Source organism: Herbaspirillum seropedicae (assembly GCF_001040945.1).
Lineage (GTDB): Bacteria > Pseudomonadota > Gammaproteobacteria > Burkholderiales > Burkholderiaceae_D > Herbaspirillum > Herbaspirillum seropedicae.
Map to the genome: position 1 here is coordinate 4,620,934 of NZ_CP011930.1, position 56,666 is coordinate 4,677,599.

Below are 56,666 nucleotides of genomic sequence, written 5' to 3' on the forward strand. Positions count from 1 at the left end.
CCTCGACATGAGACAAGGCGGCACCGTCCTTGATCACGGTCCTGAGCCAGGCATGCAAGGGCATTTCCCCCCACTGCGCGGCCTTGTCAGCCAGATGCGCTACCGGACTATGCGGTTCGCTGCGGCGGAAAAACTCAGCTACGGCCCGCAGTTGCCCGATGGCTTCAGCTCGGGTACGGATCGGCCCTTGATGCTGAAGCACGGCTGAGGCGGAGCCACCGGATCCCGTCAACTGTGCAGCCACTGCGGCATCGTCCCCGTCAATCAAGATGCTCTCTGCTGAAACCGCCGAACGCAGCCCGGTCTCAGCAGCGAAACGGACAATGGTGTCATGTACCAGCTTGGTTGCTTCACGTGCGGCACTGAAGCCGGGACCATCGACACCAAGACGGTGGTCCACGATATTCTCGAGTTGCTCAAGGCAATGGCGACAGTATTGGGCATCTTCCAGCATAGCTTCATAGAACGCGTGCGAGCTGCGCTTGCGGGCCGATTCCATCACGGCTAGCTTGACGCCCTCTTCCGGCAGGCCGCCTTCGTTTACGATGCGCTCGGCATTGGCGGCACGGGTGCGGGCGCTGTTGAAATCGAACAGGGAGAAGGCGCTACCGCGTCCCTCGGTCAGCGGGATCTCGTGCGACATTTGCACCGATCGAGACAACAACCAGGTCAGGTTGCCAACGCGACGGTCGTGGTCGCCATCTTCCGAAAGCGGGTAGAGATGATCCCAGAACTGATCGAACAGACCGGCCATCAACAGAAATCCATCCCCCAAGCCGCGCAGGCCACGGGTCTTGCAAGCCGCTTCGCCGTACCAGACGGCCAGACGCAAGTCTTTGCTACGGGTTTCGATGAGCTGGGCGCAACGCTGCTCGACGAAACTCCAGTCGGCTTCCTTGATGTCGGTAACCCATTCCCCTTGGTCCAAGGTCGGGTCATCGAAACGCCTCGCCTGGGCAATAGCGTCCAGGTCGGTTGTGAAGGACAGGTCTTCGCCGCCGGGGTGCTCATTGCTGATGGGCTTGAGCAGCACGTCGATGACGGTAGTGGGCAGCTTGGTGCCCAGCGCGGATTTCAAGGTCGGTAGTTTCATGAGGAAGCGGTCCCGATCAGTTATTTTCTTAGGTGCGCGAATCCTGTTCGGCACATCTATTGGATGGTGTACTTGAAATCACCTTTCTTGCTGGCCGATACCTTAATACGGCGAATCTCCACACCTTCGGCCATGCGCACCAGCACACTTTCGGCAACCGCAGGCAAAAGAGTTCCGCTAAGGATGTTGTCAACATTGCGTGCGCCCGAGTCCACCTCGGTGCAACGCCCCAGCACAGCCTCGACGAGCGCCTTGTCGTAGCTGAACTCGACCCTATGATTCTCGGCAACACGCTTGGCAATACGCGCTAGCTTGAGCTTGATGATCTCGACCAGCACGACGTCGGCAATCGGGTAATAGGGAACGACCTTCAAGCGCCCGAGAAATGCCGGCTTGAAGGTCTTGATCAGCTGTGGTCGAATCAGAGTGTCAAGTTCTTCAGGGGTAGGCAATTCTTCCTGGCTCTTGTTCAAGCAAGCCTGCATCATCTGCGCGGAAGCCACATTGCTGGTGAGGATGATGATGGTGTTCTTGAAATCAATCTCGCGTCCTTCGGCATCATCCATCACTCCCTTGTCGAAGACCTGGAAGAATAGCTCCAGGACATCCGCGTGGGCCTTCTCGACCTCGTCGAGCAGCACCACACTGTAGGGATTGCGGCGTACGGCCTCGGTCAGCACACCGCCTTCACCATAGCCGACATAGCCGGGCGGCGAACCCTTCAGGCCAGAGACCGTATGGGCTTCCTGGTATTCGCTCATGTTAATGGTGATTAACTTGCGTTCGCCACCGTAGAGCACATCAGCCAGCGCCAACGCTGTCTCGGTCTTGCCTACCCCAGACGGCCCCACAAACAGGAATACGCCCTTGGGCTTGCCGGGATCATCCAGATTGGCCCGAGATGTTCGTACACGCTGCGCCACGGCTGAAGTAGCCTGCGGCTGCCCTAGAACACGCTCTTGCAGCAATGCGTCCAGATCCAGCACCGTCTGGATTTCGTCCTTGACCATCTTACCCAATGGGATTCCGGTCCACGCGGCCACGATCTCGGCAACCACATGCCCATCCACCTGGATCGGCACCATCGGCGCGTCACCCTGGCGTTGCCTGAGCTCATCCAACAACTGCTTCAGCTCCGCCCGAGCGGCGTCCACGTTACCGCCTCGGGCGTCTCCCGTACCGGGATTTTCCAGAGTGGCACGAGCTTGCTGGATGCGTTCGTTGAGTTCACGCTCCTGCTCCCAGCGCAACTGCAAATCATGCCGTTCGGCTACAGCACAAACATGCTGATCCAGCAGCGACGCCAGTCGCTCCTCATGCTGCGAACCGCTGGCAGCCTCACGCCTGAGCGCCGAAATCTCCGTATCCAGGCGCTCAAGGCGTCGGGTGACACCTTCCAGTAGTGCGGGAGTGGCATCCCGCCCGAGCGCCACCTTGGCGCAGGCCGTGTCGAGCACACTAATGGCCTTGTCGGGCAGCTGACGTCCGCTGATATAGCGGTGCGAAAGCCTGACGGCTTCGACGACGGCTTCATCATAGACGCGCACTCCGAAATGCTGCTCCATGAGAGGCACCATGGCACGTAGCATCGCGCAGGCCACATCCTCGCCCGGCTCTTCTACCTTGATGACCTGGAACCGTCGGGCCAGCGCGGCATCTTTTTCGAAATATTTCTTGTATTCGCTCCAGGTGGTTGCCGCGATCGTGCGTAGCTCGCCCCGCGCCAGGGCCGGCTTGAGCAGGTTGGCTGCATCGCTCTGGCCGGCCTGGCCAGCGGCGCCAATCATGGTGTGCGCCTCATCGATGAAGAGAATGATGGGATATGCGCTCTTCTTGACCTCATCGATCACGGTTTTGAGGCGACTCTCAAACTCACCCTTGACGCTAGCCCCCGCCTGCAGCAGGCCCATGTCCAGGGTATGGATCTCAACTCCCTGCAAGGGCTTCGGCACATCGCCCTGGGCGATACGCAGGGCCAGCCCCTCCACCACGGCGGTCTTTCCCACGCCAGCCTCGCCGGTCAGGATCGGATTGTTTTGCCGACGGCGGAGCAGAATATCGACTGCCTGCCGGATCTCAGCATCGCGGCCAATGACCGGATCTATCTTGCCATCGCGGGCACGTTGCGTTAGCTGCGTAGTGTACTGATCCAGCGCAGTCATCTTGCCGATGCGAAGCTGCTTGAGTTCGCCCATCGGGTCGCCACCACTCTCCCTGTCGCCGCCCTGACCTGTCTTGCCGATTGCAGCCGACTCCACGGATCCTTCGGTAAGCCTGTGCAAATTGTGCTTGATTTCATCGATCTTGAATTTGGCAAATAGCTTCGATCCACGATACGCAAGCTGCGACAAATCGCTTTGAGTCAGCAGCGCCAGCAACAAGTGCGCACTGCGAACGGAAGGATTACTTTCCTCCAGCGAGGCAATGAGCCATCCGTTCTCGAACAACGTGCGCAGGTGCGGAGACAGGACAGGAGTACGCGCATTGCCCTCTCTGAAGGTCGAGATCTCGTGCTCCAGATCGGCTTGCAGGCCATCGGTATCGATGCCGCTTCGGCGCGCGATCAGGCTGAAGTCTGACTGCGGTTGCTCAAGCAAGGCCAGAAAGAGATGCTCCAGGTCCACTTCATAATGGCTACATGACACGCACAGCGTGGCGGCGCGTTCGGTAGCCAGGCGTGCGGTCTCATTGAGTTTGCAAATTAATGATCTGAGATTGATTCCCATGCAGCTCTTCCTTCTTGCTTGTCGTGGCGACGGCATGGCGGCCGTCGAGGTTGTTAGGACTTTCCTTCATGTCACTGGACAGAGATTTCGTAGCGGAGATCAGCACGATCACGAGTTTCGGGAGCGGTAGCGACGAAACTATCCCATCCCAGGCGCCCGCCTTCACGCATGCTCCCCAGTGTCATCCCGCGAACGTCCTGAGCAAGTAGTGCGACCTCCACTTCATACTCAAGCGTGGATCCGCTAAACATGCCCAACATGCGAGCTAAGGCCACGGAAACCTCCTTGCCTGGAAGGAACTTCTCGAAATCTCTTATAGCAACGGGACCGATGCGCAACCGCATGCGCAGGTCGCGCTGCCAGACACGTTCGCCCACCATCGCCTTCCCAAGCACGGAGTTGGTCGATCCAAGCACAGTCTGATGCTGGCGCGGAACCTTGTACCAGTAGCCGATGAACTGCTCGATCTGGAGCGGCACCGAGAAATACTCGCCCAGCACCTTCTGCATGTACAGTGCAGAGGGTGGGCGATGGCGCAAGGCACCTGCAAAATACCCTAAGGATTCATCGCGCACCCCGTTGCCAGTCCCATCCTGCAAACGCTGGCGCAGCGAATGGAAGCCGAGCCCGGAGAGCGAAAGCAGCAAAGGCAGAAATGTGTCGCGACGACCTACATCGTAGTGAAACGTCAGCCGATATTTGTTCCATGCGTGGTAGAACAAGGCTAGTGAACGAGTGGAAAACGCGTCCAGAAATGCACGCGGTCCTTCGTCGCGGTGTTCAATCTGATGACGCGCAACACGTTCGGTGTAATGCGCGGGAAGGGAGCCACTACTTCCGAGAAAACCCATGAAGGTCGGTGTGATCCTGACATACTTCATCTGCCCACACCGTAACGCCTGCTCCATGTTATCGACCGAGATCGCCTCACCCTCGCGTGACGGGTAAGTATCGATGGCCTCGATCTCGCTGGCAGGAAATCCCAGTACTGTACGATTGGCAAAGCGCACGAAGTCGCTGACGGCACGCTCGTGTGGCACACCATTGCGCCTGAACCAGCATTCGATCATGCGCACGGCTTGGAAAAACTGGAAGCGGTGAGGAACGGCGAACAGCCGCTCGATCACGCTAGGCTCAAATCTCCGCTGCGTGGCCTGCATTTGAGCAATTCCTCTCCGGTTCTTTTGGATATCACGGTCAGCTGCGAAAAGCTGTTGGCGTGCACGTACAAGCCCATGAAGCGATCGATCACGCCCGCGAAGGCGTGCAATCCACTTCCCACGAAACCTTCCTCATCAACGGTCAGCTTGACCTCTATTCCGCGGACAAGGCTGGCAAACGGATTCCCAGGCAGCCATGCGGTTGCAGGTCGATGGTCAATGGCAGCAATGGCACTGATCTGCCGTTGTGAGATAGGTGAATTGGACTGATCATAGAGCGTCAGCATTTCCTGGAAGGCCTCGAGGCCGACGCGCATGAGGGAAAGATGATTCAGCGACAGTTGCGAAATCAACCGCCATTGGGCCCCGCGCCCTCGCTCGAAGCGGGATGGCAATGTCGGCTTGCGCAGCAGGGCAGCGGTACGGATCACGCCGCCGCCCTCCAGGCTCAGATCACCGCCAGGCAGGCCATAGGCCAGCAAGGCAGGAAGATCCCGGTTGGTGCAAGTCAGTTCGATGCTTAAAGTATCGGTCTCAATCTTGGAGGGATCGAAATCGATATCAACGATGGATATCTCGGTTTCATAGCCAGGACTCTTCAATGCAATCAGTTCGTCACGGCGCATGGCCCAGTAATGACCATCACTCTCGGGCGATTGGCCATGACGCAGCGAGTAGAAGGGGCGAAAGCTTGTGATGGACTCGCCCTGCGGCGTCTCCCGTACTAGTTGCACCGAATCAATCGAATACACCTCGTAACCGAAGGCTCGCCGGCCATCGGGTAATACTGGATAGTAAGCACCAGCATGCGTCAGCCGGATTGGATCGCCGCGTTGGCTGAACAGATTGATCACTGGTGTGCAACCCAACAGCAAATTGGCGGCACTAACTCCCCCAAGCTGCCTGGCAATATGAGAATCGGCCCGCAGACCGGAAAGTCCCAGGTGCAGGATGAAACTTTTGCTGTCCGCAGGCAGGACCGCAAGGATGGCCGACAGGTCAATATCAAAGAAATTGAATTTTTCGGGGAAGGCAAAATACTCGGTCAGATGGCGATATGCCGGATGAGACTGTGAAGGAAAATCGATCAACGCATCCTCATCGGCGAATCCGACCTCAGCCAAAGGGATCGCGGGCAAGGGAACCCAACGCCGACTGCCCGGCAACTCGATCCAGGCGGCAGCGCTGCGCATAAATAAGCTGTCTCGCAGGGCGGCGCAGAAAGATGCCTCGCCATCTATAAAAACGCGCAGCGAGACCAGGTCGAGCTTGGCCAAGGCCAGCTGCTCCCCCGCCGTTGCGATGCCGATGGAGAGGGAGGACGTCACCGAAGTCGGCAATACCACTGCTTCGGGTGCGTCAATGATCGGCGAGAAGACCGCGTGCGTCAGACAGATAGGAGCGACCGGGACATCATAAACTGTCTGAAACTGGCAAACCACGCCCTTGACCGGTCGGGTAGATAACGTCGTACCTCTAGGGATGATGGTGGCACTGGTCAGTTGTTCCGCCGATTCCGCGCAATCCATGCGGGCGATCGAACAGGACGGGAAGGGACGAAGATAATGCGGATAAAGGACCTCGAACAAGGCCTCGGTGAACTGCGGGTAATCATCATCCAAACGCTTGGAGACACGTGCATTGAGCAACGCATAGGACTGGATCATGCGCTCGATATGAGGATCCTCACAGATCTCGCCAGCCATCAGCAAGCTGCCCGCAATCTTTGGGTAACGCTCGGAGAAATCCCGGGAGTAGCGGCGCAGAAAGCTCAGCTCGCGCTCGTAATATGGCAGAAGCTCTTGCACTTACACTCCTATGCGTGTCGTTCGCGACTTGCTGATGGAATACTGCAATGTCGAAGGCTGCAGCACCGCATCAAAATTGACAGTCTCACGCGCAGCGTTAACCACCAGCAAGGCACTGATGGCGAAGTTGAGTCGATTGATGGAACCGTCCTGAATTTCCAGCGTTGCTTTCACGCCGCGCAATCGTGGCTCATGCCGCGTGATGGCTTCTTCCAGGGAATGACATATAGCACTGCGGTCATCAAGGCTTGCCAGGCTCATTCCAGCGAAATCGTTGAGGCCATAGGTGATGATGGAGTTGCTGCATTCCGGGAATTGCTCCAACGACGCCTCAGCTATGACAGAGCGCGTATTGAGCATTGCCTCGAGGTCACGTGCCACGACATCTTTGAGTTCCTCTATTGACAGACGGTTGATGACAGCACCCACAGAGGCACGTGGCCCCTCACTCATCAGCTTGTCAAACAAGCTGGGCGCAAAGCCTTTCATATGCTTTCTCGCATTGGTTGGACTTGGAGAGGGAAGTCCGCCGGAAAGCCGGCGGACGTCATAGCTCCTTATGAACGGCTGTTCTTTTAGGAACAACTCATCCGTTCAGCGCAAGATCACCTTAAATGACCTTATTGGTTGACAAGTCCCAACCACCCGAAGTGTTGCCGGCAGTACCGCCACCCTGCTTCTGCTGGGTATACTTCCATTTCACGGTGGAGTATTTCAGGCCGACAGTTTCGTTCAGGATCTCACCTGACTCAATAGACGGCTTCACGCTGCTGATCATGACGTTGGTCAGTTCGATTTCGAAATAGCGAACCCGCTCGCCCTTACCATCGGCCCGCATGAACTCGAATTTTGCCTTGGGAATGGTCTTGCCCGAGGACGAGTTTTGCAACAGCAGCGGCGACGCCAGATCAGCCACTTTGGTGAACACGATGTCCTTGTGTTCGCACCGTTCAGCGGTGTGACCACCACCAGTCGATGCTGTTGCCGACTTCGGCTGAAGGACTTCCCAATCAACGGTCTTGCATTCGATCCAATCCTTGTGCAGATCATCAGTGGATTCACCTTTGATTCCGTCGATTTGTATGTAGACGTCAATTGCCATAATTTATCCTGTAAAGATGAGAGAGGAAAAAAAGTTAAGATTTACCTGCCTGCGGCAACTCCGCAACCAACCTGAGCGACACGGACAGTTCATCCAACTGAAAATGCGGACGCAAGAACGACACAGCGCGATAAACGCCTGGTCGTCCCGGCACTTCCGACACCTGTACCGAAGCTTCGCGCAGCGGGAATTGCGCTTTTGCCTCTTGCGTGGCGTTGTCGTCCAACAGCACGTATTGCGCGATCCAGCGATTAAGGAAGTCTTCGACGTTAGAAGCGGCAGCAAAGCTGCCAATCTTGTCTCGCATCATCGACTTCATATAATGAGCGATGCGCGAGACAGCAAATATGTACTGCAACTGCGACGACAGAACCGCGTTGGCGTTAGCGGCGTCCGAGTTGTACTTCTTAGGTTTCTGGGCCGACTGCGCGCCAAAGAAGGCGGCGTAGTCTGTATTCTTGCAATGAACCAGCGAAATGAACCCCAAGTCCGACAGCTCTTTTTCGCGACGATCGGTAATAGCGATTTCTGTAGGACATTTAAGCGCCACCTCTCCTTCGTCGGTCTTGAACGTGTGGGTAGGGAGATCCTCGACCAAGCCACCACCCTCCACGCCCCGGATCGCGGCGCACCAACCAAAGTCCTCGAAAGCCTTGGTCAGCTTGCTACCGAAGGCATAGGCTGCGTTGCACCACAGGTACTTTGAATGGTCTGTACCATCTACATCTTCGACGAAATTAAATCCTTCCACCGTCGTTCCATCCTTTGGGTTGAAGGGGAGGCGACCGAGGAAGCGCGGCAAGGTCAGGCCAACATAGCGCGAATCTTCGGATTCGCGGAAGGATTTCCATTTGGCATATTCGACCGTATCAAAGACCTTCGACAGATCACGTGGCTTGCCAAGCTCGGAAAAGCTTTCCAGGCCGAAGAGTTCCGGTGACGCTGCGGTAATGAAAGGCGCATGAGATGCAGCGGCGATGCGCGACATCTGCTCGATGAAGTACATGTCCTCAGGTTGCCGAGTGATTTCGAAATCACCTAGCAAGGCCCCGAAGGGGGCGCCGCCAAAGGTTCCAAACTCCTCCTCGTAGACTTTCTTGAACATGGCGCTCTGGTCAAATTCCAGCGCCGAGTTGAAGTCCTTGACCAATTCCTTCTTGGTTGCGTTGAGGATCTTGATCTTCTGGTTCTCGCCCACAGTGGTATTGCGTACCAGATAATTCAGGCCGGTCCAGCTACCTTCAAGCTTCTGGAACTCCGGTGCGTGCATGATGGCGCTAACCTGGCTGGAAATAAGTCGATCCAGTTCGGCAATACGCGCATCGAGGGTAGCGGACAGGTTCTCCGATACGACCACCGTTCCTTCCATAACCTGGCTGACGAGCTCGGAAATCAAGTCCTTTGCGCGATCATGCTCGGAAGATGACTTGGCGACCTTGCTCTGTTCAACAATGTCATCCAGAAGGGTGCTGCCAGCAGCGGCAGGCGCAGCGCTTGCTGCGGCTTCGATATGGGCTTGAGCGGACATGGGATCTCTTTTATTTGTTGGTTTGCTTGCTAAGTTCGGCCAGCTTCTCGGTACTGTTGAGAACGTCGTTGAGGATGTCTTCCAGTTTTTCGTTGCCGGCGATCTTATTGCGCAGATCGGCTAGCCTGGTTCTCGCCTCCAGCAGCTTGCGCAGCGGCTCGACCTGCTGTACCACGGACTCGGGACGAAAATCTTCCATTGAACGAAACTTCAATTCCACTGCAAACTCGCCCCCTTTATCGGAAAGCTCGTTGGGTACGCGGTAGACCGCGCGCGGTTCTATTCCCTTCATCACCTCGTCGAAATTGTCTGGATCGACGTTGATGAATTTACGATCCTTCAAACGCGGTTGGGGCAGCTCGGAGTTTCCACCGAAATCGCCCATCACGCCGGTGACGAAGGCCAGCTCCTTCTTTTCGATGGCGTCGCCAATCTCGACGTCATAGGTCATCTGCACGCGCGGGGGACGCACCTTTTGCAGTTTCTTCTGAATGCTTTCTTTCTTAGCCATGATTACTCCGCTGCTGTATTGGATGACGCGCCCCATCGTCTGAGGCTGCTTGAAAGACTGGTGCGCCAACGTGCACCCGTCGACTCGCCTTACTTCAGATTGCCGAACGGATTGGGCCCGCTACCATTACCGCTCTCAGTATCCGAAGCCGACGTTGTCTTACGCGCTGCCTTGCCACGCGCTCGAGGAGGTGTCACAGCTTTGGGCTGCGGCACCAAATTGTTCTCGCCGAGGTTTTCGCGCAGGATCTTGGTCAGATCCTGCGCCTCGGCTTTAAGCGTACCGTTCAGCGCATTCTGTGCGCGTAGATCCCCCGATGATTTCACTGCCAAACGCAGACCAGAGAGAGTAACGACACCGTTGGCGACCTTATCACCGGGATCACGCCTGAGCGCTTCCTGCGCGTTGACGATGGCATCGCTGTAATCGCCCGCATCAAATCGGAGCTGCGCAATACGTATCCATGGATTTTTGTCAGCGGGGAAGCGACTTGCCACTGCCTTGAGTACCGACACGGCCTCATCAGTCTTACCCTCGGCGTGCGCGGCATTGGCCTGGGCCAATCCGCTTTCGAGCGCGTTCTTGGCGTCATCGCCAGGATTGGACTTAGGCTGAATGTTGGTGCAGCCACCCAACGCCAAGACCAGCATCGCCGAAACGATCAGACCTACGTTCAATTTGCTCGCACGCATTGGAAACCACTCCTTATATTTTTGAGATTAGGAAAATCTTGCGCGAGCTCGCGCAAGAGAATTTGTCGAGACCGAAAAATTCCGGAGATTCCTGATTTTTAGACTCCGAATAGTCCGAGACGGTACTTTTCGGAGTGAAACTGATGCTTCTGAAACCCGGAAGCTATTACTAGCCACGTTCCAACTACAACTATCATTTTTTCTCGACTTAATAGTTTTAAGTAATTTGAACTTAAGGCCCGATCAAATGTATCGCATGAACCGTCAACAGAAAATGCAGCGCCACAATCTGTAAAGACTTCCTAAAATTTTTTCGGCACGCGAGAAGTCGCGCATCAAAAATCCCAAATAACATACGGGGCAGAGTTGAAAAACCAACTGACTAATCACTTGGCAACGGTAATCGCCATTTTTTCCCTATCCGGTTGTGCCGCCGTCGGCGCTGCTTCCTCGGTCGCGCAAGCGGCAAGATCCACCCTCGAGGCACTTGGCCTGAAAAAAGCAGAGCCACCGGAAGTCCCTGATGCGATGAAACAACCTCGAAGCATCCCTATCAAGCTGCATGCCTCCAGGGCGCTCAATCTTGATCCGCAGCAGCGTCCGCTGGCCTTAGTCGTAAAAATCTACAAGCTGAAGCAGAACATAAGTTTCCAACAGGCTTCATACGACACCTTTCTGAGTACGCAGAAAGAAAAGGAAGCCTTGGGAGCTGACCTAATGGAGGTAAAGGAGATCACGCTGGTGCCAGATCAGCGCTATGAAATTATCGAGAAGGTAAGTTATGAAGCGGGCTACATCGGCGTGGTCGCGCTTTTCGTCAATCCAGCCCAGCAGCGCTGGCGCATTGCCTTCAAGGCTGATGAAGCGGAGAAAATCGGCATTACCGTCGGCGTGCAATCTTGCTCGCTGACCTTGGGTAAGGGTGCGGCGGCTGTTGATACGCAAGGCAAGCCGTTAGAAAAAGATCTGACGCTGGCCCCAGTTCAGTGTCCTTGAAATTGAAAGGGCAATTCACGAAACATCGTGACATGACAATCATAATGAAGAGGAAATCAAAGTGAACCAGTCCAACAAGGTCCTATGGGGCGAAGGTCTATTCCTGAGGCCACAACACTTCCAACGCCAGGACCACTACCACGAAGCGCGCCTGCACCAGACGGCGCTCACGCTCAATCCCTTTTGCTGGGGCATCTCTTCTCTCAAGGTGGATCATGATTCCTTGAACAACAACACGCTACGCATCTTGGAACTGTCCGCGATCTTTCAGGACGGAGAGATCTACAAGGCCCCGGATGGAGACGACCTGCCCGATCCTATCGAGCTGACCGAGATTCCGCTATCGCAACAATCCGTCACCTTCTACGCTGCGCTTCCCGTGCTGAAAAGTTTCGGCAGCAATTTCGCCTCAGGCGTGGCCAATCATCAGTCGAGCCGTTACATCCAGCACAATATCGAGACACCCGATCTGTTTACCGACGCCGCCAAGGCCGAATTGAGCTATCTGAAGAAAGCGGTCCGCCTCGCATCAGAGAGCGAACCGCGCGACTCCCTGGTATGCATCCCCATCGTGAGGCTGCGCCGGTCTAGTTCATCAGGATTCGAACTAGACCCTGATTTCGTCGCTCCCAGTTTGTCAGTCCACGCAGCGCCACTGTTATTCCAGCGCCTGCGCCGTCTTATGGATGCCTTGCAGGCCAAGGTTAGCGCACTGTATGGCCATCATCGCGAGCCGAGCAAGAACGTAGTGGAATTCCGTTCTGGCGACATCACCTCTTTCTGGTTGCTCCACACCGCCAGCACCGCTTATGCCCGGCTTTCACACTATCTGAATAATCCCTTGCTGCATCCCGAGCGTCTGTATGAACAATTGCTAGCGTTGGCGGGCTCGCTGATGACGTTCTCGCGCAGCCTGATGCTGGCGGACCTGCCTCCGTACGAACATCGCGATCCGGGCCCGCCGTTTGCTCGGCTGGATGGCATCATTCGCGAACTTCTCGACACCGTTATCTCCTCGCGTTACTTCGCCATCGTGCTGCATGAGAGCAAGCCTTCTTACCACATGGGCATGCTGGACTCAGGCAAGATCAATGAGAAGACCAACTTCTATCTTGCAGTCAACGCCGACCTTCCCGCCATCGAACTGGTCGATGTTGTTCCATTGCGCTTCAAGGTCGGCGCGCCCGACGATGTCGAAAAATTCGTACTCGCCGCGCTACCCGGAGTCAAGCTAGTGCATTCGCCGCAAGTGCCGGCTGCTCTGCCGGTACGTCCTGATACGTATTACTTCACCCTCGAAAGCAAGGGCCCCATGTATGAACGGATGCTGCAAGCCCAATCACTATGCATCTATGTGCCTTCCGGCATCCGCGAACTTAAACTTGAACTGCTGGCGGTAACACAATGAACATGACTTCCCCCCCTTCTCTGCTTGATCCGACTCCTCTTCAGATGCCGGTGACGACAGGTGCTCCGATCAATGCGCGCTCACTACTGGATTTGATTTACGACGGTTTTTACGCACTCTTCATGCTCAAGAACGGCGGTACGCCCGTAGACGACGTTTCCTTCGAGAGCAAGATGCAGAAGTTTCTAGGCGAAGTCGAACGCAATGCCAAGAAGATCAATGCCTCTCCAGATGATATCTATGCTGCGAAATATGCTTTTTGCGCTTCAGTCGATGAGATCATCCTGCGCTCCAAATTTGGAATCCGCCCTGCCTGGGAACGCCGCCCCTTGCAGTTGACCATGTTCGGCGACCAGTTGGCGGGTGAGAATTTCTTCCATAAATTGGAAGAGCTGCGGTTGCACGGGAATGCACACATCCAGGCCCTAGAGGTTTTTCACATGTGCCTGCTGCTAGGATTTCAGGGAAAGTATGCGCTGGAAGGTCCTGAGAAACTGAATTATCTGACAGCCCGACTGGGCGACGAAATCGCCCATCTCAAGGGCAAGAGCGCCGGCTTCGCGCCTCACTGGGAGAGGCCCGACGCTGTCATCAACAAGCTGCGCAATGACGTTCCGCTTTGGGTGGTGATCTCGCTGTTCGCACTGATCACCTTGTTCGCCTATCTGGGAGTGCGCTGGATGCTTATCAGCGACACCGAAAATGGGCTGGCCGGCTATTCAGATATCGTCAAATTGGCACCGCGCACTGCCAATCTGACCATTACTCTACCCTGAGCACGGGCGAAGCGCGCAGCGTCATATCCCGGGTAGCGCGTTAATCCCACATCAGTTCCTTCTGACTATCGATGTAGATGATCCTAGTTCGGAGTCCCATTGCAACACTCCTGATATTCGCATAGCCTTGGCATGTTGCATTCACCGGTTGAAACCTGGAAAGCCCCGTTGAGAAGGCTGCAGGTACACAAACGGCCACACGCGAGCTGTTGCGTGATATGTAATCGCTTGTGGAACCATTTCGTTCCTGGGATCTGTGCGTAAAGTGCATTCATGTTCGACGGGGGGGAATAAAATGGGGCGGTTGCAGAAGTATCTGGCGCTCATCCTGGGCCTCATCATCATGATGGTTCTTAGCATCTGCGGAGCTTCGCTATACGAGGGTTACCGGCAGACCCGCATATCGGCGATCACCGAGGCCAACAATGTCACGCTCATTGTCCAGCGCGCCATTTCCCGGAACATGGAAATCCTCTCATTGGCCATGGACACGCTAGCGTACCGCTATCAGCATCCGCTGGACCTTACACACGCAAGCGACGAGGAGCGTTATAACTACCTTTTCGGCAGCACCGCCGCCGCGCACCATATCACCGCATTGGCCATATTGGACGCCGATGGCTATGTGCGCGTGACCTCGCGTCGCTCCGCTTCACCGAGCGTCGTCGTCAATTACTCTGAACGCACCTACTTCACCGTGCATCGGGACAGCGCCGACGCCGGCCTGTTCATCTCGCGTCCCATCAAGGCCAATCTAGGCAACGAGCTACCGGTAGTTGTCCTGTCCAAGCGCCTGTCCCGCAAGGACGGATCGTTCGATGGCGTCGTACTGATGGCGCTGGACATGAGCTATTTCCGCGACTTGTTCACCGGGCTGACATTGGGCGAGGACGGCATCATGTCTTTGTATTCAGATGACGGCGTGACCTATATGCGGGTGCCCTATCACCCGTCCTCCATTGGTCGTGAAATCACCAACAACCCGAACTTCCAGCGTCTGCGCGCGATGCTCGTCGACAATGACGGCAACTTTTTCGCGCGCGCCCATACCGATGGCGTTGAGCGCCTCTATACGTTCCGGCGTATTCCAGACGCCCCCTTGATTGTCCTTCTCGGGCGTTCTGAGCGCTTCATCTTCAAGACCTGGTACGACACACTCTATTCCGTGCTGTTGTTGCTGATCATCTTCACCGCACTGGCTGGCGTGTTGCTGATGCTGGTGCGCAGGGAGCTACTCAAGCGCGTGGCCGCTGAAAAGCAACTGGAAGACCTGGCGCGTACTGATGGCCTGACGGGCCTACTGAACCGGCGCAGCCTCGACGAAGCGTTGCTCGCTGTCTGGCAGCGTAGCCAGCGCAGTCCCACTGCGGGTTTCTCGACGCTGTTCATCGATGTGGATTACTTCAAGCGCTACAACGATACCTATGGCCATGAAATGGGTGACACCGTCCTGCAAGCAGTGGCTGCGGTTCTACGAGAACATCTTCAGCGTCAGAATGACTTGGCAGGCCGCTATGGCGGCGAGGAATTCGTAGTGCTGCTGGAGCAGACCGATGAACACGGTGCATTGCGAATGGCGCAGCAGCTGTGCGAGGCAATATACAACCGAGGGATCCCTCACTCGGGCAGTCCGCTGGGGGTGATCAGCGTCAGTATCGGCGTTGCCACCATGAACCGCGCGCCACATCAGCGCATGGAGGATGTGCTCAATGCTGCCGATCATGCGCTATACATCGCCAAGAGAGAAGGACGCAACCGCGTCTGCGTCGCGCATCCTGGCCAGAATGATCCGCTGGCCTAACGCGCTGTATGGGCGCGGTCGTTTGAAAATTGTGGAACGGAATTTTCGTTGAACAATACGATTGTTTGCTAAAGTCCCTGATGTCAGCAATCGGCCAGAAGCTGCCATTCAACCGGGCAGATCTTTTGGGTGGAGAGCAAAGAGGAAAAATGATGACGTGGGTGAAAGACTTTGAGGGAATGATTGATTTTCTATCGCAGGTGATCGTTCATGCTCCAGATAATTTCCCTAAAGAGGATTATCTCGACGAGGACGAGCAGCTAACCTTGGAAACTGCGTTTTCTGAACTACGCCAAGGTCTCCAATTGGCTTCAGCAAGACTTGCCGACCGGAGCTTACTTGCCGACTTAAAACTAGGCCTTGAAGATGCTTATTCTTCATATAAGCAAGGTGATGATATTAAAGGCGCACATCAACTACAGAGCCTTGAGCAGGAATTACTGCGGCTAGTTAGCTGAATCACCTGCTTGCTCATGTCTAGCCATCGGTTCTCGGTTGATTTTCGTTTTTCTTTCCATCCAGAGGACTCTTCTATCGGCCAGACGCAGACTTCCTGCACTACGCATCACACAACCGTTAACGGACTATCAATGCTCAAACTGCTAAGTAAACTTTGGGGACGGGACTTGACCTCCCCACGGGGGCCGACCGTGGGGAAGAAGAAATCCTTTCGGACGCACAAATTTTCAAAGAAGATTTTTCTGTATCAAAACAGAATAAACAGGCGCTAGGGCGTTTCGTTAGACTAATAACTGCGCAATTAGGAGTTGAGGAAAGCCAACGCTTAGCCACATCGGTTATGTCGCACCTAGGGCCCGGCGATACGGCGAGCGACGCAATCCAAAACGGCATACTTGATGACGACGGACAGCGGCGGGGCCAGTGGGTCGTACTACAAGTCGATTGGAAAGCAACTGAAGAAGTGGAGTGGCAGGCGAATGAACTGCTGACTGCGGCCGGGATTACCGAAACCTGGAATATGGAAAGCGGAACGAACGCGACCGTTCCGCATGCGCTAGTAGAGTTTTCTTCCTGGGTGAAACCGCGGGGGTTACGCTTGCTCCATCTCGACTTCGGAGACGATGCTTATTACGCATTGCTCGTGCTGGCGGACCAATTGGAAGAGATTATTCAAGCGGCGGAGAATGCTGGCCTGAACATTCAGGGATCAGACGATTTTGAACGTGAGCAATTGCGCGATTGACGCGAGAGAATTTGTTGTGCTGCGAACGAGCCCCCCCCCTGTCTCGCCACTGACTTCGTGACTTGGCTGACGTCTGTAATAGGTCAGTTTCTGCTTTACACAGCGTCAACCGTTTTTTCAGTCGACCAACTTTCCATGCTGGGATGAACAGTTCCTGAGCCAATTGCATTTCCTCTCAAGTACGCGAAATAGAATGCTGCGCCCCACTGGGACCAACCTCAACTGCGTCAGAAGCGACATTGAGAAAATACGATTGATTTCAAGCAACATGCGCTAAGGGCAAAATTGCGAAGCAAAATAAAAAGGCCTACCGAGCGGTAGGCCTTTTAGATACTGGTGCTGGCTGCAGGACTTGAACCCGCCACCCCCTGATTACAAGTCAGGTGCTCTACCAGATGAGCTAAGCCAGCAAAACTTCAGCCGGCGATTATAGCCTACTTGATACGGGTCAGTACAGGACGACCACCTTTTTTCGGTGGTTCAGGATCATCATCGCCCTTTTCCTCGCTGTCGGCGGACTTCTTTTCCGGCTCAGAGACCGGCACCGACGACAGTACCGGTGCGCTGCTCTCCGGTTCCTGCGGCGCGTCCGACTCCTGCACGGCTTCGGCAGTGGCGGGCGCGGGGGCCTCGAAGGCCATGCCCTGGCCGTTTTCGCGGGCGTAGATGGCGATGACGTTTTCCACCGGGATCAGGATGTCCCGCGACACGCCGCCGAAACGGGCGCTGAAGTGGATGTTGTCGTTCTCCATCTTCAGGCCGCTGGTGGCTTCGAAACTGATGTTGAGGACGATCTCGCCATTCTTGACGAACTGCATCGGCACACGTGTGCGGCTGTCGACGACCACGGCGATGTGCGGCGTATAGCCGTTGTCGGTGCACCATTCGTAGATAGCGCGCAGCAGGTAGGGCTTGGTGGAGACTTCTTGCATGACTGTGTCGTGTGCGATGCGCGGCATGCCCGCATCTGCCGGCTGGGCCGGGGTGGAACTGCAAATCGGACTGCTGGCGGAACAGGCCTGCTCAGGCTCGGGGCCCGATGCGCGGCCTGCTCCGGATGACGCTTAACGGCGCATCACCTTCTCGGACGGGGTCAGCGCCTCGATGTAGGCCGGACGCGAGAAGATGCGCTCGGCATACTTCATCAGCGGAGCGGCGGTCTTGGACAGCTCGATGCCGTAGTGGTCCAGGCGCCACAGCAACGGCGCCAGCGCCACGTCCAGCATGGAGAACTCGTCGCCCAGCATGTACTTGTTCTTCAGGAACAGGGGCGCCAGCTGGGTCAGGCGGTCGCGAATCTCGTTGCGGGCCTTCTCCTGGCTCTTCTCGGCAGCCTTGGACTTTTCGTTTTCCAGCGTATGGACGTGAACGAACAGTTCCTTCTCGAAGTTGAACAGCATCAGGCGCGCGCGGGCGCGCATGAGCGGGTCGGCCGGCATCAGTTGCGGGTGCGGGAAACGCTCATCGATGTATTCATTGATGATGTTCGATTCGTACAGCACCAGGTCGCGCTCGACCAGGATCGGCACCTGGCCGTAGGGGTTCATGACCGAAATGTCTTCCGGCTTGTTGAACAGGTCCACGTCGCGGATCTCGAAATCCATGCCCTTTTCGAACAGGACGAGGCGGCAACGTTGCGAAAATGGGCAGGTCGTGCCCGAGTAGAGAACCATCATTTTTTCAGAGCCCTAAAAACAAAAGGGGGGCGAGACGCATAACGCTCACCCCGATACGCAATTCCGCAAAAACTGCGCGGATACGTGATTGTACGTTTTTACTTGATGTTCTTCCAATAGGACGCGTTCAAACGCCACGCCAATACTGCGAAGATGCCAAGGAAAAGCAGCACCCAGACGCCCAGACGCTTGCGCGTGTTCTGCGCCGGCTCGGCCATCCATTGCAAATAAGCAACAAGGTCGGCGACATTGTTGTCATATTCCGCTGTCGTCATCTTGCCGGGCTTGACCTGCTCGAAGCCGGCAAACTTGTGGATGGTCTTGCTGGCATCATGAGGATCCTTCTCCTCGACGAACTTGGCCTTGCGGATGCCTTGCAATTCCCACAACACATGCGGCATGCCGACGTTGGGGAAGAGCATGTTGTTCCAGCCGGTGGGGCGGCTGTCGTCCGTATAATAACTGCGCAGGTAGGTATAAATCCAGTCCGGACCGCTACCCGCCTCCGATGCCTTGGCGCGGGCGATCACCGACAGGTCCGGCGGCGCGGCGCCAAACCAGGCCTTGGCGTCTTGCGGCGACAAGGAAATCTTCATCAGGTCGCCGACCTTTTCCCCACTGAACATGAGGTTGTTCTTGATCTGGTCTTCGGTCAGGCCGATGTCGCGCAGGCGGTTGTAGCGCATCGACGAGGCCGAGTGGCAGTTCAGGCAATAGTTGACGAACAGCTTGGCGCCGTTTTGCAGCGAGGAAACATCCTTGGTGCGGTCAGGTGCATGGTCCAGCGGGAAGGTCCCCTCGCTGGCGCAGGCCAGCGCCGGCAGCAACGCCAGCGCGGCAATCACTTTCTTCAGCAATGTCATGTTCTTGTCCTTTGGCGGCTGGCTTAGTGCGGATGGTAGACGACGCGATCAGGCACCGGCTTGAAGGTGCCGGCTGCGCTCCACCAGGGCATCAACAGGAAGAAGCCCAGGTAGATGAAGCTGCACACCTGTGAAACGGTGGTGCCGATGGCCGTCGGCGGTTGCACGCCGAGGTAGCCAAGGATGACGAAGGCGATGCCAAAGACCAGGTAGACGTACTTGTGCCAGCTCGGACGGTAGCGGATCGACTTGACCTGCGACTTGTCCAGCCACGGCAGCCCGCCCAGGATCACCACCGACAGGCCCATCAGCACAACGCCCCAGAACTTGGCGTCGAAGATGAGCATGCCGCCGATGATCGCCAGGCCGATGACGATGGCGGCGATCTTGAGCTTGCTCGACAGGCGCGACTTGAACACCAGCAGGGCGACATAGGCCGCCACACCGGCGATGAGCCAGCCCATGAAGTCAGCCGTGGTCGCACGCAGGATGGAGTAGAACGGCGTGAAGTACCAGACCGGGGCGATGTGCGGCGGGGTCTTGAGCGAGTCGGCGGGAATGAAGTTGTTGTACTCCAGGAAGTAGCCGCCCATTTCCGGGGCGAAGAACACCACCGCCGAGAACACCATCAGGAAGATCGACACGCCGAAGATGTCGTGCACCGTGTAATACGGATGGAACGGCACGCCGTCCAGCGGCACGCCCTTCTCGTCGGTCTTTTCCTTGATCTCCACACCGTCGGGGTTGTTGGAGCCCACTTCATGCAGCGCGATGATGTGCGCCACCACCAGGCCGATGAGCACCAGGGGAATGGCGATCACGTGGAAGGAGAAGAAGCGGTTCAGGGTGGCGTCGGAAACGACGTAGTCGCCGCGAATCCACAGCGACAGGTCCGGGCCGATGAAGGGGATGGCGCCGAAGAGGTTCACGATCACCTGCGCACCCCAGTAGGACATCTGGCCCCAGGGCAGCAGGTAGCCGAAGAAGGCTTCACCCATCAGGCACAGGAAGATACCTACGCCGAACAGCCACACCAGTTCGCGCGGCTTGCGGTAGGAGCCGTAGAGCAGGCCGCGCACCATGTGCAGGTAGACCACGATGAAGAACGCCGAGGCGCCGGTGGAGTGCATGTAGCGCACCAGCCAGCCCCAGGGGACGTCACGCATGATGTACTCGACCGAGGCAAAGGCCAGGGTGGCGTCGGGCTTGTAGTGCATCACCAGGAAGATGCCGGTGACGATCTGGATCACCAGCACCAGCAGCGCCAGCGAGCCGAAGATGTACCAGAAGTTGAAGTTCTTGGGAGCGTAGTACTCGGAAAGATGGGCTTTCCAGGTGGCCGTCAGCGGAAAACGCGAATCCACCCAGTTCAGCGCCTTGGCCGAGACGGGTGCATCGTCAGGCAACTTCTTTTCGTGGAATGCTCCCATGATCAGGCCTCCCCTTTCTCGTCCTTGCCGATGACGAGCTTGTTGTCGCCTTCAAACATGTAGCGCGGGACTTGCAGGTTGTCCGGCGCCGGCTTGTTCTTGTAGACCCGGCCAGCCAGGTCGAAGGTGGAGCCGTGGCAGGGGCACAGGAAGCCGCCTTGCCAGTTGTCCGGCAGCGAGGGCTGGGCGCCGGTCTGGAAGCGCGAGCTCGGCGAGCAGCCCAGGTGCGGGCAGATGCCCACCACCACCAGGATGTCCTTGCGGATGGAGCGCCATTCGTTCAGGGCGTAGTCGGGCGTCTCGGAGAAATCGGTGCGCTTGGAGTTGGGATCGGCCACCTCGCCGTCGGTCTTCTTGAGGGAATCGACCATCTCGGGCGTACGCTTGAGAATCCAGACCGGCTTGCCGCGCCATTCGACGGTGCGCATTTCACCGGGAGCAAGTGAAGAAATATCCACCTCAACCGGTGCGCCTGCCGCCTTGGCGCGTTCAGAAGGTTGCAGGGTGGAGACAAATGCTCCAGCGGTGGCCAACCCCGCTACACCTCCGGCCGCACAAGTCGCAACAAGCAAACCTCGTCGACTCGCGTCGACCTGATTCTCGTCAGTCATAAAGACCCCAATCTCCAAATGTAAGTTAGCGTGGACCTTCTAAGTGACCCTCATGCAACTTTTTGATTATATATAAGCTGAATAGGGTTTTGTAGCTAACGGCGGGTATGGTACAGACTTGTGAAAATGAACATTTGACGCAGCGCAACCCATTGTCAATCTGCTCTTTTTGTCGGTTATCTTGCGCTGCGGCGTCAGCGCCTGTCCGATTTACTTTTCAAGGCGGGCAGGATATAACCCGTTGTAAGTCAGCCTCATATGTAAACTGCAATTGTCAAAGGAGAAACCAGGGATGAGCATGCTCAAGGACTTTCGCGCTTTCGCGATCAAGGGAAACGTGGTCGACCTGGCCGTCGGCGTGATCATCGGTGGTGCGTTCGGCAAGATCGTCAGCTCGCTGGTGGAAGACATTATCATGCCTATCGTCGGCAAGATCTTCGGCGGCCTGGATTTCGCCAATTACTACCTGCCGCTCAACGGCCAGGCCTACGGGCTGCCGCTGGCCGAGGCCCGGAAGGCGGGCGCGGTGTTTGCCTACGGCAACTTCCTGACCATCCTGATCAACTTCCTGATCCTGGCCTTCATCATCTTCCAGATGGTGCGCGCCATCAACAAAGCGCGCGACCTGGCCAGCAAGCACGAAGAAGCTGCACCGGCCGCACCGGCGCCGACCCCGGAAGATGTGCTGCTGCTGCGCGAAATCCGCGATTCGCTCAAGAAGCAGGGCTGAGCCCTGCCCTGCATCACACCGGGTTGTCGATATCGATGAAGCGGTGTTCGATGCCGAAGTGGGCCGCCACATGCTCGCCCAGCGCCTGGATGCCGTAGCGCTCGGTGGCATGGTGGCCGGCGGCAAGATAGACGGTACCGGTCTCGCGCGCCAGATGGACGGTGGGCTCGGAGATTTCGCCGCTGATGTAGACCGATGCGCCCGCTTCGATGGCCTCGCCCAGCATGCCCTGCGCTGCGCCGGTACACCAGGCGACCTGGCCGACGGCTTGCTGGGGATCGCCGATCAGCAAGGGCATGCGGCCCAGGCGCTTTTCGATCAGCATCGCCAGGTCAGCTGCGGTCTTGACCGAGGGTGCGTGGCAGCGCCCTAGCCAGCCGATGTCGTTGTCACCGAAGCGACCGGTGGCGTCAAAGTCGAGTCGCCGCGCCAGTTGTGCGTTATTGCCCAGTTCAGGATGTGAATCCAGCGGCAGGTGATAGCCGAACAGGTTGATGTCGTTGGACAGCAGCAGCTTCAGGCGCCGCTGTTTCTGCCCGATCACGCGCATGTCCTCGCCGCGCCAGAAGTAACCGTGATGGACCAGGATGGCGTCCGCCTGCCATTGCAGCGCGGCTTCGATCAGCGCCAGGCTGGCGGTAACGCCAGTGACCACGCGCCCTACCGTGGCGCGCCCTTCCACCTGCAAGCCGTTTGGGCAATAATCGCGATATTGCGCGGCGTTAAGCGTCTGTCCCAGATATGCTGAGAACTCGTCCCTGTTGATGTGGCGGGTCATTTCTTCCTCTATCCGATTTCAAATCAAAACCAAGAATTCTTTTATGCGACGTTTATGGCTGTTGTTTGCCCAGACCGTGACGGTCGGTCTGGCCTTGTGGTTCATTGTAGCGACCTTGAAGCCGGACTGGCTGTCCGGTTCCTCCAGTTCGCGCGCAAGGCCGGCCCAGTCCACGGTACAGATGCAGGAAGCGACGCCCAACGCGCCCGCCCTCGACTCCTACCGCCATGCTGCACGCCAGGCCATGCCCTCGGTGGTGAACATCTTCACCACTACCGAAGCGCGGCCGCAGAAGAGCCCGTTCCAGAACGATCCCTTCTTCCGCAAGTTCTTCGGCGACCAGTTCGACGAGCAGCAGCAGGATGACAAGCAGTCCAGCCTGGGTTCGGGCGTGATCGTCAGCCCGCAAGGCTACATCCTCACCAACAACCACGTCGTGGAAGCGGCCGACAAGATCGAAGTGGCCCTGGCCGATGGCCGCAAGGCCAGCGCCAAGGTGGTCGGCATCGATCCCGAGACGGATCTGGCGGTCATCAAGATCGACCTGCCCAACCTGCCCGCCATCACCCTGGGCCATCCGGAGAACAGCTCGGTGGGCGACGTCGTGCTGGCCATCGGCAACCCCTTCGGCGTGGGCCAGACGGTGACCATGGGGATCGTCTCGGCACTGGGCCGCAATCACCTGGGCATCAATACCTTCGAGAACTTCATCCAGACCGATGCCGCCATCAACCCCGGCAACTCCGGTGGCGCGCTGGTCGATACCAACGGCAACCTGCTGGGCATCAACACGGCGATCTATTCACGTACCGGCGGCAACCTGGGCATCGGCTTTGCCATTCCCATGTCCACGGCCAAGACGGTGATGGAAGCCATCATCAGCCACGGCCAGGTGGTGCGCGGCTGGATCGGCGTGGAACCGCAGGACATCACGCCGGAACTGGCCGAGAGCTTCGGCCTGGGCAAGAAGACCGGCGCCATCATCGCCGGCGTGCTCAAGGGCGGACCGGCTGATCGCGCCGGGATGCGTCCGGGCGACATCCTGGTGAGCATCGACGACAAGCCGGTGGCCGACACCACCGAGATGCTCAATGTCATCGCCCAGCTCACGCCAGGCCAGCAGATCGCCATGACGGTGCTGCGCAAGTCGCAGGAAACCAAGCTGAACATCACCGTGGGCAAGCGTCCGCCGCCGCCCAAGAACGAGGATGCCGACGAAGAATGAGCCAGGAGAGCCAAGCCCATGCACGTGCGTGACCTGATCCAGTTCCTGGGGGAACTGTCCGAGAGCAACAACCGCGCCTGGTTCGTCATGAACAAGCCGCGCTATGACATCCTGCGCGAGGAATTCCTGGCGCTGACCATCAAGCTCATCGCCGAGATCAGCAAGTTCGACCCGGCCATCGCGGGCTGCAACCCGAAGAAGGCGCTGTTTCGCATCAACCGCGACATGCGCTTCTCGCATGACAAGCGCCCCTACAAGACGCACTTCTCCGCCGCCATCACGGCCAGCGGACTGAAGAAGCCCAGCCAGGGCGGTGGTCCGGCCTACTACTTCCATATCAATGAAGCGGGCCAGTTGCTCATCGCCGGCGGCGAATACATGCCGCCCACGCCGCGCCTGCGGGCCATCCGCAATCGGGTGGTGGAAGATGCTGCGGGTTTCACCAAGATGCGCAAGAACAAGAAGCTGGTGGCGACCTATGGCGACCTGCAGGACGAGGGCAAGCTGCAGCGCCCGCCCAAGGGATTTGATCCGGACACGCCCAATATCGAGTACGTGAAACTCAAGAGCTTCATCGTCTGGAGCGAAGAGGATATCCGCAAGAAGATTCCGGCCGACCTCGGCAAGCGCGTGCTGGAAGGATTCAAGGACGCCTATCCGCTGGTGCAGTGGCTGCGGGATATTCCGCTGGTCCAGGACGAGGCGGAGCAATGAGCGCCGCGCTGATCCGTGCGGGCAACTGAGCCCATGACGAGCAAGAAGACGCCGCCCAACCTGCAATTGCAGCAGGTGCGCATTTCGGACCAGATCGCCGACCACATCGTGCGCTACATCGCTGAGCACAAGCTGGAGCCGGGCCAAAGCCTGCCCAGCGAGGGGGAGCTGACCCGGCTCTTCGGCGTGAGCCGCCCCACCGTGCGCGAAGCCACCAATGCGCTGGCCGGACGGGGACTGATCGCGGTCTCCAGCGGCAAGTCGCCCACCGTGCTGCCCTTGTCCAAGGTGCCCTTTTCCAACCTGGCGCAGCATGGGCTGGCCACCCAGCAGATCACCCCGATCCAGATCCTGGAAGTGCGCCATAGCCTGGATCTCCAGGCCGCCGTGCTGGCGGCGGAACACCGCACGCCTGCCGACATCGACCGGCTCAACGCCATCGTGGCGCAGATGCCGGCGGCGCTGGGCAATGTCGAAGCCTTTTCACCACTGGACGCGGCCTTCCACGAAGCCGTCGGGCAGGCCACCCAGAATCCCCTGCTGTCGGCCATCATCAGCGGCATCAGCCCCATCCTGTTCGACTCCACGCGCTCGGTCCATTCCCATACCCGCAACCAGCAGGAATGGGATTCGGTGCTGCTGAACCATCAGAACATCGCCGCAGCCATCATCAACGGCAATGCCTCAGCGGCGCGCAGGCTGGTCGATATCCACTACGTGGATGCCTACAAGCGCTACGACTGAGCGCTGCGCCCATACCCCCTCAGCAGGCCGTCCTGCTGTGTTCTGAAGCCGCGTGCGCCGGGCAGCACGACTGGCCCCAGTGCTGCCGCGTGCTGGTCAGACCGATGCCGGGATTGAAGGAATTGGTCGGGTCCAGGCGGCGATAGAATTGCTCGACCTCAGGTCCGGCATGATAGAGATGGCCGAAGTTGTGCTCAGCCGGATAACGCGCCCCACGCGCTTCCAGCATGGCCAGCAGGCGCTGCTTGACGGCGTCGCAGTCACGGCCCTTCTTGACCAGGTATTCCTGGTGCATCACATGGCAGAAGAAGTGCCCGCAATACATCGTGAACTCGATCTGCTCGGCCAGCTCCTTGGGCAACACTTCGAACCAGTCATAGGTATTGCGCGGCAGGGCGACGTCGAGGGCGACGATGTCTTCGACCGTGTCCTGATGCACGGCCCGGTAGCGATTGGCTGCATTGCCGATGGCGAAACGGTTCAGGAAGGCCGCGCCGGCCTCCTCGGCATCGCATTCGATGAAGCCGGCCTGCGCCGTCGGCAATATCGCATGAAGATAGGCGCGCGCCTCCTCGATGCCCTCATCGCCCATCTTGAGCAGTAGATGATGGGCGTATCGGTCCCGCATATCCTCCAGGCGCGGCGGCAGATGCGCGGGCAAGCGGTCCGCCAGGGCCTGCAGCAGGCGATCACTGAGGCTGCGTCCCAGCCCGAGCTTTTCGGTGAGGGCGTCGAAGCGGCTCTTGAGCGCAAAGGCCAGCGGCACCTTGTCGGTACCAGCCTTGCGGATATAGAGGAAGAGGTCCTTTCCGTACTTCCTGGCCAGGTCGTAGCCGGAACGATGCATGTATTCGCCGGCAATGGGGAGCGCGCGGAAATTGGAGAGGATATGGCGGCGCAGGTCTTCCAGCACCGCAGGATCGTTGGCGCCGATGTAGAACACCTGGGTGACCTGGTCCGCCGCAAAGGTGTCCAGCCGCAATGCGAACACGGCAATCTTGCCGGCCGAGCCCGAGGCTTCGTAGAGCCGACGCGGGTCGGCGTTGAAGCGCGCCGGGACGGGCGAACTGATATCGCGCACATGGTCGGCATATTCACGGTCCGAGGCCATCTGGCCGGGAACGTGATGCACCAGCGCCGGATCGATGTGACCGGCGTCGAGCTGTTGCAGGATGCGCTCAGGATCCTCGCCCAGGTCGATCCCCAGGTGATTGACCAGTTCCAGCCGGCCTTGCTCATCGATGCGGGCAAACAGCGCGTACTGCGTATAGGCGGGACCGCGCTGTATCAGCGAGCCGCCCGAGTTGTTGCAGATGCCGCCAGTGATGGAAGCACCAATGCAGCTCGATCCGATCACCGAGTGCGGCTCGCGGCCTAGGGGCTTGAGACGGCGTTCCAGCTGGTCCAGCGTCACGCCGGGCTGGGAGAGTACCTGCTGCCCCTGGTCGAGCAGTTCCAGGCGCGTCAGGCGCATGGTATTGATCAACACCACCGGGCGATCATAGCCCTCGGCAATCGGCGTGGAGCCGCCTGTCAGGCCGGTATTGGCGGCCTGGCAGATGATGACCATGTTGGCCGCATGGCAGACCTGCAAGACGCGCCACATCTCCAGCAACCGTCCCGGACGCACTACGGCCAGGACTTCCCCACCGCCATAGCGCAATCCCTGGCGGAAACGCCGGGTCTGCGCATCGCCGGTCAGCACATGCTTGCTGCCGACGATGGCTTCCAACTTGCTGATCACATCCATCGTTCTTCTTTCCATCGTCATCGTGATCGCCATCCCGCCCGGCCCGACCCGGGCCGGTCACAGCATGGCTGCCGCCGTTCAGGCGCTGGCCGTCACCGCAGCGGGACCACGCTTGCGGCCGCCCAGCGCGATGAGCACACCGGCCAGGAACAAGGCGCCTCCCAGCATCATCAGGCCGTAACGGGGCGAGCCGAAGGCAGTGGTCAATGCCCCAAGCAGGTAAGGCCCGACGAAGCCGCCGAGATTGCCCACGGAATTGATGATCGCGATCCCTGCGGCAGCCGTGGCGCCGGTGAAGTAGGCGCCCGGGAAGCCCCAGAACAAGGCAATCGAGGTCAGGCTGCCGCCCACCGCGATGGCGATGCCCGCCAGGGTGATGTAGATGTTGTGCGGGAACAGCGTGCACAGCACCAGGGCCAGGCCGGCGACCATGGAGACCGCCACCGAATAGCTGCGATGCTTGCCCGCCTTCTCGGCATGACGGGTGATGAACACCATGGCGGTCGCGCCGAGAATGTAGGGAATGGCCGAGATCATGCCGATGTCGAGCACCGATTTCACGCCCGCGTCGCGGATGATGGTGGGCGCCCAGAAATTGATGCCGTAGCTGCCGATCATCATCAGCAGATACACCAGCGCCAGGAACCACAGGATGGGCAAGGCGTACAGGCTCTTGAGCGGGACGTTGACCTTTTCCTTGTTCTCGGCGGCCAGGCGACGGGCCAGCTCGGCCTTTTCCTCCGGCGCCAGCCACTTGGCGCTGGCGATGTCATTGGAGAGCACGAACAGGATGACGATACCCAGCAAACAAGCCGGCAGCGCTTCGATGACGAACATCCATTGCCAGCCGGCCAGCGAGTCGCCGCTGCCCATGAACTGCATCAGCGCCCCGCTGATGGGACCGCCGAGGATGTAGGAAAAGGGATTGCCCAGCAATACCACCGCCATCACGCGGCTGTGCATGGCCGCGGGATACCAGTAGGTCATGTAGAGGATCACGCCAGGGAAGAAGCCCGCCTCCGAGGCCCCCAGCAGGAAGCGCAAGGTGTAGAAGACCGTTTCATTGCTCACGCCCAACCACTGGGCGATGGGGGCTGTAAAGGCCATCAGCGAGGAAATCATGCCCCAGGTGATCATGATGCGCGCGATCCAGATCTTGGCGCCCACGCGATGCAGGATCAGGTTGCTGGGCACTTCGAAGATGAAATAACCCAGGAAGAAGATACCCGCCCCCAGCCCATAGGCCGCCTCCGACATGCCCAGGTCGCTCAGCATGGAGAGCTTGGCGAAGCCCACGTTGACCCGGTCGAGGTAGGCAATCACATAGCCCAGCAGCAGCCAGGGCAGGATTTTCCACGTCACTTTCTTGTACAGCCCGTCAAACTGCACAGCACTGCCCTGGCTTGCATTTGCCATCTGTTGTCTCCAGTCAATTTCTTATTGTCGATACCCAGCGCCCGGATCGCCCTGACGGGCAATCGGACAAAAAAGGCAGGCAGACATACTTATCTACCTGTCAGACAGGTTAGCGGATTTGCGGCAATTCTGCAACCGTCAGCGACAGTCAGGCCAGCAAGGGGCGATGGAATGGCTCGGTAGAAGTGATGCGCGAAGGGACGACAGGCGCGGGTGGGAAGGTAGACAGGCAGGCCGGTTCCGGCCTGCCCTGCTGCATCGGCAGCGGCGGCATCAGTCCGAGGTGGAACTGCCCGCTTCGGTGGCGGGCGCCTGGGTGGCGCGTTCGAAGATGGGCGCCACCAGCAGGCCGACTTCGTAGAGCAGCACCAGCGGCACGGCCAGCATCAGCTGGCTCATCACGTCGGGCGGGGTGACCACGGCGGCGATGATGAAGGCGCCGACGATCACATAGGGGCGCACCTGCTTGAGCTTGGCCAGCGGGACCAGGCCCATGCGCACCAGCACGATCACGATCACCGGCACCTCGAAGGTCACGCCGAAGGCGACGAACATGGTCAGCACGAAATCGACATAGCTATCGATGTCCGGCGCCACCGAGACCGACTTGGGCGCGAAGTTGTTGATGAAGGGGAAGACCACGCCAAAGACGAAGAAGTAGCAGAACGCCACCCCGGCCACGAACAAGACCGACGAGGAGATCACCAGCGGTGCGATCAGGCGCTTTTCGTGCGTGTAGAGACCCGGCGCGACGAAGGCCCACAGCTGGTAGAGCACCCAGGGCAGCGAGACCAGCACCGCCACCAGCATGGTGACCTTGATGGGGATGAGGAAGGGCGTGATCACGCCGGTGGCGATCATCTTGCTGCCGGCCGGCAGCGCGTGGATCATCGGTGCGGCCAGCACATCGAAGATGTGGGCCGCGAAGGGCATCATGCACAGGAACACCACCAGCACCACCGCAGCCGCCTTGACGATGCGGCTGCGCAGCTCGATCAGGTGTGAGATGAAGGTGTCTTCGGCCTGGGTGTTTTCTTCAGCCATGGAATTGGAGCATTCTGATGAAGTGGGACGCGCTGCGCCAGATGAGAAGAACTAGAAGAAACTAGAAGAAACCAGCAGACTTGCCCGCGCCCACCGGTCGACGGTACTTGGCCACGCGGGCCGACGCCGAGATCACGCGGGTCCTGTGGCCGCTCTGGTGCTTGTACCAGGCCGGCACGCCGGTGGTGCGCGAGAGCTTCTTGCGGCGGAAGGCCTTGGCCTTGATGGCCAGCAGCGAGGGATCGGGCTGACGGGTCCAGTTGCCGGCGGCGGCGCTGTCCGAGCCGGAAGCGTCATCGCCGCCGTTCCAGGCGTCATTGAGCGAGGCTTCGGTCTCGGCCATGCTCTTGTGGATGCTGCCGCTGACCTCGCTGGCGGCTGACTCCACGTCCTGGCGCATCTTGCGCAGCTCGTCGAGTTCCATCTCGCGGCTGACCTCCGACTTGACGTCGTTGATGTAGCGCTGGGCGCGGCCGAACAGCGTGCCGGCCATGCGCGCCACCTTGGGCAGGCGTTCCGGGCCGATCACGACCAGCGCGACCACGCCAATCAAGGCCAGCTTGGTAAGGCCGATATCAATCATGGGCTTGTGTGGACTTTAAGGACAAGAGCAGCAGAGCTGCCCGGGAGACTGGACGTCCGCACCAGGCGCGGACAGCAAAACGGTGCGGCCCGGCACAATATCGCACCGGGCGCTGCCTGATCAGGTGCCGGACTTGTCTTTTTCCTTGGCCTGCACGTCGATGGCCGCGTCCTTCTTCTCTTCCTCTGCGCCCTTGACGCCATCCTTGAAGCCCTTGACTGCCTTGCCCAGGTCGGAACCCATGTTGCCGAGCTTCTTGGTGCCGAAGACCAGCATCACGATCACCAGAACAATCAGCCAATGCCAAATACTGAACGAACCCATTCTCTTCTCCTAAGCGGACATCCCTGCCCTGTGTACAAGTGTGAAACCGGCCAGCCCCCGGGCTGGCGAATCCTTATTGTTGCACGAACCGTACCCGCCACGGATGCGGGCCGCCGATGACATGCATGTGCAGATGGTACACCTCTTGGCCGCCATCCGGTCCGGTGTTGATGATGGTCTTGAAACCGCCGCTGGGCTTGCCCTCGGCGTCCAGGCCATAGCCGCAGCCCTGCTCGGCGGCCAGGCGCGGCGCCAGGGCCAGCATCTTGCCCAGCACGGCGGCATGCTGCTCACCACAATCGGCCAGAGTCGCCACATGCTGGCGCGGCACGATCAGGAAATGCACTGGGGCGGCCGGGTTGATGTCGTGGAAGGCGATCAGGTCCTCGTCCTCGTAGATCTTCTTCGAGGGGATCTGGCCTGCAGCGATCTTACAGAAAATGCAATTATCCAAAGCCGTACTCCTGGGGAAACAAGGGGGAAATGGGAAGACCGGTGGCCGATCAGTCCTTGCGGGCAGCCTTTTCTTCCAGGCCGGAGAGGCCTTCGCGACGGGCCAGCTCGTTGAGCACATCCTGCGGGCTCAAGTCGAACTGCGCCAGCAGCACCATGGAATGGAACCACAGGTCGGCGCATTCGTAGAGCACCTTGTACTTGTCGCCAGAGACGCGGGCATCCTTGGCGGCCATGACAGTTTCGGTAGCTTCCTCGCCGATCTTCTTGAGGATGGCGTCGTCGCCCTTGGAAAACAGCTTGGCGACATAGGATTTCTCTGGATTGCCGCCATTGGCCAGCTTGCGCGACTCGATGACCTCGGCCAGGCGCTTCAGGGTTTCACTCATGATGGGGTCTTGTCGCTGTCGACGGGCTTGGGGATGCTCTTGCGCACGCGCTTGGGCTTGGCTTCCGGCTCGGCCGCAGTCGCTGCAGGACCGCCGCCGGCGCCGGGTTGCAGGTCCTTCAGGACCGGCTCGACGGTGACCCACTCGCCACTGTCGGCGCTGCCTTCGAATTTCTGGAAGAAACAGGAATGACGTCCGGTATGGCAGGCGATGCCGGCCACCTGCTCGACCTTGAGCAGCACCACGTCTTCATCGCAATCCAGGCGAATCTCGTGGACCTTCTGGAAGTGGCCGGATTCTTCGCCCTTGTGCCACAGCTTCTTGCGCGAGCGGCTCCAGTAGACGGCCTGGCCGATCTCCACGGTGCGCGCCAGCGCCTCGCGATTCATCCAGGCGAACATCAGCACATCATTGCTGCCGACTTCCTGGGCGATCACCGGCACCAGGCCGACTTCGTCCCATTTGACCTTGTTGAGCCATTTGGCGCTGATGCTCATGCCAGCCTCATGGAAATGTTCTGGTCGGCCATGAAGCGCTTGGCTTCCTGCACGGTGTGCTGGCCATAGTGGAAGATGCTGGCGGCCAGCACCGCATCGGCCTTGCCCTTGGTGATGCCGTCGGCCAGGTCCTGCAGGCCGCCCACGCCACCGGAGGCGATCACGGGGATGCTGACCGCTTCCGAGACCGCGCGGGTCAGGTCGAGGTCGAAACCGCTCTTGGTGCCGTCGCGGTCCATGCTGGTCAAGAGGATCTCGCCCGCGCCCAGTTGCGCCATCTTGCGCGCCCATTCGACCGCGTCCAGGCCGGTGGCCTTGCGGCCGCCGTGGGTGTAGACCTCCCACTTGCCGTCACCGGCGCGCTTGGCGTCGATGGCCACCACGATGCATTGCGAACCGTACTTGCTGGCGGCGTCGGCCACCAGCTGCGGATTGGTCACGGCCGAGGTGTTGATGCCGACCTTGTCGGCGCCGGCATTGAGCAGGCGACGCACATCTTCCACCGCGCGCACGCCGCCACCCACGGTCAGGGGGATGAAGACCTGCGAGGCTACGGCTTCGATGATGTCCAGGATCAGGTCGCGGCCATCGGAGGAAGCGGTGATATCGAGGAAGGTCAGCTCATCAGCGCCCTGCTCGTCATAGCGACGCGCGATCTCGACCGGATCGCCGGCATCGCGCAGCTCCAGGAAATTGACGCCCTTGACCACGCGACCAGCGGTCACGTCCAGGCAAGGGATGATGCGTTTTGCAAGGGCCATGTTATTTGCTGCCGGACAGGCGGTTGGCTTCCAGTTCGCGCGTGAGTTCATCGGCGCGATCCTGGCCGCTGCGCAGGTCCAGCGTGCCTTCGTAGATGGAACGACCGCAGATGACGGCTTCGATGCCTTCATCCTCGACGCGGCACAGCGCCTCGACGTCGCCCACGTTGTGGACGCCGCCCGAAGCGATGATGGGAATGGTCACCGCCTGCGCCAGGCGCACGGTGGCTTCGATGTTGACGCCGCCCATCATGCCGTCGCGGCCGATGTCGGTGTAGACGATGGCTTCGCAGCCATAGCCTTCGAACTTCTGCGCCAGGTCCACCACTTCGTGGCCGGACAGCTTGCTCCAGCCGTCGGTGGCGACCTTGCCGTCCTTGGCGTCCAGGCCGACGATGATCTGGCCGGGGAAGGCGCTGCAGGCGTCATGCAGGAAACCGGGGTTCTTCACCGCAGCGGTGCCGATGATGATGTAGGACAGGCCGTCGTCCAGGTAGCGTTCGATGGTATCGAGATCGCGGATGCCGCCGCCCAGTTGCACCGGGATTTCCTCGACTTCGTTTTCTTCGGCGAAGCTGGCCACCGCCTTGAGGATGGCCTTGACCGCCGCCTCGTTCTTGGGCTTGCCGGCAAAGGCGCCGTTCAGGTCCACCAGGTGCAGGCGGCGCGCGCCCTGCTTGAGCCAGTGCAGGGCCATTTCCGCCGGATCTTCGGAGAAAACGGTGGCTTGGTCCATATCACCTTGTTTGAGGCGTACGCAATGACCGTCTTTCAGGTCGATGGCGGGTATGAGCAGCATGGCTAGGGGATGACTAGTCAGTAAAAAGAAGGGTTGTCGAAGCTCAGCAGGCTGATTCTTGCCGGAAAGACAAAAATCAAGGTTTCCAGTGTACGAAATTCCGATACAGCTGCAAACCCGCCGAGGCACTTTTTTCCGGGTGGAACTGGGTTGCAAAGATATTATCGCGGGCCACGGCGCAGGCGAAGTCGCGGCCATACGGGGTCTGCCCGACCACATGGGCGGACTCGGCCGGCACCGCGTAGTAGCTGTGGACAAAATAGAAGAAGGCGTTGTCGGCAATGCCTTCCCAGAGCGGATGGCGGCTGGTCTGGTGGACATGGTTCCAGCCCATCTGCGGCACCTTGAACAGGGAGCCATCATCCTGGCGCATGCCTTCCAGGTCGAAGCGCACCACCTTGCCGGGCAGCAGGCCCAGGCCGGGGGTGTCGCCCTCTTCACTCCAGTCGAACAGCATCTGTTCGCCTACGCATACACCGAACAAGGGCTTGGTGCGCGACGCTTCGATGACGGCGTCCTGCACGCCCGATTCGCGCAGGCTGCGCATGCAATCGGGCATGGCGCCCTGGCCGGGCAGGACCACGCGGTCGGCGGCGCGGATATCGGCGACTTCGCCGGAGATACGCACATCGGCTTCAGGCGCGACATGGCGCAGCGCCTGCGCCACCGAGCGCAGGTTGCCCATGCCGTAATCGACTACAACAATTTTATTCATGGCGACATTGAACGGCGCTCGCGCACCGGAAAACCAGATGATTTAGCGATACCCTGCGTTTTTACAGGCTGCCCTTGGTCGACGGAATCGTACCAGCAGCGCGCGGATCAAGTTCGACGGCCATGCGCAGCGCGCGGCCGAAGGCCTTGAACACGGTCTCGGCCTGGTGGTGGGCGTTCACGCCGCGCAGGTTGTCCACATGCAGGGTCACCTGCGCGTGGTTGACGAAACCATGGAAGAACTCGCTGGTCAGGTCCACATCGAAGGAACCGATCATGGAGCGGGTAAAGGGGATGTGGTATTCCAGGCCGGGACGGCCGGAGAAGTCGATGACCACGCGCGAGAGGGCTTCATCCAGCGGCACGTAGGCGTGGCCATAGCGGCGGATGCCCTTCTTGTCGCCGATGGCCTTGGCAAAGGCCATGCCCAGGGTGATGCCCACGTCTTCCACCGTATGGTGGGCGTCGATGTGGAGGTCGCCCTTGGCGTGGATATCCAGGTCGATCAGACCGTGGCGGGCGATCTGGTCCAGCATGTGGTCCAGGAAGGGGACGCCGGTATCGAGCTTCTGCTGGCCGGTGCCATCCAGGTTGATCGCAACGCGGATTTGCGTCTCGTTGGTGTTGCGGACGACTTCCGCGGTTCTCGGTGTAGACATGGTCAGGGTAAGACGGAGTTCTATCGTTGGGTAATGCGTTGTGCTGGCCTGGGCCTGGCCCTTGCTGGCAGCTCTACAGCTCGCGCAGCGCCGTCTTCAGGGCCGCCAGGAACATGGCGTTTTCTTTATCCGAGCTGACGGTAATGCGCAAACAGTTTTGGAGCAATACGTGCATTCTACCGGCATTTTTCACAAGTACCCTGTGCGCCAGCAAGCTGGCGCAGACTTTATCGGCGTCCGGGACGCGGATCAGCAGGAAATTGGCCGCCGAGGGAAACACCTGCACCCCGTCCAGCGCCGCCAGTTCGGCCGCCAGGGCGCTGCGCGCCTGGCGCAGTCGTGCGGCCTGGGCCTGCAGTACGTCCAGATGCTCCAGCATGAACAGCGCCGCAGCTTCAGTGAGCACATTGACGTTGTAGGGCGGACGCACCTTGTCCAATTCGCGCAACAGCGCCGGCGCCGCCGACAGGTAGCCCAGGCGGATGCCCGCCAGTCCCAGCTTGGAGACGGTGCGCATGAGCACCAGGTTGTTGTGCTGCGGCAATGCCGGCATCAGCGTGGAGGCGGCAAAGGGCTGGTAGGCCTCGTCGACCACTACCAGCCCGTACGGTGCGGCGGCTTCGACGATGCGCAGCACATCGGCCATCTCATAGAGCGTGCCGGTGGGATTGTTGGGGTATCCCAGCCAGGTGATGACGGGCTTGTGCGCCTCCATGGCCGCCAGCATGGCCGGCAGGTCCAGGCTCAGGTCAGCGCACAGGGGCACGCCCACGTACTCCAGCCCGGCCATCTTGGCTGAGACGCCATACATCACGAAGCCCGGCTCCGGCGCCAGGATGGTCCGGCCCGGCTGGGCGCAGGCCACCGACAGCAGGGTAATCAATTCATCCGAACCATTGCCCAGCAGGACATCGTAGCCCGCCGGCACACCCAGGCCCTTGCAGATGGCGGCCTTCAGGGCCGTGTACGAAGGCACCGGGTAACGATTGAGCTCCAGCGCGGCCAGGCGTTGCGCCAGTTGCTCGCGCAGTTCGGCGGGCAGCAGGTAGGGATTTTCCATCGCGTCGAGCTTGACCATCCCCTCCGCCGACGGCACGTGATAGGACTGCCAGCCGCGCACCACGGGGCGGATGACATTGGCGATCAACTGGTCGATGGACTCAGGCTCAGGCTTGGGTACGGAGGGCTTCATCGTCTTGGTGGGCTGGCGCGAGGGCATCGAGGCGCTGGCGGATCAGTTCGCAATAATCGGGATTGAGTTCAAAACCAGTGAAATGCCGTCCACAGCGCCGCGCCGCTACCGCCGTGGTGCCGCTGCCCATGAAGGGATCGAGCACCACGCCGCCCGGCGGACAGGAGGCCTTGACCATGCGTTCCACCACTTCCAGCGGCTTCTGCGTGGGATGGTCGGCGCGCTCCTTGTGTTCGCGGTGCAGGCGCGAGACGCTCCACACATCCTTGGGGTTGTAGCCCATCTCCAGCCACTTGGCGCCCACGAAGATGGAGCGCGAGCGCGCCTTCTTGGTCTGGGCGTCGTAGGGAATGCGGATGGCGTCGAGGTCGAAGAAATAGTCCTTGGCGCGGGCGAAGAAACCGATGGTGTCATGCACCGACGAATAACGCCGGGTGCTGCCGCCCATCGACGGCACGCGGCGGTCCCAGATGATCTCGTTGATCATGGTCATGCGCTGCTTGAGCATCACGAAGATCTCCGGCGAATTGCGCCAGGTGAGGAAGATGTAGAGGCTGCCATTGGGCTTGAGCTTGGGCAGCGCGGCATCGACCCATTGCTCGGTCCAGGCCAGGTAGGCAGCGGTATCGAGCTTGTCGGAATCGTTGCCGTAGTCCTTGCCCAGTCCATAGGGCGGATCGGCGATCATCAGATCGACACTGCCATCGGGGATGCGCGCCAGGCCGCCCACGGCGGAAAGCGCATCTTCGCAAAATACGCGGTCCAGCCAGCCGGCGCCTGCAAGGGAGTCGGTGGCGGAACTCATCCTCTTACTTCTTCAGCCGCAATTCGGCCGAGCGGGCGTGCGCCTGCAAGCCTTCGCCATAGGCCAGTTCAGCGGCGATCTTGCCCAGCGTCTGGGCGCCCTCTTCCGATACGCGGATGATGCTGGAGCGCTTCTGGAAGTCATACACGCCCAGCGGCGAGGAGAAGCGTGCCGTGCGCGAGGTCGGCAATACGTGATTGGGACCAGCGCAATAATCCCCCAGCGATTCGGACGAGAAACGGCCCAGGAACATCGCGCCAGCGTGACGGATCTGGTCGGCCCACTGCTGCGCCTCCTGCGCGGAAATCTCCAGGTGTTCGGCGGCGATCATGTTGGCGATCTCGCAGGCTTCGGCCATGTCGCGCACCTTGACCAGCGCACCACGGTCGGTCAGCGAGGTGCGGATCACGTCCTTGCGCGGCATGTCGTCCAGCAGGCGGTTGATCGACGCCTCGACCTTGGCGATGTAGTCCGCATCCGGGCACAGCAGGATGGATTGCGCCAGTTCATCGTGCTCGGCTTGCGAGAACAGGTCCATGGCGATCCAGTCGGGATCGGTGGCACCGTCGCAGATCACCAGGATCTCGGAGGGACCGGCGATCATGTCGATGCCGACCACGCCGAACACGCGGCGCTTGGCCGCGGCCACATAGGCATTGCCGGGGCCGACGATCTTGTCCACCTGCGGAATGGTCGCGGTGCCATAGGCCAATGCGCCCACAGCCTGCGCACCACCGATGGTGAAGACGCGGTCCACCCCGGCAATGGCGGCGGCGGCCAGCACCAACTCATTCTTCACGCCATCGGGCGTGGGCACCACCATGATGACTTCCTGCACGCCAGCCACCTTGGCCGGAATCGCATTCATCAGCACCGACGACGGATAGGCCGCCTTGCCGCCGGGCACGTAGATGCCCACGCGGTCCAGCGGCGTGACCTTCTGGCCCAGCTCGGTGCCATCGGCTTCGCGATAGAGGAAGCCATCGGAGCCGCATTCCTTCTTCTGGCGCTCGTGATAGGCGCGCACGCGGTCGGCGGCGGTCTGCAGCGCATGACGACGCGCCTCGGGCAGGCCGGCCAGCGCGGCTTGCAGCGCGTCCTTGCCGATCTCCAGCGCCGCCACGGAAGCGGCCTGCAGGCGGTCGAAGCGCTGGGTGTATTCCAGCACGGCGGCGTCGCCGCGCGCCTTCACATCGGCCAGGATGGTGGCCGCGGCGCGGTCGATGGCCTCGTCTTCGCTGGCTTCGAAGGCCAGCACGGCCGAGAGCTGGTCGCGGAAGCCAGCATCGGCGGAATCGAGTTTTCGGATGGCAATGCTCATGGTCTCACCTGCTCTGCGAGGAAATCTGGGGTCGTGGTCATGGATTACTTGGCCTTGGACGCCTTCTCGAAGGCATCGAGAATCGGCTGCAGGCGCTCGCGCTTCAACTTCAACGCAGCCTGGTTCACCACCAGGCGCGAGGAGATGTCGATGATGTGCTCGACTTCCACCAGCTTGTTGGCGCGCAAGGTGCCGCCGGTGCTGACCAGGTCGACGATGGCGTCGGACAGGCCCACCAGCGGTCCCAGCTCCATGGAGCCATACAGCTTGATCAGGTCCACGTGCACGCCCTTGGCGGCGAAGTGCTCGCGGGCGGTATTGACATACTTGGTCACCACGCGCAGGCGCGCACCCTGGCGCACCGCATTGGCGTAGTCGAAGCCTTCCTGCACGGCCACCGACAGGCGGCACTTGGCGATGTTCAGGTCGATGGGCTGGTACAGGCCTTCGCCGCCGTGTTCCAGCAGCACGTCCTTGCCGGCCACGCCGAAGTCGGCCGCGCCGTATTGCACGTAGGTCGGCACGTCGGAAGCACGCACGATGATCACGCGCACGTCGGGATCATTGGTGGGCAGGATCAGCTTGCGCGAGGACTCCGGGTCTTCCGACACGGTGATGCCGGCCGCCTTGAGCAAGGGCAGGGTTTCTTCGAAGATGCGGCCCTTGGACAGCGCCAGCGTCAGTTGTTGGGTCATGATGTTGTGCTTTTCTCGAATCCGTAAACTTACTTGATACGCTGGATATCAGCGCCGATGGCCGACAGCTTGGCTTCCATGCGATCATAGCCACGGTCGAGGTGGTAGATGCGTTCCACCACGGTCTCGCCCTGGGCCGCCAGGCCGGCGATCACCAGCGAGGCCGAGGCGCGCAGGTCGGTCGCCATGACCGGTGCGCCGATGAATTTTTCCACACCCGTGACGATGGCGGTATTGCCCTCCACGTCAATGGCCGTGCCCAGGCGGTTGAGCTCCTGGACGTGCATGAAACGGTTCTCGAAGATGGTCTCGGTAACGTGGCTGGTGCCGTCGGCGATGCAGTTCAAGGCCATGAACTGCGCCTGCATGTCGGTGGGGAAGCCCGGATACTCGGTGGTGCGGAAGCTCACTGCCTTGGGACGGCGCGCCATCTGGATACGGATCCAGTCCTCGCCGGAAGTGAGGATGGCGCCGGCGTCGCGCAGCTTGTCCAGCGCCGCATCGAGCAGGCCGGCGCGGGTGCGACGCAAGGTCACGTCGCCGCCGGTAGCGGCCACCGCGCACAGGAAGGTGCCGGTCTCGATGCGGTCGGCGATGACTTCGTGCGAGGCGCCATGCAGTTGCTCGACGCCCTGGATGACCAGGCGATCGGTACCGATGCCTTCGATCTTCGCGCCCATCTTGACCAGCAGGTTGGCCAGGTCGCCTACCTCGGGTTCGCGCGCGGCGTTTTCCAGCACGGTCTCGCCGTCAGCCAGGACGGCGGCCATCAACAGGTTCTCGGTACCGGTGACGGTGATCATGTCGGTGACGATGCGCGCCCCCTTAAGGCGCTTGGCCTTGGCGTAGATGTAGCCGCCTTCGATGTGGATCTCCGCGCCCATGGCCTGCAAGCCCTTGATGTGCTGGTCCACCGGACGCGAACCGATGGCGCAGCCGCCGGGCAGCGACACCTTGGCCTGGCCGAAGCGGGCCAGCAGCGGGCCCAGCACCAGGATCGAGGCGCGCATGGTCTTGACCAGTTCGTAGGGCGCTTCCGGACGGGTGATGTCGTTGCCGTTGAGCACCATCTGGTCGCCGTTTTCCTGCACGCGCAGGCCCATCTGCTTCATCAGCCCGGTGATGGTGACCACGTCCTGCAGGTGCGGCACGTTGGAGAGCACCAGGTCATCGGCCGTCAGCAGCGCCGCGCACAGAATGGGCAGGGCGGCGTTCTTGGCGCCGGAAATGGTGACATCGCCGGAGAGGCGCTTGCCGCCACGGATCAAAAGCTTGTCCATCGTCTTGCCTTATTTCTGGAATTCTTCGGGGGTCAGGGTCTTCATCGACAGCGCGTGGATTTCCTCGCGCATGCGGTCGCCCAAGGCGGCGTAGACCAGCTGGTGACGCTGGATCAGGCGCTTGCCGGCGAAGGCTTCGGCGACGATGACGGCGGTGAAGTGCTGGCCATCGCCCTCCACTTCCAGGTGCTGGCAATCGAGGCCGGCGGCGATATAGCTTTTGACGAGTTCAGGAGTGGGTAGCATGTTGAGGCTCTTCACGGGAATGGGGGAGATGGCGGCGTGCAGCGGGCTCAATGGGAACCTGCACGCAGCTTGTAGCCGCTCTTGAGCATGCGCACGGCCAGGGTGGACAGCGCCACGAAGAACACGGCGACGATGCCGAGGCTGGTCATGGGGGCAATGTCGGACTGGCCGAAGAAGCCATAGCGAAAGCCATCGATCATATAAAAAAACGGGTTGAAATGCGATACCGCCTGCCAGAACGGCGGCAGCGAGTGTATCGAATAGAACACGCCGGCCAGGAAGGTCAGGGGTACGATCAGGAAATTCTGGAAAGCCGCCAGCTGGTCGAACTTCTCGGCCCAGATCCCGGCGATGAGGCCCATGGTCCCCAGGATGCCTGCGCCCAAGAGCGCAAATACCAGGATCCACAGCGGCGCCACGAAGTCCAGATGGCCGAACCACACGGTGACCACGAACACCCCGGCCCCCACCATCAGGCCGCGCACCACGGCAGCCAGCACATAGCCGCCGAAGAGCTCCCAGTGCGACAGCGGCGTCAACAGCACGAAGACCAGGTTGCCGGTGATCTTGGACTGGATCAGCGAAGACGAACTGTTGGCGAAGGCATTCTGCAACACGCTCATCATCACCAGGCCCGGCACCAGGAAGCCGGTGTAGTTCACGCCCGGATAGACCTGAACGCGATCCTGCAGCACGTGGCCGAAGATCAGCAGGTACAGCAAGGCCGTGACGATAGGCGCGGTGATGGTCTGGGTGGCGACCTTCCAGAAACGCAGGATTTCCTTGTAGAACAGGGTGCGGAAACCGATCATTTTTCATCTCCCATGATCTGGATGAAGACGTCTTCCAGATCGGCCTGCTGCAATTGCAGATCATCGATCTCGGCGCCGGCTGCGCGCAGTGCGGCCAGGATGGGCTCGACTTCCTGGTAGTCGTTCACGCGCAGCGTATATTTGTTGCCCGACAACAGTTCTTCGGGATGCGTGACCAGGGACTTCAATCCCTCCGGCAGGCTGCCGCGCTTCAGGCGCAGCACCATCTGCGAACCGGAAATGCGGCGGATCAGGCCCTCGGTCGAATCCAGCGCCACTACCTTGCCGAACTTGAGCATGGCGATGCGGTTGCACAGCGCCTGGGCTTCTTCCAGGTAGTGCGTGGTCAGCACGATGGTGTGGCCTTCGCGGTTGAGGCGACCGATGAACTGCCACAAGGTCTGGCGCAGCTCCACGTCCACCCCGGCGGTCGGTTCATCCAGCACGATCACGGGCGGCTTGTGCACCAGCGCCTGGGCCACCAGCACGCGCCGCTTCATGCCGCCGGAGAGCGCGCGCATATTGGTATCGGCCTTGTTGGTGAGGTCCAGGTTCTCCATGACCTCGTCGATCCACTTGTCGTTGCTGCTCAGGCCAAAATAGCCGGACTGCATGCGCAGCGTCTCGCGCACGGTGAAGAAGGGATCGAAGACCAGTTCCTGCGGCACCACACCCAGCTTCATGCGGGCAGCGCGATAGTCACTGACCACGTCGTGGCCGTGGATGGTGACCGTGCCGGAGTCGGCGCGGTTCAGGCCGGCGATGATGGAGATCAGCGTGGTCTTGCCGGCCCCATTGGGTCCGAGCAGACCGAAGAATTCGCCTTCCTCGATCGCCAGCGAAACGCCGCCCAGCGCCTGCAGCGACTGGTAGCGTTTCTTGATGTCATTGATTTGCAGAGCGGCCATTGCCTCGCCCGTTCGATTCGTTAATTGCGTCTGTTACCAGAAGGAAATAAGGAAACAGCAAGCCCTGCGGGTCCACTGTCCACCTCGCCCTGGCCGCGCCGCCCTCCTCCTGCCTGGAAGAGGGATGATCACGCAGCCGTGTTGTCGTTGGTGCTATCGGGATAGCGATCGGTTTTGCCCGGCGGCCGGGGCGCTGCCTCCAGCGGATGGGAATCCGCCACGCCAAGCAGCGTGGGCGCCTGCAAAAACCTTCGATTATAGGGGAATTCGATTTTCCGGGCCGTGCGGCCCAGGGACGCGACCTGATCAGTGATGTCGGTCGGTGGCGGAAGTGGGAGCGGCGACGCCTTGCAGCAAGGCGGTCACGCCGTAGAGGTCGGCCAGGCTTTGCAGATTGGCCGGCAACGCACCGAAGTCCAGCGCCGCACCGCGTTGGGCAGCGGCGCGACGCCAGGCCAGCAGCGTGGCCACGGCCGAGGAATCCACGGTAGCGACCGCGCTGACGTCGATGCCGGTCTGGCCCGCAGCGATGGCCGCCAGGCCCTCGCGCAGGACGGTACTGGCATTGGTGAAAGTCAGCGAGGCGCCGGGCTTGAACATGGTGCGCTTTCCAGTGGGTCAGGTCAGGTTACTTCTTGCCGTTGCCGCGGGCGGCCAGTTGCTTGTTCTTGTCCGACAGCGCCTTGATCAGGCCGTCGATACCGCCCTTGTTGATCTCGTTGGAGAAGGTGCCCTTGTAGGCTTCCACCAGCCAGGCGCCGAGGACGTTGACGTCGTAGAGCTTCCAGCCATCACCCTTCTTTTCCAGACGATAGCTCAGCTGGATGGGCTCGCCGCCGCGATCCGAGATCACCTGCGAATTGACTTCCACTTCGGTGTCGCCAGGCGCTGCACGCAGGGGCTTGAAGACGATCTTCTGGTCACGCACCTGGGACAGTGCGCCCGAGTAGGTGAACACCAGCAGGCTGCGGAACTCGTTGACCAGCTGGGCCTGCTGATCCGGAGTCGCCTGGCGCCAGTAGCGGCCGGCCGCCAGCTGGGTCATGCGCTGGAAGTCGACGTAGGGAAGGATCTTCTCTTCCACCAGTTGCATGATGCGAGTGTTGTTGCCGGACTGGATGTCCTTGTCGTTCTTGGCCGTATCCAGCACTTCAGAACTGATGCGCTTGACCAGCGCATCCGGGGCTTCCTGGGCCGAGGCGGCGCCGGTGAAGGCCAGGGCGGGAACGGCGAAGGCAGCGATTGCGAAAAGTTTGTTGAGCATCTTCATAAGTCTTGTTCCATTCGAGTCAGCAGGAGAGGCCGTCCCCGCGCACCCGGAAGCGCGGACGAGACACGGTCATCTCTTCGAAGTGCGCCGGGGGCGGGGGTTCCCGCCCGGTCACAGATGGGCACAGGTGTTACAGATTGTGCAAATCAGGTTCTTTTCAAGACCGCCATGGCCACAGAGGCAACATGTCGGTCTTGCTTGCCAGCCTCCGGCGATCAGGGCTGGATGGCGTTTTCCGGCCTGTCCTTGCCGCTACCACCGGCGCCGTTGATCTGGCTCTGGCGGCGTTGCAGGTAGGCGTCACGCACGAAGTCGTACTTGTCCAGCGCAGCATCTTCCAGCAGGGTCGACGCATCCAGCAACTGGGCGCGGCGGTCGACGATGCGCACCACGGTGCCCACATTGCGCCAGCGGGTCGGACGCTTGTAGGTCCACAGGTCGCCGTAGAGATCCACCGGCATGCCGGCCGTGTCACGCAGCGTGGACGGGCCGAAGAACGGCAGCACCACATAGGGACCGGAACCCACGCCCCACTTGCCCAGGGTCTGGCCGAAATCGGACTTCTCGCGCGGCAGACGCGCTTCGGTCGCCACGTCCAGCACGCCGCCCAGGCCGAAGGTGGTGTTGATGGCCACGCGCATGAAGGTCGAGACGCCCTGCTCGATACGGCCTTGCAGCAGCTGGTTCACCGACGACCACAGGTCGCCGATGTTGCCGAAGAAGTTGCCCACGCCGCGCTGGACCGGGCTCGGGACGACGGCGTCATAGGCTTGCGCCGCCGGCTTCAGCGCCACCTTGTCGACGGTGTCGTTGAAGCTGAACATGGTGCGGTTGAAGCCTTCCAGCGGATCGTTGGGATTGTTGCTGGTGCTGGCGCAGCCGGTCATGACCGCAGCCGCCAGGGCGATGGCGCCCAGACGGCTGGCGTAGGCAGCGTTGATGGTTTTATTGTTCATTTGGAATCATCCTTTCCCTCTGCCGCCTTGCTATAGAGGAACTGACCGATCAGGTTCTCCAGCACGATAGCGGATTGCGTCATCTTAATCGTATCGCCCGAAGCCAGGTTGGCGGTATCGCCCCCCGGCTCGATGCCGATGTATTGTTCTCCCAACAGACCCGAGGTGAGGATCTTGGCCGAGCTGTCCTTGGGGAATTTGTAGCTCTCGTCCATGTTCAGCGACACCACGGCGCGGAAGGTCTGGTCATCGAAGCGGATCGAATCCACCCGTCCCACCACCACGCCGGCGCTCTTGACGGCCGCACGCGACTTCAGGCCGCCGATATTGTCGAAGCTGGCCTTGATGGTATAGGTCTTCTGGCCGAAGGACATCGAACTCATGTTGCCGGCCTTGAGCGCCAGGAACACCAGCGCCGCCACGCCCAGCAGGACGAAGATTCCAACCCAGGCATCCAGTGATTTACGTTGCATAGTTCAACCCTCTTTATTCATTGTCGCACCCAAGCCCGGGCGCACTACATTCTTTGCCGCGATCAGCTGAACATCAGCGCGGTCAGCAGGAAGTCCAGGCCCAGCACCAGCAGCGAAGCGATCACCACGGTCCGGGTGGTGGCGCGCGCCACACCCTCGGGCGTCGGCTTGGCCTCATAGCCCTGGAACAGCGCCACGAAGGTCACTGCCACGCCGAACACGACGCTCTTCAGGACGCCATTGGCGATATCGTTCCAGACATCCACCCCGCCCTGCATCTGCGACCAGAACGCACCTTCATCCACGCCGATCAGCAGCACGCCGACCACATAGCCGCCGATCACGCCCACAGCGCTGAAGATGGCCGCCAGCACCGGCATGGCGATCACGCCAGCCCAGAAGCGGGGCGCCACCACGCGCTGCAGCGGGTTCACGGCCATCATTTCCATGGCCGACAACTGCTCGCCCGCCTTCATCAGGCCGATCTCGGCGGTCAGCGAGGTACCGGCGCGACCGGCGAAGAGCAGCGCCGTCACCACCGGGCCCAGCTCGCGCGTCAGCGACAGCGCCACCAGCAGGCCCAGCGCCTGTTCGGAACCGTATTTATTGAGGGTGTAATAGCCCTGCAAGCCCAGCACAAAGCCCACGAAGAGGCCCGACACGGCAATGATCACCAGCGAATAGTTGCCGATGAAATGGATCTGGTCGGTGATCAGGCGCGGACGGCGCAGCAGGCCCAGCGAGGAACCCAGCATGCTGGCGAACATGCGCCCGGCAAAGCCCACGCCCACCACGAATTCGCGGAGGCTGCGGCCCAGGCCGCTGACGAGACCGGCGATCATGCGCCACCTCCCAGGCCCAGGTCCTCGGCCAGCGACTTGCCGGGATAGTGGAATGGCACCGGACCATCGGCCTCGGCATGCACGAACTGCCTGACGTAGGGGTCGGTGGAAGAACGCAGTTCTTCGGGCGTGCCCTGCGCCACGATCTTGCCGGCCGACAGGAAATAGACATGGTCGGCGATGGCAAAGGACTCGTTCACGTCGTGCGACACCAGGATCGAGGTCGAACCCAGCGCGTCATTGAGACGGCGGATCAGGTTGGCGGTCACGCCCATGGAGATGGGATCGAGGCCGGCGAAAGGCTCGTCATACATGATCAGCGCCGGGTCCAGCGCGATGGCGCGCGCCAGCGCCACGCGGCGCGCCATGCCGCCGGAGATCTCGGCCGGCTTGAGCGAAGCGGCATTGCGCAGGCCCACGGCGTTGAGCTTCATGAGCACCAGGTCGCGGATGAGCGTCTCGTCCAGATCGGTATGCTCGCGCAGCGGGAAGGCCACGTTGTCGAACACCGTCATGTCGGTGAACAAGGCGCCGTTCTGGAACAGCATGCCCATCTTGCGGCGCAGCAGGAAGAGTTGCTTCGTGGCCAGGTCGGGGACGTTTTCGCCATCCACTTCCACCTTGCCCTGCTGCGGACGCAACTGGCCGCCGATCAGGCGCAGGATGGTGGTCTTGCCCGAACCGGAACCGCCCATCACCGCCACCACCTTTCCGCGCGGGAAATCCATATGGAGGCCGGACAGGATAGGCCGGTCGCCATAGCGGAAATGCAGATCGCGGATTTCTACGATATTAGGCAAGGGGATTCTGTGTGTTCTTTGGAAAAGCGACATTGTAGAGCAAATTTTACAAATCGCTTTCAAGAAGGCAATACAGCGTGTAAATGGCACGCTGCAGAAAGCCTCGATTTTCACAAATTAACGACGGGTTCGCCGAAGATGTTCCCTATTTCCGGCAACCAACTAAATGACGACTCAGTCAGTTAAATATTGCCTCGGGAAGAAAATTTTCATTCCGTCGCGTGTACACAACGAAATAATTCCAAATAGGTAATTTTCCTGCGGTAAGGAGAATAAATAGGCAAGCATTTGCAACAGCTCATCTGCTGCAGTGCAAACCGAAGACCATAAGCATAGGGTTGGGGCCTGCGGCTTGCTACAATGGCGGTTTTGCTTTCGGAAGAATCTGTCATGAGCCTCAAATGCGGCATCGTGGGTCTGCCCAACGTTGGTAAGTCCACTCTTTTCAACGCGCTGACCAAGGCTGGCATCGCCGCCGAGAACTATCCGTTCTGCACCATCGAGCCCAACGTGGGCATCGTGGAAGTGCCGGATCCGCGCCTGAAGGCGCTGGCGGAGATCGTCAAGCCCGAGCGCATCCTGCCGGCCACGGTCGAGTTCGTGGACATCGCCGGCCTGGTGGCGGGCGCCTCCAAGGGTGAAGGCCTGGGCAACCAGTTCCTGTCGCACATCCGCGAGACCGACGCCATCGTCAACGTGGTGCGCTGCTTCGAAGACCCCAACGTGATCCACGTGGCCGGTCGCGTCAGCCCCCTGGACGACATCGCCGTGATCCAGACCGAGCTGGCGCTGGCCGACATGGGCACGGTTGAAAAGGCCATCCACCGCGAGCAGAAGAAGGCCCGCTCCGGCGACAAGGACGCCGCCAAGCTGGTGGCCCTGCTGGAACGCATCATGCCGGCGCTGGACGAAGCCAAGCCGGTACGCGCGCTGGGCCTGGATGCTGAAGAGATGCTGCTGATCAAGCCGCTGTGCCTGATCACCGCCAAGCCGGCGATGTACGTAGCCAACGTCTCTGACAGCGGCTTCACCGACAACCCGTTGCTGGACCAGCTGACCGCCTACGCCAAGGAACAGAACGCCCCCATCGTCGCCATCTGCGCCGCCATCGAAGCCGAGATCGCCGACCTGGACGACGCCGACAAGGCCGATTTCCTGGCCGACATGGGCATGGAAGAGCCCGGCCTGGATCGCCTGATCCGCGCGGCTTTCCGACTGCTGGGCCTGCAGACCTACTTCACCGCAGGCGTCAAGGAAGTGCGCGCCTGGACCGTGCCGGTGGGTGCGACTGGCCCGCAAGCGGCTGGCGTGATCCACACCGACTTCGAACGCGGCTTCATCCGTGCGCAGACCATTGCCTTTGAGGATTTCATTGCTTTCAAGGGTGAGGCTGGGGCCAAGGAAGCGGGCAAGATGCGGGCTGAAGGCAAGGAGTATGTGGTCAAGGATGGGGATGTGATGAATTTCCTGTTCACCCGTACATAATCCTTATAGACATTCACCCTTGAATAACAAGGTATAGACATTTACACCAAAGTTATCCACAAGGGATTTTTTAAACTGGTAGATTTGAAGGCAGTGATAGGCCAGTTTGAAAGTGCTCTTCCAGAGCAAAAAAAAGAAATGGCCCGCAAGATTTCTCTGCGGGCCATAGACATAAAATATTTCTTTATTACCAAGTTTTAGGCCGTTTTCCAGCATTTCCTCATTGCGAGTCTAAGCTGTTTCTTGATTACTTCTCTCGCTGTTTGAGCTCAGGCAATCCCTCTTTTTCCCCAGCTTCCTCAAGCTTTTGACGCAGCTTCTTCACAAAGTCATCAGCCTCAACTCCCAGCGCTTCACACCAGGCAATAAGCTCGATTACATCCAAACGGCGCTCGCCTGTTTCGACTTTGCTCACATAACTTTGGTATTCGCCAAGAGCTTCCGATAGTTCTGTCTGCTTTACATTCGCCGACTCTCGCGCCTCCCGCAACTGCTTCAGGAAGAGTTTCTCGTGATACCTATATTTTTCTGATTCCATCGGCGCTCCAGAATTTGCGCCGACAGTTTGAATAGAAATACTCCATGACCCAAATTGGGATATCCCAAGATAGATAATTTAGATATACTAACGGTCATTCTTTTTTGGTTGCGCATCGAAGGACTTTCGATTTGGCCCTGCGATTGTCTTTTGACCGGCTCTGGTTCTTCGCGACCTCGATGAGCAGTTTCTTTACGCTCTGATTGGCTCCTTTCAATCTCTGCTCTTCTACTTCAAATCCATAGATGGCATTGAGAGCTGACGCGACACCGCAAGAGCGAGATACTCCGGCTCCGCAGTGAACTATCACGGTGTGTATCGATTCTGGTAGCGCCCGAACGAACCTATTTACTTCCAAACCCTGTGCTTTCGTCATCGCCTCTCCCAGTTTCTTTTGAGCTCTGTCGGAGAGGTTATGCGCCAAGAAGTCGACATCACTAAAACTGAGCCTCAAGAGAAATTCATATGGTGGAAGGACTGCTTGAGCGGAGTCCGCGTCGACGATTGAAATCATGGCGACGCCGGGCAGAAGAGGAATTCGTTCTGCGTCTCCCTTTGAAAGCGCTAGAACGCGTTTGCCTGTTTCCGGTGGGCGATGAATCGCTGCGAAGATGTCTTTGATTCTTTGGCTCATGCCGCGATTGTTTCAGCGCCTGCCCGCAACGGCAACAGAACTTGGAGAGCAAAGCAGCCCCCGCGCACACACCCTGGCTGCCCGGACCGGCAACTTACTGCCGCTACTGAATTGAACGACTTATTACAGGCATTGGCCTGCCTTTTAAATATTTTGATAAATCATCCGGAGAAGTTGGATGTCCACAACAGAGCTTGCCCTCAGCCAAGCCTCAGCAGAGGAATTGGAAGCGGAAGTTGGCGATAACATAAGGCGCTATCGCATCGACGAACTGCAGCTGGACCAAAGAACATTGGCAGAACGCGCTGGCATCAGCGTGCGTGCACTTAGAAATCTGGAGCTAGGTAATGGAACCTCGCTACGCACATTCTTAGTAGTCATCTCAGCTATGGGTCGATACCCTAGGCTACTTGAGGCACTGCCGCAGTACAGCCGCGAGGTAGTGAAAGTATTTGTGCCGAAGCAGCGGCAGCGCGTTCGTCAACCATCATCCAAGAAGAAACCCACGAGCTAAATCGGTGCTGTGGCATTCTCAGGCCAGGCAAAAAACTTTCTTGAGATGTTAAGCTTGCAAGTTGGAGTTTTCGAACGCCGACTCTGGGCGGACCACATTCAAGAATATTCGACACATGCCCCTGAAAAATCTCTCTGGAACAGCGGAAATCAGCGACGTCGGCATCAAAAAGCACTTCGTTAGCGCTGAACTATGGCAACCGCTGTTTGAACTTGTCTGGAACGGATTAGATGCTCGTGCACACCAAGTTTCTGTTCATATCGAAGATACGGAGCTCGGCGGAACAGATGTGGTGACTGTCCTAGACAACGGCGACGGCATCAATATCGACAACATCTCGGACAACTTCGGACGATTCAACGATTCAAATAAGAAAGGCGATGCCGGGCTCCATGGTTCTCATGGCCGCGGCCGGCTTTCCTTCCACATCGTGGCCGAACGAGCAACGTGGTGGACGAAAGTAAGCGATAAAGATGCGGTCATTCAAATTTCCGCAAAAAACATCAAACACTTCGAAGGCGAAATAATCGGAAGTGCGAGTCAACATCATGCGTTGGCCAGATATAAAACAGGTACGTACGTAGAACTGACCAACTTCCATAAGAATTTACCCAAAGTATCGACTCTCCAGGAAAAATTCTCAGTTGAATTCGGCTGGTATTTGGCTCTGCATAAAGAGAGGCGCATCTCGCTTAACGGCGAGGAAGTGAAGGTACCTAAGCACGACCTGACAGAGAAACAGGCGAATGCCGGCGGCGTAGAGTTCGACATCAAAGTCATTCGTTGGGATGACAGGCCGACATCTGAAAAGTCGTACATCTATCTTCTCGATTCCAAAGGCACGATTCGTCACAAGCAACTGAGCAGTTTCAATCTCAAGTCGAACTTCTACGTCAGCGTCTATGTTCAATCTCCATGGGCTGACAACTTCAGAGAGTCAGGCAAAGACCTCCTGTCGCCGGATTCGGTGTCGGCGGACTCCGAGCCCTGGAGGGAGTTGGAGAATCCGCTCCGCGAAATTGTGGATGCGATTCATGAAGACTTCCTACGCCTATACGTAGAGGAAGAAATCCAGAAATACGAAGAAACGGGAGTCTTCCCTGTATATCCAGGAATGCCGGCACCCTATGTGGCGTGGCGGGAGACAAACGCACGAAATCTGGTCAGAGCAGTCTATATGTCGGACCCGACCCTGATGGGGTCTCTGAACAAGAAACAAAAGAAAGTGATGGTTCGTCTCTTGGACCGCCTGTCGGTGTCGAATGAGAACGACGCGCTATTTGAAATCATCAAAGAGGTACTAGAACTCGATGATAAGAACTTGAAGACATTGGCTCAGCAGTTGCAACATACTCGACTCGAACACATCATCAGCACCATCGAGCTTCTGCGGCGTCGCCAGCTTGCGGTCGACCAGCTGCGTCTGCTCATGAACGACCACTACCGCGAGGTCTTGGAAACTCCGGACCTGCAGCAAATCATCGAAAACAACACCTGGCTATTCGGCAATCAATACGAAACCATTGGCGCCGAGGAAGACACTTTTTCATCCGTCGCCCGAAACCTTCGCGCGCAGCTCAAGAATGCCAATAAGATTGATGAAGATGACGTTGAGGAAGAGGCCGATATACCTGGTGTTCAGCGCCAAACAGACTTGTTCCTCTATCGTCAACTGCCCGCACTAGACTCTCGCAATCAACAGTATTTCCGCTGCATCATCATTGAGATAAAGCGTCCTGGCATTGCTCTCAACAAGAAGCATCTCCGCCAGCTTGAGGATTACGCCGACATCATCAAGAAGCACCCGGCATTTGCAAGCGAGCATATGCATTTCGAACTGGTACTAGTGGGTCGAAAAATCTCGAATGCCGACACGGAAATTCAAAGCCGCCTCGACAACCAGATACATCGTGGAGAGCTTGGCTTGGTTGCGGAGGACAAGCGAATGAAACGTTACGTACTTAACTGGTACACGCTCTTAGATGGCATTGAGTTGACCTATGGGCATCTGCTCAAAACACTGGAGCTCCAGCGCAACACTTTAGCTGGTGCACAGAAGGACGAGCTGGTAGCCGAACTTCAGAAAACAGCATAGTGGATGGAGGGCCGATGTCTGCCCTCCTCCGCTTTACTGGTCAGCAGTTCGTGCTTCGGCGGACGCAAGCATGTCCGTGCTGCAACCAAGATAATATAGAGACGGAAGGTGCTTCTATCTTCGTCAGACAGACTAGGATGATAGCCCGCCGAGAATATCAATTCGAACGCTAGGGGGCGTCATTGACTACTATTAATTTCAAGAACATCCGCAGTACCCCGACAAGCCAACGTGATAGCTTCGAAGCACTAAGTGTTCAGCTATTTAGGAAATGCGCCAAAATCCCGACAAACTCCAGTTTCATCAGCCTCCGTGGAGATGGTGGAGATGGCGGCGTTGAAGCATACTTCCGAACCCCAACTGACACGGTCATTGGCGTCCAGGCAAAATACTTCTTTAAGCTAGATGCGCCGGAGCTTACGCAAATTGCGGACTCCCTTTCAGCCGCGCTCAGCAACCATCCGACGCTAGCTGAATATCACATCTACATTCCGTTCGACCTCACAGGACGCGTGGCAGCCGGCAAGCGAGGAAAGAGTCAAGCGGAGCGTTTTGAGGAATGGAAGACCAAAGTTGAATCGGCAGCTGCTGAAAGTGGTCGACCTCTTCTAATCATCTTAGCGACTGCTGCCTCCATACAAAGTCAGCTTCAAGAAATTGATATATATGGTGGTGTTAGAAGGTATTGGTTTGATGAGACAACCATTACCTCTCACCAAATCGGCCATCTTTTGCAGCAAGCAATTGAGTTCGCAGGGCCGCGATATACGGCAGACCTTGATATTGAAACTCACGCTCATACGGTCTTAGATATATTTAGCGGTATCGGTGATTACCATACGTGGGTCAATGAATCACTTGAACCTCATATTTCAAGACTCCAATCAACGCACGACTACGGAGAAGAATCACTTCAAATCCTGCCAGAAGAGGATAGGACCAAGACCGCGGCGCTTTTGGACGAATTGCTCGCGCTCCTGAATGTTCTTGAGAATGAAAGTCAGATGTCGCCAGCTCTCGCACGCTTGAGTTGCTCGAGCAACTCTCACCGCTACTCAGCGAACATCGGTCACTGCAGGAAACTGCTTTCTTCAAACAGCACGGCCCAAATTCCGATACCCCTGGCTTTCGTCAATTTCATGCTGAGTACAACGTATCATTTCCTGCGCAAGGAATGGACAGCGCTCGCACATACGAAAAGGTGTGCAACGAATTAAAGCGTGTACTGACATCTGGTGAATTTCGCGCCAGCACGGTGAGCTCTCTTCTTCTCACTGGCTCGGCCAGCATCGGGAAGACTCATGCAATTATCAGCGCCGCAAATAGGCGCTTGAAACGCGGGGGCATGTCGCTGGTCGTCTTTGGCGAAAATTTCGATGGCAAAGAACCTTGGGAGGTCCTTCGTTCCAAACTTGGCTATGGCAGCAATATGGGACAGGATGAGCTGTTCGAGACGTTACAATCCTCTGCCGAGCATACCGGCCTGCCATTCGTCATATTCATTGATGCGCTCAATGAGTCCACCGAAAGACGCCGGTGGAAGGGAAATCTGCCTGCACTCATCCAGTCGCTCAAGCCGTATCCTGGAATCAAAATATGCGTTTCTGCGAGAGATACCTATTTAAGCCAGGTCATGGATACGACCTTTAAAGGCCTGGAATTCAAGCATGTCGGGTTCGCAGGAAAGGAGTTTGCTGCGCTCCAAGCATTTGCCAAGTATTACGGGCTTGATGCCGAAATCACTCCCCTATTCTCACCAGAACTGCGCAACCCTCTTTTCCTGCAACTGACATGCAAGACATTGGTTGCCGAGGGTCGGCATACACTAGACCTGTCTTTACCAGGCCTCACTTCATTAATTGAGAGTCATCTGAATCATTGTGATACGAGCGTTCGAGAGCGGCTTCAATACGTGAATCCGAGGAACGTGGTTCGCTCCTCAGCGATGGCTCTGTCGCGACTCCTTAATGAGAGGCCCGGGCCAGAAAGGACTTGGGAGAACTGCGTTGACGCGCTTAGACCTATTATTGGTGCCGAGGCCAGTGCTGAATCGCTTCTGAAAGAGATGGAGCATGAGAATCTGGTCATTGTCACGATTCATCCCAATGATGCAACGTCCGTTCGTATGGGATTTGAGCGCTATGGCGACACACTCCGTGCTTTGCGGCTGCTGGAAGAAAATGCCGGTGCCGGTCAACTAGATGTCGCCGCGCTCGCTACCTACCTCGCAAAAATCGATGATAGCGAAGCTGGGTTACTCGAAGCGATAGCAGCTGTTCTCCCAGAACGCTATTCGATTGAAATTACCTCGCCAAAACTGGGGCTCCCTAGCGAGCGCGCCCATAGAGCATACGTCAGCTCTCTGACATCTCGGTCCAGGGCTAGCTTCGACGAGGATACAAATTTCCGCATCCACAATTCGCTGCGCACAGAGGGACTGTGGCTGGATGTGTTCGAGGCGTTTTTCAGCCTTTGCTTAGTACCGGGACATCCGTTGAACGCGGAGCTTTGGTGGGCGGACTTCTTCGGAAAGCAGACCTTAGTTGAACGAGATGTGAATTTGACGTATGCGGCGCATGATTCTTTCAAGAAGGATGCTGCTGCACGCTCTCTGATTAACTCTGCCTTGAAAGCGAACATATCTATCTGGCCAGCTGATAGTAGGCGCCTGGCAGTTCACGCCCTGGGATGGCTTACCTCGTGTAGCGACCGTCGGATTCGCGACTTGTCTGCAAAGGGAATGGCTCGAATTCTGGAATTTGAGCCAGCATTGGCTGAGGGGCTTGCAAACTCATTCGCTGCGATAGATGACGACTACATCAAAGAATACGTATGTCTAGCCATTTATAGCGCATACCTTTTGAAACGCGATGAGGAGGCGTCCTTCATTCGAGCACTGGAAGCAGTGGTGCGTAATGGTTGGGTTGACTCGCCGAATGTTCTGATTCGCGAGACGGTTCAACAACTTGCGAAAGCGATTCGTAAGCAATGCCCATTAGATGAAACATTGGTTGTTTCGCTTTCCGGTGTAAAACAGTCGCTTCCAACGGTCTGGCCCAAGATGGCAGATGTCGAGCCGCTTCTTGAGGATATGCCATACAACATGAAGCTCTGGGATAGTGGACTGGCGCCTGATTTCTGGCGATATCAAGTTGAATCCAAGATATTCAACTTCAATTTAGAAGCTGCAGGGATTAGCCGTGAGAACATCGCATGCTGGATTATGAGTCAGGCGTTTCTCTTCGGCTATCCAGGGAAGGAGAACCGAGGACTTCAGATTGATAGATTCTTCGCGAGAGAATACGGCTCCGGTCGCGCCCGGGAGGGATACGCCGAACGTTTAGGGAAGAAATATTATTGGATTGCGCTCCATAGGCTTCTTGGAATCCTGGCGGACAACGTCTCTGTCGAGTCCAAATATTCCGACGAGGTGTTCTCCCCAGACCGCTCCTGGTCCATGGATGTGCGTAAGGTGGACCTCACCGATGTTCGCGATATCGCTCCCGCGAAGTCATATCCCGATGAAATTATCGAAGGTGGCCGCTATGCGTTCCCAGAGCGCACCAGCGATACCATCGCGTGGGTGAAGGCTCGAGACTTCTCACCGCATCAAGATTGTCTCTTGCGAATCGCAAACGACAAATCCGAATGGGTTCCATTGTGGTTCAGCGCCAGAGATAACGACAAAAATCCACATGAGTCATCGTGGAGTGGCGATTATCTCAATGTCGATTTGTTTTACAAAGCCATGTTTGCAAGGGCCGACGGCCTAGAAGCAAGGAACACACGCCAAGAGCTTGAAAGACTTGGGCAACATGACTGCCATCCATACAAAGGCTACTTCGCTGAGTATCCCGATGGCGATGTGTACTCTCAACTCGCTGATGAGGGTTATATGTACCTGGGGCGAAATGGAACATCGTTGGCGATGGTTACGCTTCTGCGAGGTAACGAGTGGGACTATGACTATTCGTGGGAAAGCCGCGCCGAAAGCCTCAACGTTCCATCACCCGACATCATCAGGACGCTCAAACTTCATTGGGACCATCAGCGCGGCTGGTTGAATTCAGCTGGCGAGCTAGTGGTTTTTGAAACTTCCGCGGAGAAGCGCAGTGGCCTATACATCCGTCGCGAAGATTTGCTGCAATATTTGGACTTGACGCAATCCGTGCTGGTTTACCGCGTGTTTGCAAACAAGGGGCACATTGACCAACTTGGAGTTTCGCCGCAAGTAGACATCAATACGCTGCTTGCATATTCCCCCCGAAATGCTCATGCAGTAATTGGGGAAGATGTCAGCCCCTGTAATTGTGAATCAATGGAAAAGTCTTGATGCCACAGCACACATGGTGAGAATATGTTGCTCAGCCGGACGCTATGGAGGTCGTATTTTGTCAAATATCAAACATCAAACATGGAGTCATTTGTGAGTTTAACAATCAGCGACATTCAGGCTGGAGACGTTTTGCTTTGCTATTCGCACATGACTGCTGGAGAAGATACAGCAGGTGAGACTGGCTACTCCCACGCAGCAATAGCTTTACGGGACGGACAAGTGCTCGAAGCGTCCAACTCGGGTGTGAAGGTGGTCTCGGCAAAGCGGCTCCTCGACGACTATGACCACATCGCGGTACTTAGAGAATACGATACCAGTGAGCTCTGGGACGAAACCAGATTGAACTCGCTGCACGAATTTGCGGCTCAGAACATAAACAAAGGCTTCAACCAGACAGGCTTAATGAGGTACCACAGCCGAAAAGAAGGTTACCAAAATGACCAAATGAAGCGAATTCGTGAGCACTTTGAGGGGACAGCGCCAGCAGTTGCAAGTGACC

The 56,666-nt window shown here is 58.6% G+C and carries 58 protein-coding genes, 1 tRNA gene and 1 pseudogene (2 of these 60 only partly in view); 16 read left to right on the top strand and 44 right to left on the bottom strand.

Annotated elements, in window-relative coordinates:
- From tssA to ACP92_RS20135, 9 genes are all read right to left on the bottom strand, one after another.
- Positions 1-1,093, bottom strand: partial view of a type VI secretion system protein TssA gene (gene tssA, locus ACP92_RS20095; protein ID WP_013235961.1) — the 5' portion only. The gene continues 35 nt to the left of window position 1, outside the view; only the first 1,093 of its 1,128 coding nucleotides appear in the window; the start codon lies at positions 1,091-1,093; its stop codon lies beyond the left edge, outside the window.
- A gap of 56 nt (positions 1,094-1,149) precedes the next feature.
- A complete protein-coding gene (tssH, locus tag ACP92_RS20100) occupies positions 1,150-3,819 on the bottom strand; it encodes a type VI secretion system ATPase TssH (RefSeq protein ID WP_013235962.1) in 2,670 nt (889 codons plus the stop codon).
- Between the two features lie 71 nt (positions 3,820-3,890).
- The gene (gene tssG / locus ACP92_RS20105; protein WP_013235963.1) at positions 3,891-4,979 is read right to left on the bottom strand and encodes a type VI secretion system baseplate subunit TssG; all 1,089 of its coding nucleotides are present in this window, start codon (positions 4,977-4,979) and stop codon (positions 3,891-3,893) included.
- On the bottom strand, positions 4,943-6,787 hold the full coding sequence (gene tssF, locus ACP92_RS20110; protein WP_013235964.1) for a type VI secretion system baseplate subunit TssF: 1,845 nt from the start codon (positions 6,785-6,787) through the stop codon (positions 4,943-4,945). The genes tssG and tssF overlap by 37 nt, the downstream gene beginning before the upstream one ends.
- On the bottom strand, positions 6,788-7,276 hold the full coding sequence (gene tssE, locus ACP92_RS20115; protein WP_013235965.1) for a type VI secretion system baseplate subunit TssE: 489 nt from the start codon (positions 7,274-7,276) through the stop codon (positions 6,788-6,790).
- Positions 7,277-7,397: 121 nt separating this feature from the next.
- Positions 7,398-7,889 carry an Hcp family type VI secretion system effector gene (locus ACP92_RS20120; protein ID WP_013235966.1) on the bottom strand — a complete coding sequence of 164 codons (492 nt, stop codon included), beginning with the start codon at positions 7,887-7,889 and terminating at the stop codon, positions 7,398-7,400.
- Positions 7,890-7,923: 34 nt separating this feature from the next.
- Positions 7,924-9,417, bottom strand: a complete 1,494-nt coding sequence (gene tssC / locus ACP92_RS20125) for a type VI secretion system contractile sheath large subunit (protein ID WP_013235967.1) — start codon at positions 9,415-9,417, stop codon at positions 7,924-7,926.
- A 10-nt stretch (positions 9,418-9,427) separates the two neighbouring features.
- Positions 9,428-9,928: a type VI secretion system contractile sheath small subunit gene (tssB, locus tag ACP92_RS20130; protein WP_013235968.1), complete on the bottom strand. Its 501-nt coding sequence runs from the start codon at positions 9,926-9,928 to the stop codon at positions 9,428-9,430.
- Between the two features lie 89 nt (positions 9,929-10,017).
- The gene (locus ACP92_RS20135) at positions 10,018-10,620 is read right to left on the bottom strand and encodes a tetratricopeptide repeat protein (RefSeq protein ID WP_013235969.1); all 603 of its coding nucleotides are present in this window, start codon (positions 10,618-10,620) and stop codon (positions 10,018-10,020) included.
- A 366-nt stretch (positions 10,621-10,986) separates the two neighbouring features.
- Between ACP92_RS20135 and tssJ the strand changes: the two genes are divergently transcribed.
- The 6 genes from tssJ to ACP92_RS20165 all read left to right on the top strand — a co-directional run bounded on the left by tssJ (position 10,987) and on the right by ACP92_RS20165 (position 16,805).
- Positions 10,987-11,616 carry a type VI secretion system lipoprotein TssJ gene (gene tssJ / locus ACP92_RS20140; protein ID WP_013235970.1) on the top strand — a complete coding sequence of 210 codons (630 nt, stop codon included), beginning with the start codon at positions 10,987-10,989 and terminating at the stop codon, positions 11,614-11,616.
- A gap of 61 nt (positions 11,617-11,677) precedes the next feature.
- Positions 11,678-13,024 carry a type VI secretion system baseplate subunit TssK gene (gene tssK / locus ACP92_RS20145; protein ID WP_013235971.1) on the top strand — a complete coding sequence of 449 codons (1,347 nt, stop codon included), beginning with the start codon at positions 11,678-11,680 and terminating at the stop codon, positions 13,022-13,024.
- A 2-nt stretch (positions 13,025-13,026) separates the two neighbouring features.
- Positions 13,027-13,800, top strand: a complete 774-nt coding sequence (gene icmH, locus ACP92_RS20150; RefSeq protein WP_013235972.1) for a type IVB secretion system protein IcmH/DotU — start codon at positions 13,027-13,029, stop codon at positions 13,798-13,800.
- 295 nt (positions 13,801-14,095) lie between these two features.
- On the top strand, positions 14,096-15,601 hold the full coding sequence (locus ACP92_RS20155; protein WP_013235973.1) for a sensor domain-containing diguanylate cyclase: 1,506 nt from the start codon (positions 14,096-14,098) through the stop codon (positions 15,599-15,601).
- A gap of 80 nt (positions 15,602-15,681) precedes the next feature.
- Positions 15,682-16,059 (top strand): hypothetical protein, encoded by a 378-nt coding sequence (locus ACP92_RS20160; protein ID WP_156181814.1) that lies wholly within the window; start codon positions 15,682-15,684, stop codon positions 16,057-16,059.
- Positions 16,060-16,214: 155 nt separating this feature from the next.
- Positions 16,215-16,805 (top strand): DUF6630 family protein, encoded by a 591-nt coding sequence (locus tag ACP92_RS20165; RefSeq protein WP_013235974.1) that lies wholly within the window; start codon positions 16,215-16,217, stop codon positions 16,803-16,805.
- Positions 16,806-17,139: 334 nt separating this feature from the next.
- On the opposite strand, the gene ACP92_RS20170 is transcribed toward ACP92_RS20165, so the two are convergent.
- From ACP92_RS20170 to petA, 6 genes are all read right to left on the bottom strand, one after another.
- Positions 17,140-17,215, bottom strand: a tRNA-Thr gene (locus tag ACP92_RS20170).
- A gap of 24 nt (positions 17,216-17,239) precedes the next feature.
- On the bottom strand, positions 17,240-17,737 hold the full coding sequence (locus tag ACP92_RS20175; protein WP_013235975.1) for a ClpXP protease specificity-enhancing factor: 498 nt from the start codon (positions 17,735-17,737) through the stop codon (positions 17,240-17,242).
- Positions 17,738-17,869: 132 nt separating this feature from the next.
- Positions 17,870-18,481 (bottom strand): glutathione S-transferase N-terminal domain-containing protein, encoded by a 612-nt coding sequence (locus ACP92_RS20180; RefSeq protein ID WP_008115639.1) that lies wholly within the window; start codon positions 18,479-18,481, stop codon positions 17,870-17,872.
- A 98-nt stretch (positions 18,482-18,579) separates the two neighbouring features.
- Positions 18,580-19,344: a cytochrome c1 gene (locus ACP92_RS20185; RefSeq protein WP_013235976.1), complete on the bottom strand. Its 765-nt coding sequence runs from the start codon at positions 19,342-19,344 to the stop codon at positions 18,580-18,582.
- Between the two features lie 23 nt (positions 19,345-19,367).
- Positions 19,368-20,774 carry a cytochrome b gene (locus tag ACP92_RS20190; RefSeq protein WP_013235977.1) on the bottom strand — a complete coding sequence of 469 codons (1,407 nt, stop codon included), beginning with the start codon at positions 20,772-20,774 and terminating at the stop codon, positions 19,368-19,370.
- 2 nt (positions 20,775-20,776) lie between these two features.
- Complete coding sequence (gene petA / locus ACP92_RS20195) at positions 20,777-21,385, bottom strand: ubiquinol-cytochrome c reductase iron-sulfur subunit (RefSeq protein WP_013235978.1); 609 nt, start codon at positions 21,383-21,385, stop codon at positions 20,777-20,779.
- A 292-nt stretch (positions 21,386-21,677) separates the two neighbouring features.
- Here petA and mscL point away from each other — a divergent pair, with 292 nt between their 5' ends.
- Entirely contained in the window at positions 21,678-22,115 is a 438-nt protein-coding gene (gene mscL / locus ACP92_RS20200; protein WP_013235979.1) for a large conductance mechanosensitive channel protein MscL, read from the top strand.
- A gap of 13 nt (positions 22,116-22,128) precedes the next feature.
- On the opposite strand, the gene ACP92_RS20205 is transcribed toward mscL, so the two are convergent.
- The gene (locus ACP92_RS20205; RefSeq protein ID WP_013235980.1) at positions 22,129-22,893 is read right to left on the bottom strand and encodes a Nif3-like dinuclear metal center hexameric protein; all 765 of its coding nucleotides are present in this window, start codon (positions 22,891-22,893) and stop codon (positions 22,129-22,131) included.
- 43 nt (positions 22,894-22,936) lie between these two features.
- Between ACP92_RS20205 and ACP92_RS20210 the strand changes: the two genes are divergently transcribed.
- From ACP92_RS20210 to ACP92_RS20220, 3 genes are read left to right on the top strand one after another with little or no spacing between them, the layout of a single operon-like run.
- Positions 22,937-24,118, top strand: a complete 1,182-nt coding sequence (locus ACP92_RS20210; protein ID WP_013235981.1) for a Do family serine endopeptidase — start codon at positions 22,937-22,939, stop codon at positions 24,116-24,118.
- An 18-nt stretch (positions 24,119-24,136) separates the two neighbouring features.
- Positions 24,137-24,832 (top strand): DUF2461 domain-containing protein, encoded by a 696-nt coding sequence (locus tag ACP92_RS20215; RefSeq protein ID WP_013235982.1) that lies wholly within the window; start codon positions 24,137-24,139, stop codon positions 24,830-24,832.
- Positions 24,833-24,865: 33 nt separating this feature from the next.
- The gene (locus ACP92_RS20220; protein WP_013235983.1) at positions 24,866-25,576 is read left to right on the top strand and encodes a FadR/GntR family transcriptional regulator; all 711 of its coding nucleotides are present in this window, start codon (positions 24,866-24,868) and stop codon (positions 25,574-25,576) included.
- 19 nt (positions 25,577-25,595) lie between these two features.
- Here the strand turns inward: ACP92_RS20220 and dld are convergent, their stop codons facing one another.
- The 26 genes and pseudogenes from dld to ACP92_RS20350 form a co-directional block, all read right to left on the bottom strand.
- Positions 25,596-27,359 carry a D-lactate dehydrogenase gene (gene dld, locus ACP92_RS20225; RefSeq protein WP_013235984.1) on the bottom strand — a complete coding sequence of 588 codons (1,764 nt, stop codon included), beginning with the start codon at positions 27,357-27,359 and terminating at the stop codon, positions 25,596-25,598.
- A 45-nt stretch (positions 27,360-27,404) separates the two neighbouring features.
- Entirely contained in the window at positions 27,405-28,742 is a 1,338-nt protein-coding gene (locus ACP92_RS20230; RefSeq protein WP_013235985.1) for an MFS transporter, read from the bottom strand.
- 273 nt (positions 28,743-29,015) lie between these two features.
- Positions 29,016-29,786: a twin-arginine translocase subunit TatC gene (tatC, locus tag ACP92_RS20235; protein WP_013235986.1), complete on the bottom strand. Its 771-nt coding sequence runs from the start codon at positions 29,784-29,786 to the stop codon at positions 29,016-29,018.
- Between the two features lie 61 nt (positions 29,787-29,847).
- A complete protein-coding gene (gene tatB, locus ACP92_RS20240) occupies positions 29,848-30,369 on the bottom strand; it encodes a Sec-independent protein translocase protein TatB (protein WP_013235987.1) in 522 nt (173 codons plus the stop codon).
- A gap of 120 nt (positions 30,370-30,489) precedes the next feature.
- The gene (tatA, locus tag ACP92_RS20245) at positions 30,490-30,693 is read right to left on the bottom strand and encodes a Sec-independent protein translocase subunit TatA (RefSeq protein ID WP_013235988.1); all 204 of its coding nucleotides are present in this window, start codon (positions 30,691-30,693) and stop codon (positions 30,490-30,492) included.
- A gap of 73 nt (positions 30,694-30,766) precedes the next feature.
- A complete protein-coding gene (locus ACP92_RS20250; RefSeq protein ID WP_013235989.1) occupies positions 30,767-31,147 on the bottom strand; it encodes a histidine triad nucleotide-binding protein in 381 nt (126 codons plus the stop codon).
- A gap of 49 nt (positions 31,148-31,196) precedes the next feature.
- The gene (locus ACP92_RS20255; RefSeq protein ID WP_013235990.1) at positions 31,197-31,535 is read right to left on the bottom strand and encodes a phosphoribosyl-ATP diphosphatase; all 339 of its coding nucleotides are present in this window, start codon (positions 31,533-31,535) and stop codon (positions 31,197-31,199) included.
- 113 nt (positions 31,536-31,648) lie between these two features.
- A pseudogene (hisI, locus tag ACP92_RS20260) lies at positions 31,649-32,032 on the bottom strand (phosphoribosyl-AMP cyclohydrolase); the annotation flags it as partial.
- Complete coding sequence (gene hisF / locus ACP92_RS20265) at positions 32,029-32,793, bottom strand: imidazole glycerol phosphate synthase subunit HisF (protein ID WP_013235992.1); 765 nt, start codon at positions 32,791-32,793, stop codon at positions 32,029-32,031. The pseudogene hisI and the gene hisF, both read right to left, overlap by 4 nt.
- A 1-nt stretch (position 32,794) precedes the next feature.
- A complete protein-coding gene (gene hisA, locus ACP92_RS20270) occupies positions 32,795-33,592 on the bottom strand; it encodes a 1-(5-phosphoribosyl)-5-[(5-phosphoribosylamino)methylideneamino]imidazole-4-carboxamide isomerase (protein ID WP_013235993.1) in 798 nt (265 codons plus the stop codon).
- Between the two features lie 76 nt (positions 33,593-33,668).
- Positions 33,669-34,307 (bottom strand): imidazole glycerol phosphate synthase subunit HisH, encoded by a 639-nt coding sequence (gene hisH / locus ACP92_RS20275; protein ID WP_013235994.1) that lies wholly within the window; start codon positions 34,305-34,307, stop codon positions 33,669-33,671.
- A gap of 61 nt (positions 34,308-34,368) precedes the next feature.
- The gene (gene hisB / locus ACP92_RS20280; protein ID WP_013235995.1) at positions 34,369-34,965 is read right to left on the bottom strand and encodes an imidazoleglycerol-phosphate dehydratase HisB; all 597 of its coding nucleotides are present in this window, start codon (positions 34,963-34,965) and stop codon (positions 34,369-34,371) included.
- A gap of 73 nt (positions 34,966-35,038) precedes the next feature.
- The gene (hisC, locus tag ACP92_RS20285) at positions 35,039-36,157 is read right to left on the bottom strand and encodes a histidinol-phosphate transaminase (protein WP_013235996.1); all 1,119 of its coding nucleotides are present in this window, start codon (positions 36,155-36,157) and stop codon (positions 35,039-35,041) included.
- Entirely contained in the window at positions 36,132-36,962 is an 831-nt protein-coding gene (locus tag ACP92_RS20290) for a DNA-methyltransferase (RefSeq protein WP_013235997.1), read from the bottom strand. Before ACP92_RS20290 ends, hisC begins: the two co-directional genes overlap by 26 nt.
- A 4-nt stretch (positions 36,963-36,966) precedes the next feature.
- Positions 36,967-38,283: a histidinol dehydrogenase gene (hisD, locus tag ACP92_RS20295; protein WP_013235998.1), complete on the bottom strand. Its 1,317-nt coding sequence runs from the start codon at positions 38,281-38,283 to the stop codon at positions 36,967-36,969.
- A 44-nt stretch (positions 38,284-38,327) separates the two neighbouring features.
- Complete coding sequence (gene hisG / locus ACP92_RS20300; protein ID WP_013235999.1) at positions 38,328-38,978, bottom strand: ATP phosphoribosyltransferase; 651 nt, start codon at positions 38,976-38,978, stop codon at positions 38,328-38,330.
- A gap of 29 nt (positions 38,979-39,007) precedes the next feature.
- Positions 39,008-40,258 (bottom strand): UDP-N-acetylglucosamine 1-carboxyvinyltransferase, encoded by a 1,251-nt coding sequence (murA, locus tag ACP92_RS20305; RefSeq protein WP_013236000.1) that lies wholly within the window; start codon positions 40,256-40,258, stop codon positions 39,008-39,010.
- Positions 40,259-40,267: 9 nt separating this feature from the next.
- Positions 40,268-40,504, bottom strand: coding sequence for a BolA family protein (locus tag ACP92_RS20310; protein ID WP_017453768.1), 237 nt, complete (start codon positions 40,502-40,504; stop codon positions 40,268-40,270).
- A 47-nt stretch (positions 40,505-40,551) separates the two neighbouring features.
- The gene (locus ACP92_RS20315; protein WP_013236001.1) at positions 40,552-41,316 is read right to left on the bottom strand and encodes an ABC transporter permease; all 765 of its coding nucleotides are present in this window, start codon (positions 41,314-41,316) and stop codon (positions 40,552-40,554) included.
- Complete coding sequence (locus ACP92_RS20320; protein ID WP_013236002.1) at positions 41,313-42,224, bottom strand: ABC transporter ATP-binding protein; 912 nt, start codon at positions 42,222-42,224, stop codon at positions 41,313-41,315. Before ACP92_RS20320 ends, ACP92_RS20315 begins: the two co-directional genes overlap by 4 nt.
- Positions 42,225-42,530: 306 nt before the next feature.
- Complete coding sequence (locus ACP92_RS20325) at positions 42,531-42,824, bottom strand: STAS domain-containing protein (protein ID WP_013236003.1); 294 nt, start codon at positions 42,822-42,824, stop codon at positions 42,531-42,533.
- 28 nt (positions 42,825-42,852) lie between these two features.
- Positions 42,853-43,494, bottom strand: a complete 642-nt coding sequence (locus ACP92_RS20330; protein ID WP_013236004.1) for an MlaC/ttg2D family ABC transporter substrate-binding protein — start codon at positions 43,492-43,494, stop codon at positions 42,853-42,855.
- 215 nt (positions 43,495-43,709) lie between these two features.
- Entirely contained in the window at positions 43,710-44,450 is a 741-nt protein-coding gene (locus tag ACP92_RS20335; RefSeq protein WP_013236005.1) for an MlaA family lipoprotein, read from the bottom strand.
- Positions 44,447-44,923, bottom strand: a complete 477-nt coding sequence (gene mlaD, locus ACP92_RS20340) for an outer membrane lipid asymmetry maintenance protein MlaD (RefSeq protein ID WP_013236006.1) — start codon at positions 44,921-44,923, stop codon at positions 44,447-44,449. The genes ACP92_RS20335 and mlaD overlap by 4 nt, the downstream gene beginning before the upstream one ends.
- Positions 44,924-44,985: 62 nt before the next feature.
- The gene (gene mlaE / locus ACP92_RS20345) at positions 44,986-45,765 is read right to left on the bottom strand and encodes a lipid asymmetry maintenance ABC transporter permease subunit MlaE (RefSeq protein ID WP_013236007.1); all 780 of its coding nucleotides are present in this window, start codon (positions 45,763-45,765) and stop codon (positions 44,986-44,988) included.
- Complete coding sequence (locus tag ACP92_RS20350; protein WP_171941791.1) at positions 45,762-46,565, bottom strand: ABC transporter ATP-binding protein; 804 nt, start codon at positions 46,563-46,565, stop codon at positions 45,762-45,764. Before ACP92_RS20350 ends, mlaE begins: the two co-directional genes overlap by 4 nt.
- Positions 46,566-46,955: 390 nt before the next feature.
- On the opposite strand from ACP92_RS20350, the gene ychF reads away from it, so the two are divergent.
- Positions 46,956-48,050, top strand: a complete 1,095-nt coding sequence (ychF, locus tag ACP92_RS20355) for a redox-regulated ATPase YchF (RefSeq protein ID WP_013236009.1) — start codon at positions 46,956-46,958, stop codon at positions 48,048-48,050.
- A gap of 247 nt (positions 48,051-48,297) precedes the next feature.
- Here the strand turns inward: ychF and ACP92_RS20365 are convergent, their stop codons facing one another.
- On the bottom strand, positions 48,298-48,588 hold the full coding sequence (locus tag ACP92_RS20365) for a helix-turn-helix domain-containing protein (protein ID WP_013236010.1): 291 nt from the start codon (positions 48,586-48,588) through the stop codon (positions 48,298-48,300).
- Between the two features lie 94 nt (positions 48,589-48,682).
- A complete protein-coding gene (locus ACP92_RS24410) occupies positions 48,683-49,222 on the bottom strand; it encodes a hypothetical protein (RefSeq protein ID WP_013236011.1) in 540 nt (179 codons plus the stop codon).
- A 178-nt stretch (positions 49,223-49,400) separates the two neighbouring features.
- On the opposite strand from ACP92_RS24410, the gene ACP92_RS24725 reads away from it, so the two are divergent.
- The 5 genes from ACP92_RS24725 to ACP92_RS20380 all read left to right on the top strand — a co-directional run.
- Positions 49,401-49,736: a helix-turn-helix domain-containing protein gene (locus ACP92_RS24725; protein ID WP_013236012.1), complete on the top strand. Its 336-nt coding sequence runs from the start codon at positions 49,401-49,403 to the stop codon at positions 49,734-49,736.
- Between the two features lie 115 nt (positions 49,737-49,851).
- On the top strand, positions 49,852-51,831 hold the full coding sequence (locus ACP92_RS20370) for an ATP-binding protein (protein WP_013236013.1): 1,980 nt from the start codon (positions 49,852-49,854) through the stop codon (positions 51,829-51,831).
- 182 nt (positions 51,832-52,013) lie between these two features.
- Positions 52,014-53,048: a hypothetical protein gene (locus ACP92_RS24985; RefSeq protein WP_208857374.1), complete on the top strand. Its 1,035-nt coding sequence runs from the start codon at positions 52,014-52,016 to the stop codon at positions 53,046-53,048.
- 128 nt (positions 53,049-53,176) lie between these two features.
- Positions 53,177-56,164, top strand: coding sequence for an ATP-binding protein (locus tag ACP92_RS24080; protein WP_208857375.1), 2,988 nt, complete (start codon positions 53,177-53,179; stop codon positions 56,162-56,164).
- Between the two features lie 93 nt (positions 56,165-56,257).
- A protein-coding gene (locus ACP92_RS20380) for a C40 family peptidase (RefSeq protein ID WP_156181815.1) crosses the window boundary here: on the top strand, positions 56,258-56,666 show its 5' portion. The gene runs 209 nt beyond the window's last position; 409 of the gene's 618 nt are visible here — the first part of the coding sequence; its start codon is at positions 56,258-56,260; the stop codon falls past the right edge of the window.

Excerpts from the sequence above, each read along its gene's own strand:
- tssH (WP_013235962.1), bottom strand. The coding sequence starts at position 3,819 with ATGGGAATCAATCTCAGATCATTAATTTGCAAACTCAATGAGACCGCA.
- tssG (WP_013235963.1), bottom strand. The coding sequence starts at position 4,979 with ATGCAGGCCACGCAGCGGAGATTTGAGCCTAGCGTGATCGAGCGGCTG.
- tssE (WP_013235965.1), bottom strand. The coding sequence starts at position 7,276 with ATGAAAGGCTTTGCGCCCAGCTTGTTTGACAAGCTGATGAGTGAGGGG.
- ACP92_RS20120 (WP_013235966.1), bottom strand. The coding sequence starts at position 7,889 with ATGGCAATTGACGTCTACATACAAATCGACGGAATCAAAGGTGAATCC.
- tssC (WP_013235967.1), bottom strand. The coding sequence starts at position 9,417 with ATGTCCGCTCAAGCCCATATCGAAGCCGCAGCAAGCGCTGCGCCTGCC.
- tssB (WP_013235968.1), bottom strand. The coding sequence starts at position 9,928 with ATGGCTAAGAAAGAAAGCATTCAGAAGAAACTGCAAAAGGTGCGTCCC.
- ACP92_RS20135 (WP_013235969.1), bottom strand. The coding sequence starts at position 10,620 with ATGCGTGCGAGCAAATTGAACGTAGGTCTGATCGTTTCGGCGATGCTG.
- icmH (WP_013235972.1), top strand. The coding sequence starts at position 13,027 with ATGACTTCCCCCCCTTCTCTGCTTGATCCGACTCCTCTTCAGATGCCG.
- ACP92_RS20155 (WP_013235973.1), top strand. The coding sequence starts at position 14,096 with ATGGGGCGGTTGCAGAAGTATCTGGCGCTCATCCTGGGCCTCATCATC.
- ACP92_RS20160 (WP_156181814.1), top strand. The coding sequence starts at position 15,682 with ATGTCAGCAATCGGCCAGAAGCTGCCATTCAACCGGGCAGATCTTTTG.
- ACP92_RS20175 (WP_013235975.1), bottom strand. The coding sequence starts at position 17,737 with ATGCAAGAAGTCTCCACCAAGCCCTACCTGCTGCGCGCTATCTACGAA.
- ACP92_RS20180 (WP_008115639.1), bottom strand. The coding sequence starts at position 18,481 with ATGATGGTTCTCTACTCGGGCACGACCTGCCCATTTTCGCAACGTTGC.
- ACP92_RS20185 (WP_013235976.1), bottom strand. The coding sequence starts at position 19,344 with ATGACATTGCTGAAGAAAGTGATTGCCGCGCTGGCGTTGCTGCCGGCG.
- ACP92_RS20190 (WP_013235977.1), bottom strand. The coding sequence starts at position 20,774 with ATGGGAGCATTCCACGAAAAGAAGTTGCCTGACGATGCACCCGTCTCG.
- petA (WP_013235978.1), bottom strand. The coding sequence starts at position 21,385 with ATGACTGACGAGAATCAGGTCGACGCGAGTCGACGAGGTTTGCTTGTT.
- mscL (WP_013235979.1), top strand. The coding sequence starts at position 21,678 with ATGAGCATGCTCAAGGACTTTCGCGCTTTCGCGATCAAGGGAAACGTG.
- ACP92_RS20205 (WP_013235980.1), bottom strand. The coding sequence starts at position 22,893 with ATGACCCGCCACATCAACAGGGACGAGTTCTCAGCATATCTGGGACAG.
- ACP92_RS20210 (WP_013235981.1), top strand. The coding sequence starts at position 22,937 with ATGCGACGTTTATGGCTGTTGTTTGCCCAGACCGTGACGGTCGGTCTG.
- ACP92_RS20215 (WP_013235982.1), top strand. The coding sequence starts at position 24,137 with ATGCACGTGCGTGACCTGATCCAGTTCCTGGGGGAACTGTCCGAGAGC.
- ACP92_RS20220 (WP_013235983.1), top strand. The coding sequence starts at position 24,866 with ATGACGAGCAAGAAGACGCCGCCCAACCTGCAATTGCAGCAGGTGCGC.
- dld (WP_013235984.1), bottom strand. The coding sequence starts at position 27,359 with ATGGCGATCACGATGACGATGGAAAGAAGAACGATGGATGTGATCAGC.
- ACP92_RS20230 (WP_013235985.1), bottom strand. The coding sequence starts at position 28,742 with ATGGCAAATGCAAGCCAGGGCAGTGCTGTGCAGTTTGACGGGCTGTAC.
- tatC (WP_013235986.1), bottom strand. The coding sequence starts at position 29,786 with ATGGCTGAAGAAAACACCCAGGCCGAAGACACCTTCATCTCACACCTG.
- tatB (WP_013235987.1), bottom strand. The coding sequence starts at position 30,369 with ATGATTGATATCGGCCTTACCAAGCTGGCCTTGATTGGCGTGGTCGCG.
- tatA (WP_013235988.1), bottom strand. The coding sequence starts at position 30,693 with ATGGGTTCGTTCAGTATTTGGCATTGGCTGATTGTTCTGGTGATCGTG.
- ACP92_RS20255 (WP_013235990.1), bottom strand. The coding sequence starts at position 31,535 with ATGAGTGAAACCCTGAAGCGCCTGGCCGAGGTCATCGAGTCGCGCAAG.
- hisF (WP_013235992.1), bottom strand. The coding sequence starts at position 32,793 with ATGGCCCTTGCAAAACGCATCATCCCTTGCCTGGACGTGACCGCTGGT.
- hisA (WP_013235993.1), bottom strand. The coding sequence starts at position 33,592 with ATGCTGCTCATACCCGCCATCGACCTGAAAGACGGTCATTGCGTACGC.
- hisH (WP_013235994.1), bottom strand. The coding sequence starts at position 34,307 with ATGAATAAAATTGTTGTAGTCGATTACGGCATGGGCAACCTGCGCTCG.
- hisB (WP_013235995.1), bottom strand. The coding sequence starts at position 34,965 with ATGTCTACACCGAGAACCGCGGAAGTCGTCCGCAACACCAACGAGACG.
- hisC (WP_013235996.1), bottom strand. The coding sequence starts at position 36,157 with ATGAAGCCCTCCGTACCCAAGCCTGAGCCTGAGTCCATCGACCAGTTG.
- ACP92_RS20290 (WP_013235997.1), bottom strand. The coding sequence starts at position 36,962 with ATGAGTTCCGCCACCGACTCCCTTGCAGGCGCCGGCTGGCTGGACCGC.
- hisD (WP_013235998.1), bottom strand. The coding sequence starts at position 38,283 with ATGAGCATTGCCATCCGAAAACTCGATTCCGCCGATGCTGGCTTCCGC.
- hisG (WP_013235999.1), bottom strand. The coding sequence starts at position 38,978 with ATGACCCAACAACTGACGCTGGCGCTGTCCAAGGGCCGCATCTTCGAA.
- murA (WP_013236000.1), bottom strand. The coding sequence starts at position 40,258 with ATGGACAAGCTTTTGATCCGTGGCGGCAAGCGCCTCTCCGGCGATGTC.
- ACP92_RS20310 (WP_017453768.1), bottom strand. The coding sequence starts at position 40,504 with ATGCTACCCACTCCTGAACTCGTCAAAAGCTATATCGCCGCCGGCCTC.
- ACP92_RS20315 (WP_013236001.1), bottom strand. The coding sequence starts at position 41,316 with ATGATCGGTTTCCGCACCCTGTTCTACAAGGAAATCCTGCGTTTCTGG.
- ACP92_RS20320 (WP_013236002.1), bottom strand. The coding sequence starts at position 42,224 with ATGGCCGCTCTGCAAATCAATGACATCAAGAAACGCTACCAGTCGCTG.
- ACP92_RS20325 (WP_013236003.1), bottom strand. The coding sequence starts at position 42,824 with ATGTTCAAGCCCGGCGCCTCGCTGACTTTCACCAATGCCAGTACCGTC.
- ACP92_RS20330 (WP_013236004.1), bottom strand. The coding sequence starts at position 43,494 with ATGAAGATGCTCAACAAACTTTTCGCAATCGCTGCCTTCGCCGTTCCC.
- ACP92_RS20335 (WP_013236005.1), bottom strand. The coding sequence starts at position 44,450 with ATGAACAATAAAACCATCAACGCTGCCTACGCCAGCCGTCTGGGCGCC.
- mlaD (WP_013236006.1), bottom strand. The coding sequence starts at position 44,923 with ATGCAACGTAAATCACTGGATGCCTGGGTTGGAATCTTCGTCCTGCTG.
- mlaE (WP_013236007.1), bottom strand. The coding sequence starts at position 45,765 with ATGATCGCCGGTCTCGTCAGCGGCCTGGGCCGCAGCCTCCGCGAATTC.
- ychF (WP_013236009.1), top strand. The coding sequence starts at position 46,956 with ATGAGCCTCAAATGCGGCATCGTGGGTCTGCCCAACGTTGGTAAGTCC.
- ACP92_RS20365 (WP_013236010.1), bottom strand. The coding sequence starts at position 48,588 with ATGGAATCAGAAAAATATAGGTATCACGAGAAACTCTTCCTGAAGCAG.
- ACP92_RS24410 (WP_013236011.1), bottom strand. The coding sequence starts at position 49,222 with ATGAGCCAAAGAATCAAAGACATCTTCGCAGCGATTCATCGCCCACCG.
- ACP92_RS24725 (WP_013236012.1), top strand. The coding sequence starts at position 49,401 with ATGTCCACAACAGAGCTTGCCCTCAGCCAAGCCTCAGCAGAGGAATTG.
- ACP92_RS20370 (WP_013236013.1), top strand. The coding sequence starts at position 49,852 with ATGCCCCTGAAAAATCTCTCTGGAACAGCGGAAATCAGCGACGTCGGC.
- ACP92_RS24080 (WP_208857375.1), top strand. The coding sequence starts at position 53,177 with ATGTCGCTGGTCGTCTTTGGCGAAAATTTCGATGGCAAAGAACCTTGG.